This window comes from uncultured Sunxiuqinia sp., assembly GCF_947495665.1.
In the GTDB taxonomy this organism is placed as follows: Bacteria; Bacteroidota; Bacteroidia; order Bacteroidales; family Prolixibacteraceae; genus Sunxiuqinia; species Sunxiuqinia rutila.
In genome coordinates this window covers 1-57,671 of the sequence record NZ_CANLZV010000011.1, presented here as the reverse complement: position 1 = coordinate 57,671, position 57,671 = coordinate 1, and the positions used below count along the sequence as shown (strand labels likewise).

The 57,671-nt window shown below is 45.6% G+C and carries 41 protein-coding genes and 5 tRNA genes (1 of these 46 running past the window's edge); 31 read left to right on the top strand and 15 right to left on the bottom strand.

What is annotated here, in order from left to right; translation table 11 throughout:
- The 4 genes in view from Q1A18_RS13585 to Q1A18_RS13570 are tightly spaced (at most 6 nt apart) and all read left to right on the top strand, a layout consistent with a single transcriptional unit that may run on beyond the window.
- Positions 1–836, top strand: the 3' portion of a protein-coding gene (locus Q1A18_RS13585; protein WP_299581202.1) for a hydroxymethylglutaryl-CoA reductase. It extends 481 nt beyond the left edge of the window; 836 of the gene's 1,317 nt are visible here — the last part of the coding sequence; its start codon lies beyond the left edge, outside the window; the stop codon is at positions 834–836.
- The gene (locus Q1A18_RS13580; RefSeq protein WP_299581199.1) at positions 826–1,749 is read left to right on the top strand and encodes a GYDIA family GHMP kinase; all 924 of its coding nucleotides are present in this window, start codon (positions 826–828) and stop codon (positions 1,747–1,749) included. The genes Q1A18_RS13585 and Q1A18_RS13580 overlap by 11 nt, the downstream gene beginning before the upstream one ends.
- A gap of 6 nt (positions 1,750–1,755) precedes the next feature.
- On the top strand, positions 1,756–2,808 hold the full coding sequence (gene mvaD, locus Q1A18_RS13575) for a diphosphomevalonate decarboxylase (protein ID WP_299581196.1): 1,053 nt from the start codon (positions 1,756–1,758) through the stop codon (positions 2,806–2,808).
- Entirely contained in the window at positions 2,795–3,706 is a 912-nt protein-coding gene (locus Q1A18_RS13570; RefSeq protein WP_299581193.1) for a hypothetical protein, read from the top strand. The genes mvaD and Q1A18_RS13570 overlap by 14 nt, the downstream gene beginning before the upstream one ends.
- Before the next feature lie 16 nt (positions 3,707–3,722).
- On the opposite strand, the gene ricT is transcribed toward Q1A18_RS13570, so the two are convergent.
- Positions 3,723–4,841, bottom strand: a complete 1,119-nt coding sequence (gene ricT, locus Q1A18_RS13565) for a regulatory iron-sulfur-containing complex subunit RicT (RefSeq protein ID WP_299581190.1) — start codon at positions 4,839–4,841, stop codon at positions 3,723–3,725.
- A gap of 141 nt (positions 4,842–4,982) precedes the next feature.
- Between ricT and Q1A18_RS13560 the strand changes: the two genes are divergently transcribed.
- The 6 genes from Q1A18_RS13560 (at position 4,983) to Q1A18_RS13535 (ending at position 9,885) form a co-directional block, all read left to right on the top strand.
- On the top strand, positions 4,983–5,402 hold the full coding sequence (locus Q1A18_RS13560) for a DUF1761 domain-containing protein (protein ID WP_299581187.1): 420 nt from the start codon (positions 4,983–4,985) through the stop codon (positions 5,400–5,402).
- 114 nt (positions 5,403–5,516) lie between these two features.
- Positions 5,517–6,710 (top strand): DUF4105 domain-containing protein, encoded by a 1,194-nt coding sequence (locus tag Q1A18_RS13555; protein WP_299581184.1) that lies wholly within the window; start codon positions 5,517–5,519, stop codon positions 6,708–6,710.
- Positions 6,711–6,871: 161 nt separating this feature from the next.
- On the top strand, positions 6,872–9,454 hold the full coding sequence (mutS, locus tag Q1A18_RS13550) for a DNA mismatch repair protein MutS (protein ID WP_299581175.1): 2,583 nt from the start codon (positions 6,872–6,874) through the stop codon (positions 9,452–9,454).
- Positions 9,455–9,579: 125 nt separating this feature from the next.
- Positions 9,580–9,655: transfer RNA gene (locus tag Q1A18_RS13545), tRNA-Gly, on the top strand.
- A 47-nt stretch (positions 9,656–9,702) separates the two neighbouring features.
- Positions 9,703–9,787: transfer RNA gene (locus Q1A18_RS13540), tRNA-Leu, on the top strand.
- Between the two features lie 25 nt (positions 9,788–9,812).
- Positions 9,813–9,885, top strand: a tRNA-Gly gene (locus tag Q1A18_RS13535).
- 464 nt (positions 9,886–10,349) lie between these two features.
- Here the strand turns inward: Q1A18_RS13535 and Q1A18_RS13530 are convergent.
- Positions 10,350–10,425: transfer RNA gene (locus Q1A18_RS13530), tRNA-Phe, on the bottom strand.
- Positions 10,426–10,687: 262 nt separating this feature from the next.
- Positions 10,688–10,763, bottom strand: a tRNA-Phe gene (locus Q1A18_RS13525).
- A gap of 169 nt (positions 10,764–10,932) precedes the next feature.
- Here Q1A18_RS13525 and Q1A18_RS13520 point away from each other — a divergent pair.
- Both Q1A18_RS13520 and Q1A18_RS13515 read left to right on the top strand, forming a co-directional pair.
- Positions 10,933–12,153, top strand: a complete 1,221-nt coding sequence (locus Q1A18_RS13520; protein WP_299581166.1) for a pitrilysin family protein — start codon at positions 10,933–10,935, stop codon at positions 12,151–12,153.
- Positions 12,153–12,791 (top strand): O-methyltransferase, encoded by a 639-nt coding sequence (locus Q1A18_RS13515; protein WP_299581163.1) that lies wholly within the window; start codon positions 12,153–12,155, stop codon positions 12,789–12,791. Before Q1A18_RS13520 ends, Q1A18_RS13515 begins: the two co-directional genes overlap by 1 nt.
- Before the next feature lie 66 nt (positions 12,792–12,857).
- On the opposite strand, the gene Q1A18_RS13510 is transcribed toward Q1A18_RS13515, so the two are convergent.
- Entirely contained in the window at positions 12,858–14,288 is a 1,431-nt protein-coding gene (locus tag Q1A18_RS13510) for a monomeric [FeFe] hydrogenase (protein WP_299581160.1), read from the bottom strand.
- Between the two features lie 394 nt (positions 14,289–14,682).
- On the opposite strand from Q1A18_RS13510, the gene Q1A18_RS13505 reads away from it, so the two are divergent.
- The 6 genes from Q1A18_RS13505 (at position 14,683) to Q1A18_RS13480 (ending at position 26,814) form a co-directional block, all read left to right on the top strand.
- Positions 14,683–19,302: a PEP/pyruvate-binding domain-containing protein gene (locus Q1A18_RS13505; protein ID WP_299581157.1), complete on the top strand. Its 4,620-nt coding sequence runs from the start codon at positions 14,683–14,685 to the stop codon at positions 19,300–19,302.
- On the top strand, positions 19,299–19,949 hold the full coding sequence (locus Q1A18_RS13500) for a response regulator transcription factor (RefSeq protein ID WP_299581154.1): 651 nt from the start codon (positions 19,299–19,301) through the stop codon (positions 19,947–19,949). Before Q1A18_RS13505 ends, Q1A18_RS13500 begins: the two co-directional genes overlap by 4 nt.
- A 195-nt stretch (positions 19,950–20,144) precedes the next feature.
- Positions 20,145–21,497 carry an NADP-specific glutamate dehydrogenase gene (gene gdhA / locus Q1A18_RS13495; protein WP_299581151.1) on the top strand — a complete coding sequence of 451 codons (1,353 nt, stop codon included), beginning with the start codon at positions 20,145–20,147 and terminating at the stop codon, positions 21,495–21,497.
- 280 nt (positions 21,498–21,777) lie between these two features.
- Complete coding sequence (locus Q1A18_RS13490) at positions 21,778–24,294, top strand: prolyl oligopeptidase family serine peptidase (protein WP_299581148.1); 2,517 nt, start codon at positions 21,778–21,780, stop codon at positions 24,292–24,294.
- A 348-nt stretch (positions 24,295–24,642) separates the two neighbouring features.
- Positions 24,643–26,175: a 2,3-bisphosphoglycerate-independent phosphoglycerate mutase gene (gene gpmI / locus Q1A18_RS13485; RefSeq protein ID WP_299581145.1), complete on the top strand. Its 1,533-nt coding sequence runs from the start codon at positions 24,643–24,645 to the stop codon at positions 26,173–26,175.
- Between the two features lie 63 nt (positions 26,176–26,238).
- The gene (locus tag Q1A18_RS13480; protein WP_299581142.1) at positions 26,239–26,814 is read left to right on the top strand and encodes a DUF3109 family protein; all 576 of its coding nucleotides are present in this window, start codon (positions 26,239–26,241) and stop codon (positions 26,812–26,814) included.
- Between the two features lie 128 nt (positions 26,815–26,942).
- Here the strand turns inward: Q1A18_RS13480 and Q1A18_RS13475 are convergent, their stop codons facing one another.
- From Q1A18_RS13475 to Q1A18_RS13450, 6 genes are all read right to left on the bottom strand, one after another.
- Positions 26,943–27,299 (bottom strand): hypothetical protein, encoded by a 357-nt coding sequence (locus tag Q1A18_RS13475; RefSeq protein WP_299581139.1) that lies wholly within the window; start codon positions 27,297–27,299, stop codon positions 26,943–26,945.
- 161 nt (positions 27,300–27,460) lie between these two features.
- Positions 27,461–28,072, bottom strand: coding sequence for a hypothetical protein (locus Q1A18_RS13470; protein ID WP_299581136.1), 612 nt, complete (start codon positions 28,070–28,072; stop codon positions 27,461–27,463).
- Positions 28,073–28,265: 193 nt separating this feature from the next.
- The gene (locus Q1A18_RS13465) at positions 28,266–29,735 is read right to left on the bottom strand and encodes a sialate O-acetylesterase (protein ID WP_299581133.1); all 1,470 of its coding nucleotides are present in this window, start codon (positions 29,733–29,735) and stop codon (positions 28,266–28,268) included.
- Positions 29,736–30,228: 493 nt separating this feature from the next.
- A complete protein-coding gene (locus Q1A18_RS13460; protein ID WP_299581130.1) occupies positions 30,229–32,118 on the bottom strand; it encodes a sulfatase-like hydrolase/transferase in 1,890 nt (629 codons plus the stop codon).
- Between the two features lie 32 nt (positions 32,119–32,150).
- A complete protein-coding gene (locus Q1A18_RS13455) occupies positions 32,151–32,543 on the bottom strand; it encodes a VOC family protein (protein WP_299581127.1) in 393 nt (130 codons plus the stop codon).
- Between the two features lie 7 nt (positions 32,544–32,550).
- The gene (locus Q1A18_RS13450) at positions 32,551–33,207 is read right to left on the bottom strand and encodes an HD domain-containing protein (RefSeq protein WP_299581124.1); all 657 of its coding nucleotides are present in this window, start codon (positions 33,205–33,207) and stop codon (positions 32,551–32,553) included.
- Between the two features lie 266 nt (positions 33,208–33,473).
- Here Q1A18_RS13450 and Q1A18_RS13445 point away from each other — a divergent pair, with 266 nt between their 5' ends.
- Entirely contained in the window at positions 33,474–35,123 is a 1,650-nt protein-coding gene (locus Q1A18_RS13445) for an AMP-binding protein (RefSeq protein ID WP_299581121.1), read from the top strand.
- 101 nt (positions 35,124–35,224) lie between these two features.
- Here the strand turns inward: Q1A18_RS13445 and Q1A18_RS13440 are convergent, their stop codons facing one another.
- Positions 35,225–35,821 (bottom strand): hypothetical protein, encoded by a 597-nt coding sequence (locus Q1A18_RS13440; protein WP_299581118.1) that lies wholly within the window; start codon positions 35,819–35,821, stop codon positions 35,225–35,227.
- A gap of 36 nt (positions 35,822–35,857) precedes the next feature.
- Between Q1A18_RS13440 and Q1A18_RS13435 the strand changes: the two genes are divergently transcribed.
- The 6 genes from Q1A18_RS13435 (at position 35,858) to Q1A18_RS13410 (ending at position 42,086) form a co-directional block, all read left to right on the top strand.
- Positions 35,858–36,550 carry a response regulator transcription factor gene (locus Q1A18_RS13435; protein ID WP_299581115.1) on the top strand — a complete coding sequence of 231 codons (693 nt, stop codon included), beginning with the start codon at positions 35,858–35,860 and terminating at the stop codon, positions 36,548–36,550.
- A 16-nt stretch (positions 36,551–36,566) separates the two neighbouring features.
- On the top strand, positions 36,567–38,045 hold the full coding sequence (locus tag Q1A18_RS13430) for a HAMP domain-containing sensor histidine kinase (protein WP_299581112.1): 1,479 nt from the start codon (positions 36,567–36,569) through the stop codon (positions 38,043–38,045).
- 155 nt (positions 38,046–38,200) lie between these two features.
- A complete protein-coding gene (locus tag Q1A18_RS13425) occupies positions 38,201–39,145 on the top strand; it encodes a bifunctional methionine sulfoxide reductase B/A protein (RefSeq protein ID WP_299581109.1) in 945 nt (314 codons plus the stop codon).
- 228 nt (positions 39,146–39,373) lie between these two features.
- A complete protein-coding gene (locus Q1A18_RS13420; protein ID WP_299581106.1) occupies positions 39,374–40,651 on the top strand; it encodes a spondin domain-containing protein in 1,278 nt (425 codons plus the stop codon).
- A gap of 283 nt (positions 40,652–40,934) precedes the next feature.
- Positions 40,935–41,642: an OmpA family protein gene (locus Q1A18_RS13415; protein ID WP_299581103.1), complete on the top strand. Its 708-nt coding sequence runs from the start codon at positions 40,935–40,937 to the stop codon at positions 41,640–41,642.
- Between the two features lie 315 nt (positions 41,643–41,957).
- The gene (locus tag Q1A18_RS13410; protein WP_299581100.1) at positions 41,958–42,086 is read left to right on the top strand and encodes a hypothetical protein; all 129 of its coding nucleotides are present in this window, start codon (positions 41,958–41,960) and stop codon (positions 42,084–42,086) included.
- Positions 42,087–42,340: 254 nt separating this feature from the next.
- On the opposite strand, the gene Q1A18_RS13405 is transcribed toward Q1A18_RS13410, so the two are convergent.
- From Q1A18_RS13405 to Q1A18_RS13390, 4 genes are all read right to left on the bottom strand, one after another.
- A complete protein-coding gene (locus Q1A18_RS13405; protein ID WP_299581097.1) occupies positions 42,341–43,708 on the bottom strand; it encodes a dipeptidase in 1,368 nt (455 codons plus the stop codon).
- Positions 43,709–43,780: 72 nt separating this feature from the next.
- Positions 43,781–45,976, bottom strand: a complete 2,196-nt coding sequence (gene yccS / locus Q1A18_RS13400) for a YccS family putative transporter (protein WP_299581094.1) — start codon at positions 45,974–45,976, stop codon at positions 43,781–43,783.
- Between the two features lie 118 nt (positions 45,977–46,094).
- A complete protein-coding gene (locus tag Q1A18_RS13395) occupies positions 46,095–47,639 on the bottom strand; it encodes an acyl-CoA dehydrogenase family protein (protein ID WP_299581091.1) in 1,545 nt (514 codons plus the stop codon).
- A 168-nt stretch (positions 47,640–47,807) separates the two neighbouring features.
- Positions 47,808–48,710, bottom strand: a complete 903-nt coding sequence (locus Q1A18_RS13390; RefSeq protein ID WP_299581088.1) for an AraC family transcriptional regulator — start codon at positions 48,708–48,710, stop codon at positions 47,808–47,810.
- A 116-nt stretch (positions 48,711–48,826) separates the two neighbouring features.
- Here Q1A18_RS13390 and Q1A18_RS13385 point away from each other — a divergent pair, with 116 nt between their 5' ends.
- From Q1A18_RS13385 to Q1A18_RS13360, 6 genes are all read left to right on the top strand, one after another.
- A complete protein-coding gene (locus Q1A18_RS13385; protein WP_299581085.1) occupies positions 48,827–49,453 on the top strand; it encodes a sigma-70 family RNA polymerase sigma factor in 627 nt (208 codons plus the stop codon).
- 76 nt (positions 49,454–49,529) lie between these two features.
- Complete coding sequence (locus Q1A18_RS13380; protein WP_299581082.1) at positions 49,530–50,564, top strand: FecR domain-containing protein; 1,035 nt, start codon at positions 49,530–49,532, stop codon at positions 50,562–50,564.
- An 83-nt stretch (positions 50,565–50,647) separates the two neighbouring features.
- Complete coding sequence (locus tag Q1A18_RS13375; protein ID WP_299581079.1) at positions 50,648–54,061, top strand: TonB-dependent receptor; 3,414 nt, start codon at positions 50,648–50,650, stop codon at positions 54,059–54,061.
- 30 nt (positions 54,062–54,091) lie between these two features.
- Positions 54,092–55,963 carry a RagB/SusD family nutrient uptake outer membrane protein gene (locus tag Q1A18_RS13370; RefSeq protein WP_299581075.1) on the top strand — a complete coding sequence of 624 codons (1,872 nt, stop codon included), beginning with the start codon at positions 54,092–54,094 and terminating at the stop codon, positions 55,961–55,963.
- A 156-nt stretch (positions 55,964–56,119) separates the two neighbouring features.
- Entirely contained in the window at positions 56,120–57,310 is a 1,191-nt protein-coding gene (locus tag Q1A18_RS13365) for an MFS transporter (RefSeq protein ID WP_299581072.1), read from the top strand.
- Between the two features lie 59 nt (positions 57,311–57,369).
- The coding region (locus tag Q1A18_RS13360) for a twin-arginine translocation signal domain-containing protein (RefSeq protein ID WP_299581069.1) at positions 57,370–57,671 on the top strand (302 nt) is incomplete at its 3' end.

The following is a 57,671-nucleotide window of genomic DNA, read 5'->3' as shown; positions in this document are numbered from 1 at the left end:
ACATCCGGTTGAAGCACTTGCCTGAAGTTAGGCCCAATTACTACCAGCTGGATGTTGCTTTTGAAACCTGTAATGCCATGGGAGCCAATTTCATCAATTCGTGTTTGGAGCAAATGGGCAAAACACTGAAAAACTGGGCCAAGGCCAATGGTGATTTCCGGGATGACGAAAAGGAAGTGGAGGTGATCATGGCCATTTTGTCAAACTATGTGCCCAACAACCGGGTTAAAGTTTGGGTTGAATGTCCGGTTGAGGACTTGGACAGCGATGCCGATCAGGCGCACGCTTTGGCGATGAAATTTGTGCAGGCCGTTCACATTTCGCGGCATGATGTTTCGCGTGCCGTAACTCACAACAAAGGAATATTTAACGGGATTGATGCCTTAGCCATCGCAACCGGGAATGATTTTCGTGCCATTGAGGCTGGAGGTCATGCTTTTGCCGCCAGTTCCGGACAATACCGGGGGCTGAGCAATGCCGGAATAACCAATGGGAATTTTTGGTTTAGCCTGGAGATGCCGCTTGCTGTTGGCGTCGTAGGTGGTGTAACCAGCTTGCATCCTTTGGCAAAGCTGGCCATGCAAATTATTGGGCAGCCCTCTGCGCGTCAATTGATGGGCTATCTGGCTGTTGCCGGGCTGGCGTCCAACTGGTCGGCCGTGCGTGCCTTGGTAACTACCGGCATTCAGAAAGGGCATATGAAAATGCACTTGAGTAATATTTTGAATAGTTTGCAGGTTTCGGATGAACAAAAGCAGGCTGCGATGCTTTACTTTCAACACCGGGAAGTTTCATTTTCCGAAGTGCAGAATTATTTAAAAGAACATGCCAAATAGTCAAAAAACATATCATGCTCACGGGAAACTGCTGCTAACGGCCGAATACTTTGTGTTGCAGGGAGCAAAAGCCATTGCCTTGCCTTTAAAGTACGGGCAGCACATGGAGGTAACCGAGGGCAAAAAGCAAGGAGTGGTAAGCTGGAAAGCCTTTATGCAGGAGGGCTTGTGGTTTTCCTGCGATTTTAGCTTGCCCGACCTGAAAATCATTCATAGTTCGGATGCGGGGAAAGCGGTAATTTTAAAGGATGCGTTAAAAGCGATTTTGGAAATGAATCCCCGGTTTCAGCTGAATGGTGGATTGGATATTCAGACTAAAATTGATTTTCACGACCAATGGGGCTTGGGCAGCAGCAGCACCTTGATTGCCAACCTGGCTTCCTGGGCCGGTGTTGATCCTTACCAGCTCAACGAAAAGATATTTAACGGTTCGGGTTTTGATATTGCTTGTGCTTCGGCTGCAGGCCCGATCTTTTATGTGAAGAATGAAAAGCCTGAGCCGGTTACTTTGGATTATCCGTTTTTAGATAAGCTCTATTTTGTTTATTCCGGATCGAAGAAAAGTACACGAAATGAGGTGTGGCGGTTTCTGAGTGAGGGGAGTATTTCTCAAAAACAACTTGAAGAAGTTAATCTCCTTTCAGAACAAATTGCCAGTGTACAAAGCCTGAAGGAGTTTCAGGAATTGATCCGACTTCATGAACAGTTGGTTTCCGGTGTGCTGAAGATTCCAACGGTTAAGTCAAGTTATTTTAGCGATTTTCAGGGTGATATAAAATCGCTGGGAGCATGGGGTGGTGATTTTTACCTGGTGGCTACCCCAATGGACGACCGTTGTGTGTTGCAATACTTCAAAGAAAAAGGCCTAAGTGTGGTCTTCCCTTGGAATGAATTGGTTTTGAATAATCGTTGATTTATTATGGTGAAAAAAGAAATTTACCGGGCAGCATGGGAATGTCCGTCAAATATAGCATTGGTAAAGTACTGGGGCAAAAAAGAGGGACAGTTACCGATGAATCCGTCCTTGAGTTTCAGCCTGAAGAAAGCCCGGACCCAAACATGGGTGCGCATCGAGCCTTCTTCGCGGCGAAAGGTTGAGTTTTTGTTTGAAGGCCAACGATCGGTTTTTGCTGACCGCATTGAAAAATACCTGGCCAGCATGTCGCTGGAGCATGATTGGCTGAACGACTACTCCTTCTACATAGAAAGCAGTAATACGTTTCCGCATTCTGCCGGAATTGCCTCTTCGGCATCGGCTTTTGGAGCGCTGGCGCTTTGTTTGGTCGATTTGAAAGAACAGGTGACAAACAAGCAGTTTACCGAACAGCAATTTTTTCAAAAGGCATCACGCTGGGCACGCTTGGGAAGTGGCAGTGCCTGCCGATCCGTGTTTCCCTCTTTTGCCTTGTGGGGACGGATGAACGGCTTTCTGAATTCAACCGACTGCAATGCCATTCCGGTGACCGAGAAATTTCACCCGGACTATCAGTCCTTGCGGGATGCGGTTTTGCTGGTTGATTCTGCGCAGAAGAAAGTTTCAAGTTCGGCTGGACATCAGTTGATGAATCAGCATGAGTTTAAGGACGTGCGCATTGCACAGGCCAATAGTCACTTAGCCGAGTTGGTGCAGGTGATGAAAGTGGGCAACCATGAGCGTTTTTTTGAGTTGGTTGAAAAGGAAGCACTGAGTCTGCACGCTATGATGATGACTTCCGACCCTTCTTTTATTCTATTGCAGCCCAACAGCCTGTTGCTCATTCATAAAATACGGGAATACCGCCAAAAAAGCGGTTTGGCTCTTGGTTTTACAATTGATGCGGGGCCAAATATTCATTTGATTTATTTTGAAAAAGACAAGCAGCAGGTGCATGCGTTTATCAAGTCAGAGTTGTTGGCTTTAATAGAGAATGGTCAATGGCTGGATGATAATATCGGCGGCGGCCCTATGAAATTAGCAGATGAAGAAGTTTAATGCCAAATTATTGTTGTTTGGGGAATATGGGTTGATGTTTGGAGCTGAAGCGCTGGCTGTTTCGTTTCCCCATTTTACCGGAGAGCTTGCCTTTGCGAGTCAAAAGAAAGTGGCCGAGGTAAAGCAGAGTCAGCGGGATTTGGAGCATTTTGTCACGTTCTTTGAGCAAGAAGGATTAAACGAACAAATGAACTTTCCCATCGGACTCGATCAAATTCGCCGGGATTTAAAGCGAGGGCTTCACTTTGATTCTGACATTCCTTTGCAGTACGGCGTAGGCAGCTCCGGAGCACTGTGTGCGGCACTCTATCAACACTATGGAAGTAATCAGTTGGATTTGAAAGAGCTCAAAGAAAAGCCCTGGTTGTTGAGCAGCCTAAAGCACGATTTTTCAGTGATGGAGTCTTTTTTTCATGGTAAAAGTTCGGGTTTTGATCCCTTGGTATCGTATGTTAACCGGCCGGTTTTATTGGTGGGTGACGAGATTCGCCTGCCTTCACCTGAAATTCAAACGCCGGGGTACTCGGTGGTGCTGCTGGACACCCAGGTGAAAAGCCCAACTGCACCTCTGGTAAACTGGTTTGTGAAAAAAATGGAAGCACAGGAGTTCAAGGCCAAGTTTGATGAGCTTTTTCTACCGTCGAATTCGCAGGCTATTCATGCTTTTTTGAATGGCGATACTACCAGGCTTTTTCAAGCGTTGAAATCAATTTCGGCTTTTCAACGTGAGAATCTTCAGCCAATGATTCCGGAAGCGTTTAAGTCGGTTTTTCAGGAATTGACAAGCCGGGATATCCCCTTGAAATTATTGGGCTCGGGAGGCGGTGGCTACCTGCTTGCTTTTGTTCCCGATGGCGTGACTTTACCTGCAAAACTAAAAAGCCTCAAGGTGTTTTAACCTCAAGGCTTTGTGTTTATGAATTGGTATCTACTTTTTTCTGTCGGTTTGTGTTGGGCCGTTTTGAAAACTTTCGCTTGCGATTTTTCTTCTTTTTGGGTTTCTCCAGTAAATCGGTATTCACAGAGCCTACACTCATTTCATTTTCTAACTTGGTTTCCGGGCTAAGGTATTGCTCAATGGGTGGTTTTCGGCCACGTTTGTTAAGCTGAATGATTTTCTTGACATCATCCAAGTCCAAAACCAAGGGTTTGTTGCCGTAGGCTTCTTCCAGCGTATACCAGATTTTCTTATTCAGAATCTCTGTTTTAAAATGACGGGCCAATCCTTTTGATGTTTCCAATGCCAGCAGTTCATTGGGGAAATCATCCTGCGCTTCCAGGTAGGTATCCAGCTCGTACATCAGGCAGCACTTCAGCTTCCCACATTTGCCGGCCATTTTCTCAGCGTTGGGCGACAAGCCTTGCTGATGGGCTGCATCGGAGGTAACGCTGTCAAAATCGGTTCGCCAGGTTGAGCAACAAAGCTCGCGACCGCAAGAGCCAATGCCGCCTATACGTCCGGCTTCCTGCCGTGCACCTATTTGCTTCATTTCAACCTTGACCCGAAATTCGCGCGCATAACGGCGAATGAGTTCCCGAAAATCGACTCGACCTTCAGCAATGTAATAAAAAATCGCCTTGGCATTGTCTCCACGGAATTCAACATCTCCGATTTTCATGTCCAGCTCCAACTCATTAGCTAGCTGGCGCGAACGCACCATAACGGCATATTCACGGTTACGGGCCGCTTCAGCCTTTTCCTTATCAGTGGTGGTGGCTTTGCGGTAAATTTTATTCCACTGGTAACGTTCCGGTTTTCTTATTTTTCGTTTAAACTGTTTGTCGGCAAGAGTTCCTGTCAGCGAAACGGTTCCGACATCGTGTCCCGGATTGGTGGCTACGACTACTAAGTCACCTACTTTTAATGAAAGCGCATCTTCGTTTTTAAAGAACTCTTTGCGGGTTCCTTTGAAGCGCACTTCAACAATATTTGATAAATGTGTTGTATCTGGTAAATCGTTCAGCCAATTGTAGGTGCCTAGCATTTCGGGGCGCTCACCTTGAGTATTCATACTACATCCACTACATCCCATATGCTTCGTATTTAATAATTTCAGACAAAAATATCTAAAATTATGCGCAAATACTATTTTAATTCAATCTAAATAAGGACTTGTCCTACTGATTTTGTAATTTGTATTAAGCTTACAAATTGTGAAACTAAACTGAAAATTATGGACTTGGCACATGTGATTTCAAATTTGAATTATTGGGCTGTTTTAGTGGCTTCGCTAAGCACCTTTGTGGTTGGAAGTTTATGGTATTCGCCTGTTTTGTTCGGCAACAAGTGGATGGAACTTAATGGCTTTACTGAAGAAAAACTCAAGGAAGGACTCCCTATGCCGGTTATATTTGGGAGTTCATTTATTGCTTCCTTGCTGGCGGCATTTGCCCTGGCTTTGTTTTTAGGATCGTCGGCTGATCTGGGAATGGGGCTTTTTGCCGGTTTTGTCATTGCTGTTTTTTGGATCAGCACGTCGCGGCTGAACAACATCCTTTTTGAGCAGGGAAAGCCGGGTTTGTTTTTGATTCATGCCGGATATGACCTTGTTTCTTATCTGATTATGGGAGCAATTATTGGTGGGTGGCATTGATTTCGGCGCATCGGATAAGTGCAGTTAAAGAGGGCAGCAATAACTTTTGGAAAAGATTTTCAGGATTAAGCAGGTTTAGACCTGCTTTTTTGTTTTTTTTGAATAAAAAAAGTTGTGAATAAGATATTTCTTGCTTTTACCGTTAGCTTTTTGCTTTGCTTTTCCTGGGCCAGCCAGGCTTTTAATTTAAGTGATAAAGCAGAAGTGAGCCTGCTTACCTGTGGCCCCAGCAAGCAGGTTCATGCCCTTTACGGACACAGCGCTATCCGGGTGTGCGATCCGGCACGTAGGGTGGATGTTGTGTTTAACTACGGGGTATTTAGTTTTAGTGAGCCAAATTTTGTTTACCGTTTTGCCAAGGGGCAGACGGATTATTTACTGGCGGCTGAAAAGTATGAGAATTTTTTGGAGAGCTACCGACGCAGCCAGCGCCGGATTGACGAACAGGTATTGAACCTGACTCAATCGGAGAAACAAGAGCTGCTCGACTATTTAATTTGGAACGCCAAACCCGAAAACCGGGAATACCGATACAATTTTTTCATGGACAACTGTGCTACGCGCGTGCGTGATGTGGTTGAGAAACATGTTGACGGGAAATTGACTTTTTCGGAAGAAACAGGTTTGGGCATGACTTTTAGAGAGCATGTTGATGCTTATCAGCGTGTTTTGCCATGGATAAATTTTGGCATTCACCTGACCTTGGGGAGTCCATCGGACGAGATCGCAACAGCCTATCAGGAAATGTTTTTGCCTGATTTTTTGATGAGCCATTTTGCAGAAGCTCAAATTCAGGCAGAAGGGGAGAGTCGTTCCTTGGTGAAAGAAACCCGAATGATCTATGAGCCGGAGAAAACGCAAAAATCCGGGTTTCAATTGTTGGATCCTTCGCTGGTGTTGGGCATTTTGTTGGTTGTGCTGGTGCTGGTTAGTTATAAGCAGTATAAGCAGCGAAAGGCCAGCCTTTGGATTGACTATGTTTTGTTGTTTCTGACCGGATTGATTGGGCTGGTCTTGCTTTGGTTTGTGACTTACTCGGAGCATCCGGCAATGCACCCCAACTACAATTTGTGGTGGGCAGTTCCAACCAACCTGGTTTTTCCTTTTCTGTGGATGGTGCGTAAGTGGCGTCCGGCTTTAGCCTGGTACTGGAAAGCCTTATCAGTTTGGTTGTTGGTGTTTTTTCTGTTTAACCTTTTGATCCCCCAGGCTTTCCCGTTCAGCTTTTATCTGCTAACGGCAATGATGCTTTGCCGGGCTTTGTTGCACAGTTTTCTGGCTCTGAAAGCCAGCCGGGAGGTTTGCTGATCAACTTTGAGAGGACTGTTGATGGTTGTTGAAAAGTTTCGCTGAACAAATCAGTGCAGACCTTCCTTGTTGTACATGCATCTTTTATCTTTGCTATTCATTCAATTTTAAAACCTGAATTCGCTTTGACAAAATCAAAAAGATACGTTGAGACCCCTTTGATGAAGCAGTATTACAGCATCAAAGACAAACACCCGGATGCCATTTTGTTGTTCCGTGTGGGGGATTTTTATGAAACCTTTGGAGAGGATGCCATTAAGGCTGCTGAAATTTTAGGGATTACCCTGACCAAACGAGCCAACGGTGCTGCCAATTTTGTTGAGCTGGCCGGGTTCCCGCATCATGCCTTGGATACTTACCTGCCCAAACTGGTGCGTGCCGGACAGCGCGTGGCAATTTGCGAGCAGTTGGAAGATCCGAAGATGACCAAGAAAATTGTGAAACGCGGAATTACCGAGCTGGTAACGCCCGGAGTTTCTATCAATGATAACATTCTGGAACATCGGGAGAATAACTTTCTGGCTTCGGTTCATTTTGATAAGAAGATGGCAGGAGTGGCTTTCCTGGATATTTCAACCGGAGAATTCCTGACGGCTGAAGGAAGCTTTGAATACATCGATAAGTTGCTGAATTCATTCAAACCCAAAGAAGTGTTGTTTCAGCGGGGGAAAGGCAATGATTTCATTGCTTTGTTTGGTGGAAAATTCTACACCTACACCTTGGATGATTGGGTGTACACGGAAGATGCTGCCACCGATCGACTGTTAAGACATTTCGAAACCAAATCATTGAAAGGCTTTGGAGTGCAGGACCTGCATTATGGGGTGATGGCTTCCGGGGCCATTTTACACTACCTGGATTTAACACAACACACCCAGTTGCAGCATATCAGTTCGCTTTCGCGTATTGAGGAAGATAAATATGTTTGGCTGGATCGCTTTACCATTCGTAACCTGGAACTTTTTGGGGTGATTAATGAAGGAGCCAAAACCCTGGCCCAGGTGCTTGATAAAACAATTTCGCCCATGGGGTCGCGCATGCTGAAGCGATGGATCGCCTTGCCATTGAAAGAGATTTCCGCCATCAATGACCGGTTGTCGGTGGTGGAATACTTCCTAAAGCATGAACCACAGCAGGAAGCGATTTCCGAGCAAATTCGTCAGATTGGTGACTTGGAACGGATCATTTCCAAGGTAGCTGTCGGACGCATCAATCCGCGAGAAGTGGTGCAGTTGCGAGCTGCCTTGCGCGCCATTGAGCCAATCAAGGACATGTTGGGACAAGCCGATCAGAATGTGTTGAAACGAATGGCAGAGCAGTTGAATCCGTGTCAAACCATTCGGGAGCGGATGGAACGAGAAATAACCGCTGATCCGCCGGTGCAGCTGCATCGTGGAAGCGTGATTCAGGAAGGGGTTTCGGAAGAATTGGATGAATTGCGTAAGCTGGCCTTTTCGGGGAAAGATTACCTGGCTCAAATGCAGGAACGTGAGTCGAAACGCACGGGCATCCCTTCACTTAAGATAGCGTTCAACAATGTGTTTGGCTATTACATTGAAGTACGCAATACGCATAAAGATAAAGTACCGGAAGAGTGGATTCGCAAGCAAACTCTGGTGAGTGCCGAGCGTTACATTACTGAGGAGCTGAAGGAATACGAAAGCAAAATTCTGGGAGCCGAAGAAAAAATACTGGCACTTGAAGCCCGCTTGTACAATGAGTTGGTTGTGGCTCTGGCCGAATACATTCAGGCGATTCAGCTGAATGCCGGGGTAATCGCTCGTCTGGATTGCCTGTTGTCTTTTGCAAGTTCGGCGAAGGAGTCGGACTACAATCGGCCGGAAGTGAATGACTCGGTAAAAATTGAGATTAAGGAGGGGCGGCATCCGGTCATCGAACAACAACTTCCAATTGGTGAATCCTACATTAGCAACGATGTGATGCTGGATCAGGAAGACCAGCAGGTCATTATCATTACCGGACCCAATATGGCCGGTAAATCGGCTTTGTTGCGCCAAACCGCACTAATTGTGCTGATGGCTCAGATTGGTTCGTTTGTGCCTGCCAGAGAAGCTAAAATTGGCTATGTGGATAAAATATTTACCCGCGTAGGTGCTTCGGATAATATTTCCTTAGGCGAATCCACTTTTATGGTTGAGATGAATGAAGCCGCCAGCATCTTGAATAACTTGTCTGATCGAAGCCTGATTTTGCTGGATGAACTGGGACGGGGAACATCGACTTATGATGGAATATCGATCGCCTGGTCGATTGTTGAATACATTCATGAGCATCCGAAAACCAAGGCAAAAACCCTTTTTGCGACGCACTACCATGAATTGAATGAGATGGAAAAGTCGTTTGGTCGGGTGAAAAACTACAATGTCACCATAAAGGAAGTAGGCAATAAAGTGATCTTTTTGCGGAAGCTGGTGCGCGGTGGAAGTAACCACAGTTTTGGTATTCATGTGGCCAAAATGGCTGGTATGCCACCTTCAGTTGTCAATCGGGCCAATGAGATCCTGGGGCAGCTGGAAGCGGCCAATCGTAAGGATGGATTGGCTAAACCGCTGAATGGCATGGCAGAACACCGCGAAGGCTTCCAAATGAGCTTTTTTCAGCTTGATGATCCGGTGTTAAAACAAATTCGGGATGAGATAAAAAATCTGGATATTAACAATCTTACTCCTATTGAGGCACTTAATAAATTGAATGGGATTAAAAAGATCTCCGGATTGAAGTAGGAGCGTGCAAGAGATTTAGAATTTCTCTGATTTTTTAAATATTATTTTTGGAGAAAGAAAAATTAGCAATATATTTGCATCGCTGTTTTCAAGAGCACGAGAGCAGACGTTCTTTAAAAATAGATGCGAGAGTAGCTCAGTTGGTAGAGCACGACCTTGCCAAGGTCGGGGTCGCGGGTTCGAATCCCGTCTCCCGCTCCATTCTTAAAAGTAAGTTTGGAGAAATCTTAAATTGACTTTTAAAGGATGCCCGGATGGTGGAATTGGTAGACACGTTGGACTTAAAATCCAATGACCATTGCGGTCGTGCGGGTTCAAGTCCCGCTTCGGGTACACTTAGTACTTTGTAAGTATTGTTGCGAGAATAGCTCAGTTGGTAGAGCACGACCTTGCCAAGGTCGGGGTCGCGAGTTCGAGTCTCGTTTCTCGCTCATCAGAAAAGCACTTCATGAAAATGAGGTGCTTTTTTATTTTCAGAATGATTCGTTCAGATCAGTAAAAATTCAATCCTGCTTTTCTTAATGTATGGTCTTTTGCGCTGAATTCAATTTGGCGTGGATGACTTCTGTTTGTTGTTTCCCTGCTGAGGCATTGGCGATGTCTTGCTGGAGCAAAAGGGCAACTCCTCGGGCTTTGATTTGAAATCAGGACATGGGTGTCGGATTGACTGCTGAAGGCCTGGAAAAGGCTTGCAAATCCTTTGTTTAAGCATTGGGCTGTTTGTCGACGACAAGCCGTTGTCTTTTTCGCGGAATTGAAATGCAAAGGTGTTGGTTGGGATGAAGGAGTTGTTGGTAAAATCCAAAATCTTCAGGAAATATTCTGAATTTTAAGAAGCGGTGGGCTTAAAAACAAAAAGCCTTTGAGTTCCGACTCAAAGGCTTTGCTGCAATCTTGGTGGTGCCACCTGGAATCGAACCAGGGACACACGGATTTTCAGTCCGTTGCTCTACCAACTGAGCTATGGCACCGTTGATTTTGCGGTGGCAAATATAGTGCAAAATATTTAACTACAAAACATTTTTTCAGACTTCCTGTAAATAGTCTGAGAAGATTAGTTGGAGGCAATGGTTAATTGCCGGCAGCCCTGATGGTTACTGCTTGACAGCTTTTTCCGGATCAATTTTAAAATGGAGATTTCTTATTTGGAGCTCCGCTTTTCAGGCGATCTTGGCAGTGGGCTTAAAAACAAAAAACCTTCGAGTCGGAACTCAAAGGTTTTTGTTGCTATTTTGGTGGTGCCACCTGGAATCGAACCAGGGACACACGGATTTTCAGTCCGTTGCTCTACCAACTGAGCTATGGCACCGTTGTCTTTAGCGATGGCAAATATACGCCGAAATATTTAACTTCAAAACATTTTTTAGGGGTCTGTGAATAAAAAATTCCGGCTTTTTGCAGAACCTTTTCTTTTCCATGGATTTATAAGTTGAAATATCATTAACGTTTTCTACTTTTGCAGTCCAATTTAAGAGAACGTGAAAATCAATACACATATATTAAGCAATGGTATCCGGTTAATTCACCAGCAAGTGGAGTCGCCGGCAGCCCATTTCGGAATTATTATAAACACCGGATCAAGAGATGAATCTCCGGAAGAACAAGGAATTGCTCACTTTATTGAGCATGTTATCTTCAAAGGAACCAAAAAACGCAAGGCCTATCATATTATCAGCCGAATTGAAGATGTAGGTGGCGAGATTAATGCTTACACTTCCAAAGAAGAAACGGCTGTTTATGCCTCTTTTCTGAATGCCTATTATGACCGGAACATGGAGTTGATCAGTGATATATTGATTAACAGCACTTTCCCGGCAAAAGAGTTGGAGCGGGAAAAGGAAGTGGTTCTGGAGGAGATTAATTCGTATAAAGACAGCCCTTCGGAATTGATCTTTGATGATTTTGATGAGCTGATGTTTGATGGGCATCCCATCGCACGCAACATTCTGGGTACTCCGGAACATGTTCGATCCTTTACACGGGATGATATTTTTCGGTTCTTGCAGAATAACTACCATACCGACCAGATGGTGCTTAGCTCCGTGGGAAACATCTCGTTTGCCAAAATATTAAGCCTGGCCGAAAAGTATTTTGCCCCAATTCCAACGCGGCTTCGAACAACCAATCGCCTGCCTTTTAAGCATTATACGCCAGGTACACGACATGTTAAGCGCGATACTTTTCAAACACACTGTGTAATTGGAAATCTTGCTTACAGTGCGCAGGACAAAAAGCGCATGGGCATGGTGCTGCTCAACAATATTTTGGGAGGACAGTCCATGAATTCCCGCTTGAACCTGGCTTTGCGCGAACGCAACGGGATGGCTTATAATGTGGAGTCGGGCTATACTGCTTATTCCGACACCGGTCAGTTTAATGTTTATTTCGGAACCGAACACGACAACCTGGATCGGGCCCTGAACTTGGTGAATAAAGAGTTTCGTCTGCTTAAAAACAAGCCGCTGGGCATTTTGCAACTAAGCAAGGCCAAAAAACAGTTGATTGGTCAGATTGCTTTGTCGAGTGAAAATCGTGACGACCTGATGCTTACGTTGGGCAAAAGTTTTTTGCTTTACAATAAGGTCGATAGTTTGCCCCGGACTTACCAAAAAATTGAAGCAATTACCAGCAGTCAGCTGATGGAGATTGCCAATGAGATTTTTGATGAGCGGCAATTGAGCATTTTAACGTACGAATAATGGAACAAACAAACGAACTGGAGAAATATATCCTGGAGCATATTGATGAGGAAGATGTGGTACTACAGGAGTTGGAACGCGAAACTTTTTTGAAGGTGCTTCGCCCGCGTATGCTTTCGGGGCATGCCCAGGGAACCATTTTAACGATGATCAGTCAGATGGTTCGGCCCAATCGGATTCTTGAAATTGGCACGTATACCGGGTATTCGGCTATTTGCCTGGCAAAGGGCTTGGCCGAAGGTGGCCTGTTGCACACCATTGAGATAAATGATGAGCTTGAAACAATGGCTCGGACCTATTTTGAAAAAGCGGGTATTCAGGATCAGGTTTGTCAGCATATTGGCGATGCCTGTGCAATAATTCCACAGCTGGACGAGCAGTTTGAGCTGGTCTTTATTGATGGTGACAAGCGGGAATATGGCAGTTATTTTGACCTGGTGATTGACCGGGTGCCCTCAGGCGGAATTTTGATTGCTGATAATATTTTGTGGAGCGGCAAAGTGGTTGAAGCGGTAGATGAAAAGGATGAGCAAACGCTGGGAATTTTAGCCTTCAACCAAAAAATTAAAGATGATCCTCGGGTAAGTCAAACCATCCTGCCTTTTCGCGATGGGCTGATGCTGATTCGCAAAAAATAGAGCAAGCGGACTGTTAGCTCCTTGCTCTATTTTTTGTGGGTTTTTTTATCAGAAGAGGCTCCGAGCCTATGATAAGGCCCGGATTCCCTGAATGAAATTCTTTTTGGCTTTGGCCGATTTAACATTGGCTCCGGGCCCGCTGATACAGCCTCCTTCGCAAGCCATCACTTCGTAAAACTGGGCCGAGTTTTTTCCTTTTTCCAGCATTTTGATTTGACGCATAGCAGCCTTGTCAATGCCATCAATTTGCTCAAATGAGAATTTTTCTGCTTTTTTCTCCGCCAATACAGCATTCAGCACACCTCCACTTCGGGCAAACCCGCGCGACTCAACGGTGTATTTCTCCAGAGGGACAGCCTCCATTTTTTCAGGCTCAATGCCCATTCCTTCCATGATGGCATCCAGTTCTTCAAAGCTCAAAACAAAATCCACTGAGCCCAAATCACGCGCCTCTTTTCGTTTTGCCACACAGGGGCCAACAAAGACGAGTTGTGCATCGGGATATTGTTCGCGCAGTTCTTCGGCGGTGTAGGCCATTGGCGATGGGGTGTGCGACACATTGGGCTGTAATCCGGGGGCATGCTTGCGTACGGCTTCAACATACGAAGGGCAGCAGGAAGTGGTCATAAACGGCGCATTCTGCTCCAGTTTTTCCTTCAGTTCTTCGGCTTCGTGGCGGGCTGTTTTTTCAGCTCCACGAGCTACTTCAACCACTTCGGCAAAACCAATTTCCTTGATCGCGGCCAGCACTTTCCCGGGAGCTTCCTGGTATTGGGCTAAAATGGCCGGGGCAATCATGGCAATGACTTGCTTTTTTTGTTCAATATTTTTGAGAACATCTACCATGGCCGACAATTCGAAAATGGCTCCAAAAGGACAGGCCGTGATGCATTTCCCACAGTAGATGCATTTATTTTCATCGATCTTTTCAATTCCTTGCTCGTTCTTGCTGATGGCGCCCACGGGGCAGGCTTCCTCGCATGGAATGGGAATGTAAACAATGGCGTGGTAGGGACAGGCCTTTTGGCATAATCCACAGTTAATGCAGTCTTCCGCCTTAATCTCAGTTTGCCCTGAAGGGGTAAAGCGGATGGCATTTTTCGGGCAGTTCATCACGCACGGACTGGCAACACAGCCGCGACACAGGTTGGTCACCACATAGTTGGCTTGCACGCAAGAGGTACAGGCTTCGTCAACAACGGTTAAAATAGCGTTGGATAAACTGTCGCGTTGAAGGGCCTTTTCCGCATAGCTGTGCAAGGGCACCAGTTCGATATCGGCCTCAGGAACTTCAAACCCCAGTAGCGGAAGCATTTTGTAACGGGTAATGGCTCGTTCCTTGTAAATGCAGCAACGGCCACGGGCTTCTCGGTTTTTGGGATACAGCTCAACGGGCAAGCTGTCAATTTGGGTGCTTAGGTTACCTTCCTGAAATAGTCTGACCAGTCTGGCTATCAGCTCGTGCCGAATGATCATCACATTGTTTAGATATGCCATTTGTTGCCTTGTTTTTTCTGGCGGCAAATGTACGTATTTTTTATGCTGAATAACATGAAAAGCAATTATATATCCTCATTTAAAACGAAATTAACACAGTGTCAATATAGTGCTTGATTTTGGTTTGTCACGGCTAGGTTTTGACCCTGAGTTTGCCTGAGAATTTTAGACGCTTGTACTTGCTGGCGTTTTTAAGAATAGGTAAGCTGGAAAGCCCCGACGCTTCTACAGCTTCTTTTTTTATGCTCAAACCGGGCAAGAAAACATAAACAGAATCGGTTTCGGGTAGACAATCGCCGATGGTTACTTATATTTGTATTCTTGCAAAAGCATTAAAAAGCGATTGTCAAGCGTTTAATTTTAACTTTAAAGTTGACCCAGATACCGGCCAGTTATGAATAGAGAATCCAAAGGCGAGAAGCAAACGAATGAGCAGCATGCCCGATTAAGTCTTGAACAGAAGTTGCGTTTGAGTGCAATTGGTCAGGCTATTGTGAAGCAGATTGAGCAAAAGTCAAAGCTGTCTTCCTTATTGAAAAGCATGGCCAATGAGATTGTCAAAGGAGCGTCGCCGGAGGTAATTTCGGTTTCCATCACCTATGACAATCAGGAATACCTTAGTCGGGGGTTTAAGCATTCCACCATGGTGCTGCGCAGTTTGATTGAAACCTCGGAATTGCCGGAGGGGATCATTGAGATTTTTTTCAATACGGACTTAATTCAATCGGAGAATTTTGATGCGTACCTGGCTGTAAAGGAACAATTGCCCTACTGGCGCACAATCATTGGAGGGGCCATTGCCAATATTCGGCTTGAGGAGCTGAATCGCCTTCACAACGAACGACAAAAGGAACTGAGCGGGATTGATAAGGCTACGGAGATTTTAGCCAATAGCAATTCGCTGGGCACCGCGCTGTTGGCGCTTTGCGAATATCTCCCCAGCGCGTGTCAGCACCCCCAATATGCGCGGGCCCGAATTATTTATGCGGATCAGGTGTATACGAGCCCCCGGTTTAAAGATAGCCAGTGGAGCATCAGTCAGGCGTTTGAAACACCGAACAACAAACAAGGCACGATTGAGTTGTTCTATGTTCGGAAATTGGCGAGGACCGAAGGGAATCCTTTTCTTCCCGAAGAAGAACGCTTCTTGAAAAGCTTAAGTTCCTTGGTTTCGGGGGCGATTAGCAAATATGCCTTAGCTGCGCTGCTGGTTGAAAACCGGGAACGGTTGAAGGAATTGAAGGGCATCAACAAAACGGCTGAAATTTTGAAACGAAACCGTAAGTTGGAGGATAGTTTGTCTGAAATTTGTGCCTTGTTACCGGCTTCGTTTCAGTATCCTGAATCGACTGTAGTTCGAATTGAATACAGAGGGAAAAGCTATGAAAGTCTGGGGTTCAAGGAAACTCCCTGGAAAATCAAGCAGTTTTTTCAGACCGACACGAGTAAAAAGGGAAGCATTGAGGTTTTTTACACCCAAAAGTTTCCGGATTTGGATGAAGGCCCGTTTTTAAAGGAAGAACGCGAATTACTGAACAACCTGGCAGAATTGATTGCGGGAAGAGCCGTGAAAAATATGCTCAACCGGTTACAGCAAACAAATACCGAACGGTTAAAAGAGCTTCATGCCATTAACCAGACCTCGAAGATTTTTGAAGAAAGCAACAGTGTTTATGAAACGCTGCAGCGCATTTGCAATATTTTACCCCAGTCGTGGCAGTATCCCAAATACGCGGCTTGCCGGATCCGGTTTGAGCGCGACGAATACATCAGCCCAAACTTTGAAGAAACTCCTTGGGTACAGATGGATCAACTGCAAACCGTTGATAACAAAAAGGGAAGTATTGAAATTTTTTATCTGAAAGCCTTTCCTGAGGCTGATGAAGGCCCTTTTTTACGTGAAGAACGAAACCTGATTCGAAACATTTGCCAGATGGTAAATGGCTACCTGAATAGTTACAAAGGATTTGAGATAATCAGCAGTAAGGGCGTGGTGATTACCAATCCGCACCGGTCCGAGGAATTCCGGAAATCGTTGGTGCGCAATAAGAAACCGCTTCAGCTGTACTTCAACCAACAGTCGCTCGAGAAGTATGTGTATCTGGATATGATGAAGTACAAGGTGAAGCACATTCTGTTTGTGTCTACCTTGTATGATGCCTTTATGCTGGAAAGTGAGGACTCCTTTTTTGAGAAGTTCCTGGGCGAAATTTATCAGTACAGCCTTTTTTCGCTTCCCCGCATTACTGGGGTTTCTTCGGCCGAAGAAGCGCTTGAATTACTGGAAACCACCAATTTTGATTTGGTGATTCTGATGGCCGGTCTTGACCGGAAAGCACCCATTGAACTGAGCGAACAGATTCGCGAACAGCATAAAACAATACCGATTTACCTGTTGGTGAATAAAAAAAGTGATCTGAATTATTTTGAAAAGCTGCTTCCCACCATTGGATCGGTCGATCAGCTGTTTGTGTGGAATGGCGATTCGCTCATCTTGTTTGCCATTGTTAAATCGATTGAGGACCGGGTGAATGTGGAAAATGATACCCGCGTGGGCTTGGTTCGCGTGATCCTGGTCATTGAAGACTCACCACTTTACTATTCGAAATACTTACAATTTTTATACTCCATTATTTTTGATCAGGTACAGCAAATTCTGCCTGAAGTGGAGAAAAATGAGCTGGACAAAATCGGACGTATGCGTTCGCGACCCAAAGTCTTGTTGGCTAAGAATTACGAAGAAGCCACCGCGATTTTCAATAAGTACAAAGACTTTATTCTGTGCGTGATTAGTGACATGGAGTTTGAACGCGGCGGAAAAATTGATAAAAAAGCCGGAGTTGACTTCATTCAATATGCCAAGTCCAACATTCACAAGCTTCCGGTTATTTTACAATCGTCGGAAGTGAGTAACCGAAGGTATGCGAAAAAGTTGGATGTGAGTTTCCTGGATAAAAACTCCGAAACCTTATTGCAGGACTTGAAGCACTTTTTGAAAAATTACCTGGGGTTTGGCAATTTTGTTTTTCTCAATGCAAAAGACGAAAAGATTGCTGTTGCCCGCTCACTGCGCGAGTTTGAAACCATGCTTCAGAAAATCCCGGATGAGTCCTTCTACTTACATGCCTTGGAGAATAACTTTTCGCTGTGGCTGATGGCTCGTGGTGAAATTCAGCTGGCGAAAACCCTGAACCCGGTTCCGGTGAATTCCATGGAACACATCGATGAATCGCGTAAGTTTTTCCTGGAAACCATTACCCGCTACAAGGAAGAGAAAAAGAAAGGCCGCATCATGGGATTTGATGAGACGGCCACGCTTGATGAACGCAACATTGTTTCGTTTTGCAGTGGGTCGCTTGGAGGGAAAGGACGTGGTCTGGCCTTTATCAATGTGTTGATTTACAATTACGATTTCTCTGCTTTGGCTTCGCAAATCAATATTTCCACACCCATTACCGTAATTATCGGAACGACCGAGTTTCAGAATTTTATTAGTCGGAACAACCTGAGGTCAGTCATTTCAGACCCTGACATCAGCTACGAAGAGTTGCGAAAGCACTTTTATGAGGCAAACCTGTCGAGCTCGCTGATGCGTAAGTTGAAAATCTATGTCAACCAAATTGATAAACCGGTAGCTGTTCGCTCCAGCAGTACCTCTGAAGATTCGATTACTCATCCTTTCTCCGGAGTATTTGATACTTACATTATTCCGAATAGCAAGCAAAATAAGCGCAAGGTGGCCGAGCATTTGGCCAACGCCATCAAAATGGTTTATGCGTCGATTTATTCGGATGGAGCCCGAACTTACTTTGAGGCCATTCAGCACCGGGTGGAAGACGAGCAGATGGCTATTGTGCTGCAGGAAGTTGTTGGCGATTTCCATGGTGATCACTACTATCCTCATATCAGTGGTGTAGCCCAGTCTTTCAACTATTACCCGGTGGCCGACATGAAGCCTGAAGAAGGCTTTGCCGTAGCGGCTATTGGTCTGGGAACTTACGTGGTTAATGGCTGGAAATCGTACCGCTTTTCACCGGTTTACCCCAAGGTGTCGGTCTACAGCATTAAAGATTTGCTGAATAGCACGCAGGTGAAGTTTTATGCATTGAATTGTTCGAACCTGGATCTTGATTTGCTGAATAGAGGCGAATTGGCTGCGCTGGACCTGCTTGACATTGAAGAAGCTGAAAAACACGGCACCCTGAAACATTGTGTGTCGGTTTACAATGCGGATAACGATACGGTTGAGCCGGGGCTGGATACTTATGGCCCGCGTGTGGTCAACTTTGCCAATATTCTGCAGTACGAGTACATTCCGCTGGCCAAAACAATTGATGCTATTTTGCATGCGGTGGAAGAAGCCTTTGGTTCGCCGGTTGAGATTGAATATGCTGTTGATCTGACTCCCGGAAAACATGGGCGACCAACCTTTTACCTGTTGCAAATTAAACCGTTGCTGGCCAGTATCGAATCGCATAACTTCGATTTCAACGCTGTTGAACCGGAGAAAATGCTTTTGCGTTCGGGCATGAGCTTAGGAAATGGCGAAATCAATAAAATTACAGATGTGATTTTTGTGTCGCCTGAAAAGTTCAGCAAGTTGAAAACAGTGGAAATGGCTGCTGAAATTGAAGCACTGAATAACCAAATGGTGAAGGAGAAACGGAAGTATATTCTGATTGGTCCCGGAAGGTGGGGCACGCGCGATCAGTTTCTGGGAATTCCGGTTAACTGGGCACAAATCTCCAATGCCAAAGTGATTGTGGAAACCAGTCTTGAGAACTTCCCGCTTGACTCTTCGCTGGGTTCACATTTCTTCCACAATGTCACCTCGATGAACATCGGGTACTTCTCGGTCATTCACAATTCATCTACCGACATTATTCGGTGGGATGAGCTTCAAAAGCAACAGTTGATTGCAGAATCAACTTATTTTAAACATGTACGTTTTAGCAGCCCGTTGCGGGTTATTATGAATGGAAAAACAAAAACAGCAGCGATTATTAAAACATGATTAACATAGGAATTTACGATGAGCATCATCTGATGGGGCAGGGGTTGAAGCTGCTATTGGAGCAGGTGGATGATTTTGATGTTTTGTTTTGTGCCGACGGTAAGGAACAATTGATGAACCTGGTGCAAAATAAAAGTTTGAATATTTTGGTGTTAACCATTCACGATACCAGCGTTCGTACCATGAACCTGATTGTCCGTCTGTCCTTGTTGAACCCAAAAGCCAGGCTGCTGATTTTGGCTTTTGACAACAGTGAGGATATGATTGTGAAAATTGTCAAATCGAAAGCCAAAGGCATTTTGGGACGTGATGCTTCGCAAAAGGAACTTATTGAAGCCATTCGCACTTTACGCAATGGCTTTGATTATTTCAACCGCTCCATCAATCAAATGGTGCTCAATCAGTACATCGACAAGTTGGAGGCACCCGAGGAGAAGACCGAAGGCCTAAACAGCCTGAGTGAACGTCAAATTGAAGTCCTGAAACTTTGGGGGCGAAGTTACTCCAACCAGGAGATTGCCGATGAACTATGCATTAGCGTGCGGACGGTTGATGCGCACAAAAACCACATCATGCAAAAGCTACAGCTTAAAAGCACCGTTGAGCTGGTCAAATTCTCCATCAAGAACAACATCATCGAAATTTAAGCCAAACTCTTGCTGAAAAACAGGAGCTTGAACAGGGCTTTAGGTAAAATACCTAATCTGAATTCAAAATTCTTTGAATAATCCTTCCTGTGTTACTTTTGTAGCAGGCATTTCGCTGTACGCTGTCAAACTGCTACAAATAATCTAAGCGCAATGCCTTCGAGATATTGCAAGAAAACTTAAAAAAAGAATATTATGGCTGATTTGTTAAACGTAAAAGTTGATGACTTGATGGCAAAAGTAATTGCCAAAAATCCCAATGAATCTGAGTTTCACCAGGCAGTGCAGGAAGTGGCTGTTTCGTTGATGCCTTTCATTAACGAAAACCCAAAGTACTTGAAAAACAAAGTACTGGAGCGCATGGTTGAGCCTGAGCGTGTAATCATTTTCAGAGTACCTTGGATTGACGATAAAGGTGATGTTCAGGTGAATCGTGCATATCGCATTGAAATGAGCAGTGTGATTGGACCTTACAAAGGCGGAATTCGGTTCCACCCAACCGTTAATTTGGGTATCCTGAAGTTTTTGGCTTTCGAACAAGTTTTCAAAAACAGCTTGACAACATTGCCGATGGGTGGTGGAAAAGGTGGTTCTGACTTTGACCCCAAAGGAAAATCAGACAACGAAGTGATGCGTTTTTGTCAGAGCTTCATGACTGAATTGCAACGTCATATCGGACCAAATACCGACGTTCCTGCCGGTGACATTGGTGTTGGCGGAAGAGAAATTGGTTACATGTTTGGTCAGTACAAGCGTATTCGGAATGAATTTACCGGTGTTTTAACCGGAAAAGGAATTGAGTATTCAGGAAGTTTGATTCGTCCGGAAGCTACAGGTTACGGAACGGTTTACTTCTCACAGGAAATGCTTAAAACCAAAAATGATAGCCTGGCCGGAAAAACAGTGGTGATCTCTGGTTCGGGTAACGTGGCCCAGTTTGCCACAGAAAAAGCTATTGAATTAGGCGCTAAAGTGGTTACTTTATCCGATTCATCCGGTTTCATTTACGACAAAAACGGAATTGACCGTGAAAAACTGGATTACGTGATGCACTTGAAAAATATCCGCCGCGGACGGATTAAAGAATATGCTGAAAGATTTGATGCTGAATACTTCGAAGGTAAAACACCTTGGGGAATCACTTGTGATGTGGCCTTGCCTTGTGCTACTCAGAATGAATTGAACGAAGATGACGCCAAAACTTTGGTGAAAAACGGTTGTACTTTGGTTGCTGAAGGAGCCAACATGCCTTCAACCAATGAAGCGATTGATGTATTCCTGGAAGCTAAAATTCTGTATGCTCCCGGAAAAGCAGCGAATGCCGGAGGTGTTGCCGTATCTGGTTTGGAAATGACTCAGAACTCCATGCGTTTGCCATGGTCAAGAGAAGAAGTTGACGAGCGTTTGCAGCAAATTATGATCGATATTCACGCAACTTGTGTGAAGTATGGTCGCGAAGATGAAAACTACATCAACTATCCGAAGGGAGCAAACATTGGTGGCTTTATCAAAGTAGCCGATGCGATGATTGCCCAAGGCGTAGTTTAAGAACTTACTTTTTCCGGAAAGCTTTGCCTGAAGCAGCGCTTTATGAGCCGGAAAAATAATTCAGATAACCGTGCAGTTCAGCTTGACTGGTTTAACATCAGGGGCTTGGATTGTGCGGTTATCTTTTTTTGCAGAAATCGGAAGTGAGCAGGAAAGGCGGATTGGCGGGGCGAAAAACGTAATTTGCATAAAAATCAGCCTTTTTCTGCATGGGAGTCGCTATTTTTGGCAGCAGAGTTAACAACTGCCGGAATAACCGGTCAATACCAATAACCAACAAATGATGAAACAATTTGGATTTTTAGTGATTGTAATGATGCTTGTCCATTCGGTGTACGGACAGAACAAGCTTGCATTGAAAAGCTGGGAACTGACACGTGTTGAACAAGCGCATTTGCCTGCTTTTGCCGATGTCCCCAATGTGGATGGCAATAAGTTTGAAAAAAGTAATTTGCTCAAGCAGCTTCAACTATCTTTTGATCATACCGATTACCAATGGGAAACAGTTGCCGTTAGCGAGGATAGCTTAATTCAGCCGGCTACAGCTGGTGAGTTGCTGTTGCTTTCGGGCTATTTGTCGGTTGATCGCTGGACAAAAGGGGCATTAACGATTAGTCTGAATGCGGTGGCTGAAATATATGTGGATGGTGAACTTCAGAAAACACAGCAAGAAGCCAAACTGTCTGACAATAAAATGGACCTCAAGCTTGAAGCAGGTAAGCACCCGGTGATGCTGAAAGTAATTGTTCCGGAAGAATCACTGAAGTTGAACGCGGAGTTTGCAGCAGATGAGGAATTTGCAGAGGCTCAATCGGACTGGAGTTTAAGCGCTGACCGCTTTCTGACGATTCACGATGTGCTGGATGGAAAAGATGTTTCATCGGCATCGGTTTCTCCCTCTGGAAAATATGTTTTAATCAATTTCTCGGAAGTGGTAAAAGGCAGTGGAAAATCGAAATCGTGGAGTGAGGTGTACGACCTGGATCAACAGAAAAATGTGTTGGTTATGCGCAACGCTGGCATCTCCCAGCTTAAGTGGTTGCCCGTGTCTGATCGACTCAGTTATATTCTTCGTTTTGATGATAAAACAGAGCTGTTTGTTTACGATTTGCTTGATGGAACAGAACAATCTATTGCCCGCGAGATAGAATACTTTTCCGGGTACAGTTGGGCTAAAACGGAAGAGCTTGTCATTTTTAGCCGCTCGCATAAAGCGGATAAGCCTGGCGACCTCAAACGAATTTTTGGAAACGATGATCGCTTGCCTTATTTTCGCACCCGTTCAAGCCTGAATAAGATTGATGTAGCTACCGGAATAATCGTTCCACTGACAGCCGGAAACCTCACTTCCAGCTTGCAGGATATTCACCCGGACGGAACAAAAATCCTGTTTTCAACCCGAAAAATGGATTATTCGGAAGTGCCCTTTTCCAAGCAAAACTTGTATGAAATGGATTTGGAAAGCCTGGCCCTGGATACCATCTGGAAAGATAAATTGTACGGTGGCTCGTGTCAGTATTCGCCTGATGGCAAGTACCTACTGGTGCAGGGGGGACCGGAATGCTTTGGCGATTTGGGCGTAAATGTAAGCGCTGGCCGGATTCCAAACAGCTACGATTCGCAGCTGTTTTTGTACAACCTACAGTCCGGCGAGGTCGATCCAATTAGCCGGGAGTTTGACCCGGCTGTTGCCGGAGCCCATTGGGCGGGCAATGATCGGATTTATATCTCGGCCGTGGAAAAAAGCTACAAGTTTTTGTATGCTTATGACGTGTCGGAGAAAGCCTATCGGAAGATTGACTTGCCGGTAGATGTGCTGGGAACAATTGATTATGCGCATCAAAAGCCGGTGGCGGTGTTTACCGGAAGCAGCCAGACGACCCCCGAGCAGCTGTACGCACTGAATTTGAAAAAGGCATCCAGCGAGTTGCTTCATTTTCCTAAAGAAAAGCAGTTGGCAAATGTTCAGTTTGGAAAAACAACCGATTGGAACTTCACCAACCAAAATGGAACAACCATTTACGGACGTGTTTACTATCCGCCCAACTACGAGAAGGGGAAAAAGTATCCGGTTATTGTTAACTTCTACGGAGGCACATCGCCAACCAGCCGAACTTTTGGCGGACGCTATCCGAAAAATATTTGGGCGGCAGCCGGCTACCTGGTTTATGTGATGCAGCCTAGTGGTGCCACCGGATTTGGGCAGGACTTTTCAGCCCTGCATGTGAATGGCTGGGGCTTCGATGCCATTGATGACATCATTGAAGGAACTGAAAAATTTCTGGCGGATCACCCGGATGCTGACAGCGAAAATGTGGGCTGTATTGGCGCTTCCTATGGTGGGTTTACCACGATGTTGCTGCAAACACGCACTTCGTTGTTTAAAACGGCTATTTCGCATGCCGGAATAAGCTCCATCACCAGCTACTGGGGCGAAGGTTACTGGGGCTATTCCTACAATGCCGGAGCTGCCAAAAACAGCTACCCTTGGAGTCGGAAGGATATTTTTGTGGAAAACAGCCCGCTTTACAACGCCGACAAGTTCAACAATTCCATTTTGTTGCTTCACGGAACGGCCGACACCAATGTGCCGGTGGGCGAGAGCTTGCAGTATTATGCGGCCCTTAAATTACTGGGAAAAGATGTGGAAATGGTTTTGGTTGATGGAGAAGATCACTGGATCATTGATTATCAAAAGCGATTGAAGTGGCACCAGACCATCATGTCCTGGTTCGACATGAAACTGAAAGAGCAGCCACAGCAATGGAACGACCTGTATCCTGAAAAGAATTTGTAAGCGAGGACTTGAAAATAATCGTTGAAGGCGGTGAAAGACAGTTGAAAGCAATTGTTTTTCACCGCCTTCTGTTTTTGAGAATATGGTGTTGCTCTATTTTCAGAAAGGATTAAGAGCGACTACCGGGGGCACAAGCCTAGTCTGCTCCCAGTTTGATAAGCCTTAGGTGATAAATCGAGAAAATTCGGGGCAACGCAAGCCGCTCTTTAGAGGCTTGATTGTAAATTGATTCGCCAGATCAAGGAATCATTAAATTTGATTTATAGAAGCTTGACTGATTTTCAAACCCGCTTAAAAAAGAATACTTTTGTGCCGCAAATAGTTAATTATTTAAAACGATTATAAATTATGGCTGACGTACAAAAAACCTTGTTAATGATTTTGGATGGCTGGGGAATCGGCGATGGTTCTAAAAGTGATATTATCGCAACTGCTCCAACTCCTTTCATGGATTCTTTGTTGAAGGAGTATCCAAACTCGCAATTGCTGACTTCCGGAGAAAATGTAGGATTGCCCGATGGACAAATGGGAAACTCTGAAGTTGGTCACTTGAATATTGGTGCCGGACGGGTCTTGTACCAGGACATGGTGAAAATCACCAAAGCAATTAAAGATAAATCGATGTGGGAAAACCCACAGCTGGTTAAAGCCTATAATTACGCCAAAGACAACAATAAAAAAGTACACCTGATTGGTTTGGTTGGACCTGGAGGTGTACACGCATTAAGTTCACACATGGTTGCCCTGTGCCAAATGGCAACCGACATGGGCCTGGAAGATGTATTTGTACACGGATTGACTGATGGTCGTGATACCGATCCTCGTTCTGGCTATGGTTTCTTAGAAACTGATTTGGAAGCCTTGAAAGGAACAAACGGTAAATTTGCTTCTATCATTGGCCGTTACTACGGAATGGACCGTGATAAAAACTACGATCGTTTGAAGTTGGCATACGACCTGTACACGCAAGGTAAAGGTGAAAAATCAACCGATCTTTTAGCTTCCATTAAAGCTTCTTACGATGCCGGAGTAACCGATGAATTCATCAAGCCGATCTGCATGGTGAAAGAAGATGGCAGCCCGGTTGGAGTGATTGAAGAAGGTGATGTGGTTATCTGCTACAACTTCCGTACTGACCGTCTGCGTCAAACAACCATCGCTTTCACACAGGAAGATCTTCCGGAGTTTGGCATGCACACCATGAACTTGGAGTGGTATACCATGACTTCTTACAAGGCAGACTTCAAAGACGTCAATGTGATCTTCGAAAAGGAAAACCCAACCAACACGATGGGAGAGATTGTGTCGAATGCAGGACTGAAGCAAATTCGTATTGCTGAAACGGAGAAATACGCACACGTAACGTTCTTTTTCAGCGGTGGCCGCGAAGATGAGTTTGAAGGCGAAAGCCGGATTCTGATTCCTTCTCCGAAAGTTCCTACTTATGACCACCAGCCTGAAATGTCGGCACCTAAAGTGAAAGACGCGATTGTTCCTGAATTGCTAAAAGGTGAAGTGGACTTTGTATGTTTGAACTTTGCCAATGGCGACATGGTGGGACATACCGGCGACTACGAAGCCATTTCAAAAGCGGTAACTGCCGTTGATGCCTGCGCGAAAGAAGTGGTTGAAGCAGCCCGTTCAAAGGGTTACAATGTGCTGATTATTGCTGACCACGGAAATGCGGACAATGCGGTGAATGCTGATGGATCAGCCAATACGGCTCACTCGTTGAATCCAGTGCCTTGTATTTATGTAAGCGATGACAAAAACCTGACCATCAGCGATGGTATTTTGGCCGACGTAGCGCCTACCTTGCTTTCAGAAATGGGCTTGGAAATTCCAAAGGAAATGACCGGTAAAGTTTTGATTAAACGATAGTTTTTTAGATATCTTTGAGCCCTCCTAAGCTGTTGTTGGGAGGGCTTTTTATTTATTCTAGGTATGTTGGAAATTGGTAAAACCATTGTGAGTTTGGATGTTGTAGAGGAGCATTTCCTCTGCGATTTGTTTAAATGTAAAGGGGCTTGTTGTGTCGAAGGCGATTCGGGCGCACCCTTAACCCAGGAGGAAGCCGTTAAGCTGGACGAAATTTATCCAATTGTGGAGCCTTACATGACGGAGGAAGGAAAGGCTGTGGTGGCGAGTCAGGGAACCAGCGTGGTGGACTCGGATGACGATGTGGTTACCCCTTTGGTGAATAACCGCGAATGTGCTTTTACGTTTAAAGATGAGCATGGCATTGTGAAATGCGCCATTGAAAAAGCCTTCCTGGAGGGGAAAGTTGATTTCCGCAAACCGGTATCCTGTCATCTGTTTCCTGTTCGCATTACCGAATACGAGCGCTTTGATGCTGTAAACTACCAGGAACTTCGTATTTGCAAGCCGGCCCGGGAGTGTGGCGCAGGCCAAAAGCTGCCACTCTATCAATTTTTGAAAGAGCCACTAATCCGAAAATACGGCAAGGACTGGTATGAACAATTGGCTTTTGCAGCCGAACAAAAACCGTGGGAAAAATAAACTTACACGTTTTTACAAGATATTCTTTCATGGGTTTTCTGCTAGTCAGAAAACCCATTTTTTATTGTTGGGTGACTGAAGAATGCCCAGCTGGATAGGATTTGTAATCCAGCCTGGTTTTAGTAATCTCAATTGGCATTCGCAGACTTGAATCTCAATAATTGTCTAATCGACCAGATCCCCAAAATCAATGTTAAAATCATTCCTGTTATCGAAACAAGGTTAATGGTCTTAAGTCGTTTTAATGCAAGTTCATTTTGAACGACAGAAGAGTCATTGATCGAATGCTTTTCCGTAAGCTCTTTCATCTCTTCAAGAAAGGCAATAGCTTCGGATAAGCTCGCTTGACTTTTTGTTTTGTCAGGGGTTTCTACCTCTACATTCTGGCCTAAATAATTATAGCTGTATTTAAAATAATACCCAGTTCCGAATCCAAGGATTGCAATGACAAAGATTACAATTACCCAGTTTCTGCTTTTCATCATATCGGTGTCAATTTAGTTGGTTTATTTATGTGGTTAACGGTTACCTGCAAGTTGCCCTTGCTGATTTCCAAGAGTAGCTAAAGATATAAAATTATTTGGCTTGACTGGTTTTAGGGAGGGGAGTCAATCAGCTGAGCAGGGGACTTCCGCCTGCAGAACAATTAACTCAAAATAGTCATAATGGTGACAAAGATGGTCCAAATACTAATGCCATTGATAAAAAGCAGCTCTGTTGCTCCGTTGATGCCACTTTTCAGAAAAGACAGGGCCGTAGCCAAAACGACAAAGCCAATGACAATCAGGCCCGATAAGCCCAGGAACTGCTTGTATTCGAGAATGGCAAGCTGGTAGGTGACAATGAGAGCGGGGATGGATAAAAAGACGATAACGGCGAGCAGGTTGTGAAAGAAGCGTTGCAAAGCCGGCGTAAAATTGTCGAGGCTGTAGGGCTTTAGGTTGTGCGGTACAAAGGCCAGCAGGGTTAATGAGGCCACACAAATATCGATGTATTGCATCAGCTTTTCGTGCTCTCCAAGGTCGTAAAACTCGGAGAGAAGCCAGAAGAAGGTGTACAAAAGAATGGAAGACGCAAACAGGAGGCGTTTATAGCCTTTCGCATATTGCGTGCCGTACAGGCTTTTGTTACTCAGGAAACTCAGGGTTTGCGTGTTTAAATCAATTTTGATGTGTTGAATGGCTTTCCGAACTGCGCCAGGCAAAATGCCGGCAAATAAAAATCCAATGAGCAAGATTCCCAGCTTGATCCAAAACATATTGCTTTCAGTTATCGGGTAACACAATTCCCCCTGTTTGGGGTGAAGATGATTAGGTGCAATTAAAATACAAGTTTTTTTTAGTCCCGGAAAGCCGGAGCGATTTCCTTTGCAGGAAAAATGGAAGAGAACGATTAAAGACCACTGGATGCCGCTTATTTTCAAAGCATCCAATGGTCTTCAATTGCTCGAATTAGTTCGATGATTCTTGCACCTTGGCTCTGGTGGCATCGTTCCAGTTATCGGTACGGAATGAAGAGGCCGGGAGCATATTGGTGTCGAACAGGGTTCCAACAAGCCAGTTGCTCCAGCCGTAACGGACTTCAACCGGGTTCGGAACCTGGTTGCTCGATACGAGCACGTTTTTTCGGCTTGCAATTTTAGCCTGGGCTGGGTAGAACACTTTATCAGGCCCGGCAATTTCAAAGCCCTGCAAGTGGTTGGGCGTAAACAGCCCCATTTCGGCATGCTTAAAGTGAAGCAGCAGGCCACCATCTTTTTCTTCCTTTGAGTCGAAAACCGGCCCGTTACAGTCGACCGTTTCAAACCCATAAGTTTGGTTTAAGGCGAAGTAGAGCAAGCGCTCGGCCACTTCTCTCTTTTTCGGAGGATGAATGCTGTACTCCTTCCCAATATCGAGGGTGACAGCCATGCCTGAGTTGGGAATCAAGTCGGCACATTTTAATTGAGATTCGCGCAAGAAGGCCGTGTTTTTAGGGGCGTTAAATACCTCGTGATCGTTGTACCAATACGGGGCAATTTGAACGTAGTAGAAGGGGAAATCACTAATTCCCCATCGGGTACGCCAGTCTTTCACCATAACCGGGAATAGCTGGGTGTAAGTATCTGGTTCATCCCGGTTGGATTCGCCTTGGTACCATAAAGCCCCTTTAATGGTGTAAGGAATCAAGGGGTGAATCATCGCGTTGTACAAAGCTGTAGGAATACGGTTGGTCGTTTTGCTGATATCGACCTCATCCAAGTCAACTTGCTGGTAGTCGCTCATGGCTTCTTTGCTGATCCAGGCCTGAACGGAGCTGCCTCCCCATGAGGTATGGATCATGCCCACCGGAACATTCAAAATTTCCTGAAGTTGTTGTCCGAAGAAATAAGCAATGGCGCTGAAGTCGCGGACATTGCCTGCATGGGCTTGTTCCCATCCGGTGTATTCCTCAAGGTCAGCGAGAGGACTTTTTGAGCCTTTACGAGTGGCTGTAAACAAGCGTAAGTTGGGATTTGCTGCGTGGGCAATGGCCTTGTTTGCCTCAAAGGTTGGTTCACCGGGATAACCGTTGAGAGACTGTTGCATGTTCGACTGTCCTGAGCAGAGCCAAACCTCCCCAAAAACAACATTGTCGAGCGTGATGTTGGTATCGGAACTACTTATTCGGATGACTTGCGGCTCGGTCGAGTTGTTCGTTTTTACTTCAACCTGCCAGTTGCCTTGCTTATCGGCTGTTACTTGCAGCGGCGTAGCTAGCCAGCTTGCATTGATGTTTAGCTGTTGGCTGGCATCAGCCCAGCCCCACAAAACGACGGTTGTATTGCGCTGCAACACCATGTTCGACGATACAATAGCCGGAAGTTTTACCTTGGCCATTGCTCCATGAAAAAACAGCACAGCGAACAGCACTGTTAGCGTTAGTTGGGTTATTCTTTTCATTGTTTAGTGATTGTTAGAGTTTGTATTTGAGGCGTTAAGTTCACATATAAAATGGAATGAGACAAAATATTAACGGAAATAAATTGATTATTTTGATCTAGTCTTCTTGAACTGCGTATTCCGACCAACTATGTCTGGTTGATTCGCTCATTCCTTTGTTCCTATTCTGACCGATTCCTGTTTATTGCTGACTCCTATTAGGTCGTTGACGCAGTTTATAATGAACACTACCACTTCCGCCTTGTGCCAGTCCGGATTGCGCCAAGACCACCCGGAAGTGGAGCAGGACCTGTCGGAAGTGGGACAGTACCGTCTGGAAATGTGACTGTACCAGTCGGAAATGGGACAGTACCGTCTGGAAATGGGACAGTACCGCCCGGAAATGCAATCAACCCGTATGGAAAAGCGACCGAACCATTGGGAAATGGCACACAACCCGGTTTTTCTCATTTCCGGCTGGGGTCTTGGGAGTTCGGCACGGTGCCATGCCAATTTATTTGGCGCTATTCAAGGTCAAATTGCTTCGGTCCACCTGGTTTTTATCAAGCAGCCATTCCACCACGCGCAAATCGTACCGGTCAGGGCTTTTATCGTCTTCAAATTTCCGAACCATTTGAAAGAGGGCTTCCTGAATGGTTGACGTGAATTCATGGGTGTAGTCAATGACGTTGAGGGCATGGGTTCGGGCAAACGGGCTGGGATGCTTTAGTGCAGCCAGCAGTGTTGTCAGGGCTTTTTCTTTTTCACCCAAGTAGTAAAGGGCTTCAGCGGCAATAATGGAAACACTTACTGATGAGTCATCCAACACCTGTTCCAGCTTGGGTTGGGCTTCCCGGGCATCTGCCCTCAGAATTAACAGCCCGGTAGCTGCCCAGTACCGGACGCTTTCATTTTCATGATCGAGCAGCTGAACCAGTTGCGGCAGCTTGTCTTTTCGGCCTAAGGTGGCCAGTTCTGCGGCATCGATGATTGCCTTTAAGGGAATCTGATTGGTCCGGAGAAGATCGTAAACGGATTGCCCGTCGGCAAGTAGTTGGCGCTCGGCTTCCGGGATAAAGCCACTGTCGTAAATCTGGCTTACCCAGTCCTTATTAGCTTTTCGCAGGCGTTCCAGTGTTTCTGAGTAGTTCGGATCATTGGCCAGGTTGTGCACTTCCCAAGGGTCTTTTTCGGTGTCGTACAACTCTTCAACCGGCTTGGGTTCCCAAAAAGCGGATTGTGCCGGATTGCATTGGCCCTTTAAATAAGCTTGTTCCCAGGAGGGCATCGAAGGCGCTTTCCAAAGATAATTGATGTGTTGCCCATAAATGCGGTAGGGCATGTAGTTGCGGATGTAGCGAAACTGCTGATCGCGCACGGCACGACTCATGTCGTAGCGCTCGTCCATGCGCCCCCGAAACATATAGGCATACTCCGGATCGGCTGTTTTTTGTTTTCCCAGAAAAGCTTTTCCCTGCATGTACTCCGGAATTGGAATGCCGGCAATGCTTAGCAGCGTTGGAGCCAAATCCACAAAACTGATGAGCCGGTCGATCTTTGCTCCGGGCTTTTTAGCCGGAAATAAGTGTTTGTACCGCTCCGGAATTCGAATGATAAAGGGGACGTGCGTGCCCGATTCGTAGACAAAACGCTTGCTTCGGCCCAAAACTCCACCGTGGTCGCCAAAGTAAAAAACGATGGTGTTTTCAGCCAGCCCGGCTTCATCCAATGCCTGAAGTTGTTTTCCCACCCAGGCATCCATGTCTTCAACTTTGTCGTAATACTGGGCCCAGTCATGACGCATTTCCGGGGTGTCCGGATGGTAGGACGGCAGCTTCACTTCATCGGGCTGGTGCCTCAGTTGCTCCGTAGGAATGGTTTTATGGATGCTGCTCTCGTGGCTGATGTTGGTGTTGAAAACGGCAAAAAACGGCTGACCATTTTCGCGGTTCTTGTAGTGCGCCTCGCGGCTGCTTTCATCCCATATGTCGTGGAGCTGGCCGGCAGCCATGTTGTAATCTTCCTTGTGGTTGTTGGTGCAGTAATACCCTTTTTCGCGGAGAAATTGCGGAAGGAAATGAATGAGCTCAGACTTTGGGTAGTAGCTGCGCATGTGCTGGTGCCCTCCCGAGTTGGCGTAAACTCCCGTGATGATTGTGTTGCGTGCCGGGGCACATACGGGCGCGTTGGCATAGGCATGGGTGTAGAGAAAGCCTTCCGATGCCAGTTGATCCAAATTAGGCGTGGTGGCAAATTCATCGCCATAGCAGCCGGCAAAGGGGCTGTTGTCCTCACTGGTCAGCCAGAGTATATTGGGAAGCTCGTCGGGTTGTTGATCGGCACAGGACGTTGCTGCCAGGCCTGTAAGCATGGTGAATCCAAGGAATAATGGTGTGGTTTTCATGGTTGGTTTGTTGGTTTAAGGTTGGTGTTGGTTCAGGCTATCAGCTCTATTCGGTTGCCTTCCGGATCAAGAACAACCGATTCGTAAAAGCCATCGCCTGTGGTGCGGGGCTCGCCGAGTATTGGGAAGCCATCTTGCCGGAGCTGCTCGGTGAGTTCGTCTACTTTTTGTTTGGAGCCAAGCTCAATGGCAAAATGGGTCAGTCCGCAGAATTGCTTTCGGGGATCATTTTTAGATTTTGGAATCCCCGGCATTTGCATCAACTCCATGGAGCAATCACCTCCGAAGGTGATGAAATAGGACTGGAAATCGCGCGAGTGATTAAAGTAGGCGTCGTTTGAACTGGCATCAAAGTAGTGGATATAAAAATTCCGCATTCCTTCCAAATTCATTGTCCAGATAGCAATGTGTGAAATTTTCATCATACAATATTTAGAGGGTTAATGGTTGTTCGTGGTTGTTCCACTCCCGGAAAAACTGTTCCAGGTAATGTTCCATAAACTGATGCCGCTGCCGGGCCAGCTTTTGGCCGGTGGCGGTATTGATTCGATCTTTCAGCAACAGCAGCTTTTCGTAAAAATGATTGATGGTGGGGCCTGTGGATTGTTGATAGGCGTCAAACGAATCGTGGAGCACCGGTTGTTCCTCCGGATCGTAAATCAAACGGTTTTTATGGCCGCCGTAAGCAAAGGTGCGTGCAATACCGATGGCTCCCATGGCATCCAGCCGGTCAGCATCCTGAACCACCCGGGCTTCCAGTGAATCGGGGGTGGTGTCTACGCCAGCTCCTTTAAACGACACTTGATCGATTACCTGCTGAATGGTTTGCTGATCGTTGGGTGGAATGCCCAGCTGCTCCATCCATTTCCGGGCTTTTGCCTCGTTGGGTTGGCTTAATTTCCAGTCGTCCAGGTCATGCAGCAGAGCGGCCATTTCAACAATAAACACACTGGCCCCTTCCCGGCGGGCAATCCATTGGGCCAACTGCCATACCCGGTGAATGTGCCACCAGTCATGCCCCGAACCTTCGTGGCTAAATTCTTGCTGAATGTAGCGGGCTGTTTTTTCTATCAGGTGTTCTTTTTTCATAGCTCGATCAAAGCTACGTATTTCTTTGGAGAAGTTGTTGGTTGAAGCGCTTGAATTCTGCGTGTAATGCACTGGTTTAAGGCAGTTATGAGAAAGTGATGCAAAGCATCGGCTTATTTTTTCATTTCTACAACATATATTTCCTGAGGCTTCGAAGCTGCTAAAACATGTTAAAAAGAGATAACATCTCATAGATTTGTTTATTTTTGCTGATCTTAACGATCTTTCTGTTGTTATAGAGGATGTTAAGTGCGAAAGAGTATATCATGAATAAGACTAGAAAATTGACCATGCCTGCCATGTTGCAGGCCAGCTTCGAGAAATTCGCCGAAAAAGACGCGCTTTGTTTTGTTGGCGAAGAGGCTAAAACATATCAGCAGCTTCAAACGGATGTTGAAGCTTTAGGAACTTATCTGAGAGGGCTTGGAGTGCAAAAAGGCTCTAAGGTGGCTATTTTAAGTGCGAACATGCCCAACTGGGGCGTGTCGTTTTTTGCGGTAGGAAGCATTGGTGCCATTGCTGTGCCGATTCTGCCGGACTTCAGTCCTTCTGAAATCCGAAACATTCTTCAGCATGCGGAAGCCGAAGTTATTTTTGTTTCGGAACAGCTTCTTTCCAAATTGGAGCCGGAAGAATACCCGCTTCTGAAGATTATTCAGATTGAAACACTGAAAGAGCTGAATGCCGAGGATTATCCGGCCATGGCCGTGGAAGCTCCGGCTGAATTTCAGTACGAAGAAGTCGAGGAGGAGGATTTACTGTCCATCATTTACACTTCGGGAACAACCGGTAAGTCGAAAGGGGTAATGTTGACGCATAAAAACATTATCTGGACCGGACAGCAAAGTAAATCCTTACAATTCATAAATAGTACCGATCGGTTCTTGTCGGTGTTGCCGCTATCCCATACGTTTGAAAATACCTTGGGCCTGATTTTCCCGATTATGTATGGAGCTTCGGTGTATTACCTTTCGAAACCGCCTGTTGCTTCGGTATTGTTGCCTGCCTTGAAAAAGGTGAAGCCAACCATTATGCTGGTGGTTCCCCTCATTATTGAGAAAGTTTACCGGGGAAAAATTCTTCCACAGATTAACAGCAAGGCGGTAACCCGCTTTCTATATAAAATTCGCCCTTTCCAGATTTTGTTGAGTCGTATTGCCGGAAAAAAACTTTACGAAACCTTTGGTGGTGAATTGAAGTTTTTTGGTATTGGCGGCGCTAAACTGAATAATGAGGTTGAGCGTTTTCTGATGGATGCTAAATTTCCATTGGCCATTGGCTATGGACTAACCGAAACGTCGCCACTTTTGGCAGGTGCGGTAGGTCAGAATGTTCGTTATCTATCCACTGGTATTCCAATGGAAGGTGTAAAGCTTCGCATTGGAAATGCGGATCCGGTAACCGGTGAAGGCGAAGTGCAGGCCAAAGGAGAGAATGTGATGAAAGGTTACTACAAGGAAGAGCAGCTGACCAAAGACGTATTTACCGAAGATGGCTGGTTTAAAACCGGCGATTTGGGACGCTTTGACAAATCCGGCTTCCTGTATATCCGCGGACGGATTAAGAACATGATTGTGGGAGCCAGTGGTGAAAATATTTATCCGGAAGAAATTGAATCGGTGATTAACCGGATGGAATATGTACTTGAATCGCTGGTGGTGGAGAAAAAAGGCCGCTTGGTGGCTATGGTTCACCTGAACATGGAGGAAATTGAGCAGCGGGTCAAGACCATGCGCTCCATGAAAGATGAAGCCGTGCATAAAATTAATGCCCGCGTTGATGAGATTTTGGGTGAAATTCAGCAAAAGGTGAATGATGAGGTGAATAAATTTTCGCGCATCCAGATGGTGGTTCTTCAGCCAGTGCCCTTTGAGAAAACACCCACCCAAAAAATTAAGCGTTTTCTTTACTACTAATTTCGTGTTGAATTAGAACTTCTAATAGAACAATACTACCATCCCCGGGCCTGTCGCCTGGGGATTTTTTTGTCTTGCCTGCCAGGGCAGACGTCTTGCTTTTACCAGCAAGGCATGTTTTGCAAAGCCGCGTCAGTAATGGTGGGTAATTTGTTGATCCAGAGGGCTCCCCGCGGGCCGCTGGCAAGCTTCTGTTCGCCAACATTGTGCTCCCAGCCATCGTCGGCAAGCTTTTGACGGCCAACATTTTGTTGCCAGCCATCGCCGAGAGGGTTTTGTTCGCAAACATTTTGTTGCCGGGCATCGCTGGCAAGCTTTTGCTTCCAAACATTTTGTTGCCGGGCATCGCTGGCAAGCTTTTGCTTCCAAACATTTTGTTGCCAGGCATCGCTGGCAAGCTTTTGTTTCCAAACATTTTGCTGCCGGGCATCGCTGGCACCCTTTTGTTTCCAAACATTTTGCTGCCAGCCATCGCTGGCACCCTTTCGAACCGAAACAAAGGTATGCCGAGCATCACGGGCATACCCCCCCGCTGGCGCCGATTGGCAATCGGTGCCTTGACCGGATATTTTATTGTATTCCCCTGAGTAGCTGAAGATACAAATTATTCGGATTTTGTTGGATCTTAAGAACCGATTCACTTTTGTTTCGGTCCATGCAGTAATTTTATGGCTTTGTGATACTTCTGTGATAAACACATTCTACCTTTCACCTGTTCTTAGAAAAAAATGCCTATGGACAAAGCGTTAATCATTGAGGATGATCGGGATATCTCTGAACTTATTGCCATTCACCTTTCGGATATGAATATGGAGGTGGATAAAGCCTATGATGGGAAGGAGGGCCTGATGAAAGCCTTGAATAACCGTTACCGGTTTATTCTGCTGGATATCCGGCTGCCTTTGCTCGATGGCTTTGAAGTCTGTAAACGCTTGCGCATGGAAAAAGACAATACACCGGTGTTGATGATCACTTCCAAATCCGAAGAAATTGATAAGGTATTGGGGCTGGAGATTGGCGCTGACGATTACATCTCGAAACCATTTGGTATTCGCGAACTGCTGGCCCGGGTGAAGGCTGTATTGCGCAGGGCAGAGCGTACCGCACAAAGTCGTGATGAAGAGCTGGAGTTGCGTTGCGACCAGTTGTATATTAATGTGGGGATGCGCATTGTTGAAGTCGGCGGAGAGCGTGTTGAGCTTTCGCCCAAAGAGTTTGATCTGTTGGTTCATCTGGCTTCGAATCCGGGGAAAACCTATTCGCGCATGCAGTTGCTCGACAAGGTGTGGGGCTATGAATTTGAGGGATTTGAGCATACGGTGAATTCACACATCAACCGCTTACGCTCCAAAATTGAAAAGGACATGAGCCAACCGGAGTACATTTTAACAACCTGGGGTGTTGGTTATAAATTCAGGGAGTCCTGAGCCAAAAAATGATGCTATGCAATTAGTTCGACCCAAAATAGTCAATCGTTTATACTTACAGGTTTCCGCCATTTTCCTGTTGGTGTTGTTCGTCTTTACCGCATTGGTACTCTACATCTCCGTGGAGTCGGCCCGTAAATACTCCATTGAAGTGAATCAGCGGCTGAACCGCGAGCTGGCGCAAAACACCCGCTCCATGATCGATCCTTTTTTGCAGGATGGCGTTATCAGCGAAGAGGGGGTGAAAGACATCATGCACTCCATGATGGTAATCAACCCAATTGTTGAGGTGTATCTGCTGAGTCCGCAAGGTAAAATATTACAGTACGTGGCTCCGGATAAGGTGGTTAAACTTGAGTCGGTCGACCTGGAACCTGTCAAAACCTTTCTGAATGATCCGGAACACAGCATTATTTATGGCGATGACCCACGGAATCCGGGAGAGTACAAAACCTTTTCGGCCACCCGCGTAATGAATGGCAACGAGCTGACCGGCTACATCTACATTGTTCTGGCCAGTCAGGAATATGTTTCGGCTTCCGAAGCGGTGTTGGGAAGCTATATTTTAGGGCTTTCCATTCGTTCGGTGATCATTATTCTGATTATTTCGGCTTTAGTCGGCTTGCTGGCCATTTGGTTGATTACTAAAAAGCTGAATCCGATAATTGAGGGGATTAATGAGTTTCGGGTTGGAAATTTGGGAAAGCGTATTGCCGTGAAAAGTGATGGCGAACTGGATCGGATTGGCTTGGTATTTAATGAGATGGCTGACACCATTGAGCGCAATATCCAGGAGTTGAAAGGCGTGGATAACCTCCGTCGGGAATTGATCAGCAACGTGTCGCATGATTTGCGAACGCCTGTAGCTTCTATTCAGGGCTATGCTGAAACCTTATTGCTGAAAAAGGATAAGATTGCTCCCGTAGAGCAGGAGAAATACCTGGAGGTAATTTTCAAAAGCTGTGGGCGGCTCAAAAAGCTGGTGGAAGATTTGTTCGAGCTGTCGAAGCTGCAGGCGCACCAGGTAAAACCACATACCGAGCCCTTTTCCATTGCTGAACTGGTTTACGACATTGCCAATAAATACCGGATCATCTCTCAAAAAAAAGGAATCAGCATCAATACGGTGATTGCCAAAGAACTGCCTTTGGTGGAGGCTGACGTTTCGATGATTGACCGGGTGCTGCAAAACCTGATTGACAATGCGGTGAAGTTCTGTAAGGAGGGAGATACCATCAACATTGAAATTGACACCCAAAATCCGGAGAAAGTGGAGGTTCGGGTGGCTGATTCCGGGCAGGGCATTAAACAAGAGGAACTGGAGCATGTGTTTCAACGCTACTACAAATCCAGAGAAGATGGGCAGAGTACCGGTTTGGGACTGGCCATCGTTCAAAAAATGGTTGAGCTGCACCATTCCAGCATTCGGGCCTATAGCCAGCTTGGCAAGGGAACCACTTTTGTGTTTGACCTTCCGGTAGCTCAAATTGCCTGAATGTATTCTAAAAAATGAACGTTTTGTGACCTTGCCGTGATAATTACTTAAGAGCTTTGTGGAGGCGACAGGATAAAAGATGATTGTAAAGAATTGGGGAGTAAAGCCATTCTTTGGAATGAGTGAAATTAGCAGAACAATTAAAAAGGAGAAGGATGATGAAACGAATGATGTATTTCATGCTATTTAGCTGGATGACACTTGCTGGCTGTGCACAGACGCAAAGCCAGCAAGCAGGAGGAGACTCCCGCTATTTTCGCCCGCTGACTTCGGAAGAAAAGCGGGTTATTTTGCACAAAGGAACGGAACGTGCCTTTACGGGCAAGTACGATAAGTTTTACGAAGCAGGCACCTATGTCTGCAAGCGTTGTGGGGCCGAGCTGTACCATTCGTCCGATAAGTTTGATTCGGGTTGTGGCTGGCCCAGTTTTGACGATGAAGTTGAAGGAGCTGTGAATCGGGTGCCGGATGGCTTGCGTACCGAAATTACCTGTGCTTCCTGTGATGCTCACTTGGGGCATGTTTTTCTGAATGAAGGTTTCACGGCCAAAAATACCCGCCATTGTGTGAACTCCATTTCGCTGGAATTTATTCCGGCCGGCACGCCTCGAAAGACAGCAAGTGATACGGCCTATTTTGCCGGCGGTTGTTTTTGGGGCGTCGAATATTATCTGGAACAGGCACCGGGGGTAAAATCCGTGGAATCGGGGTATATGGGCGGCAGTAAAAAGAATCCTTCTTACCAGGAGGTGAGTTACCACAAAACCGGGCATGCCGAAGTGGTGCGTGTTATTTTCAATCCGAGCGAGACTGATTATGAAAGCCTGGCGCGGCTGTTTTTCGAAATACATGATCCAACACAGGTCAACCGTCAAGGGCCGGATGTGGGCGATCAGTACCGGTCTGAAATCTTTTACCGGACGGTGGAGCAAAAGGAAATTGCAGAGAAGTTGATTCGGATTCTGGAAAAGAAAGGCTACGATGTGGCCACGCGGTTAAGTCCGGCAGCCAGCTTTTGGCTGGCCGAGGATTACCATCAAAACTACTACGTCAACAAAGGGGGAACGCCCTATTGCCATAAGCGGGTCCAACGATTTTAGAGTTCTACTGATCCCAAGCTCTTCTTTCCAGGATTTTTAAACCCACCATCGCTGTTTGGTTCTCCAAAATGAATCGTTCAGCTTTCTGAATGCCCAGGGCATGCATTGAACCAACACCTTAATGCATGCTTTGGGCATGAAATCGTTACTGAAGTTTTATACTCTCGTGACCACCTTGTGATACTTAAGCAGGAACTTAGTAATCTGTTAATTTTAAAGTTTTTGGCTATGAAAGTATTACGAATGATGATGATTGCGGCACTGTTGACAGGCTTGTTTGTTCAGTGCCAGAAAGAAATGGAAGATGACCTGCCGGATGGCGATCTGAAAAAGGCCTCCTGGCTAAGCGGTACTTACACCGTCACCGTTGAAAATGTTGCGGTGGACTATCCTTTTTTTGAAGCCGGAGTTGTGCGTATTCCCGACGGAGAAAGTTCGGCAGGGCCGGCATTTCCAGGACACGCTTTTAGCTTCTCTTTTCATGCCGGTCCCAACCACAAGCTCTCCTTTGCAAGCATGTATGGCTTATCGAATGATGGTTTTTATGCTCCTGTCGAAGGCGGAATCAGCTTGTACGATTCAGGCGCTCCGGTAACCGGAGATATCACTTCGGAATTGCACCTGTGGGATGCCGGAACCCAGGTGAATCAAATGCCTGGCCCGGATAATCCGCACAGTGGAGCCGATGAAAATGGTGTGGTCAGGAAAATGAGCGATGTGGGCGATGGCTATGACTATGGTTCGGTGGCAACCAACCTGATGGCGAGCTTGAGCTATGAGGGGAACAGCATGTTTCGTTTGACCATTCAAGTGCTGGAAGGAAGCACAACGGCTATTTCGCCCATTGCGTGGGTGGTTCATACGGATGGGAAAACTCCAATTTTTAAAGAAGGAGTGGCTGACGAAGGAAAAGGCCTGGAGCCTTTGGCTGAAATGGGGAATGCTGATCCGTTGGGACATTACCTGGCGTGGAACAGCGGTTATGTGTCGCCCGTTGCCCCGGTGCTTTGGGTGTTGCATGAAAAAAAGGACAAACCCATTTTCACCGAAAACACCCCTGACTATGGTGATGGATTGGAAACCCTTGCTGAAACCGGAAATCCGGAGCCTTTGTTCAATTCGTTGACGGCTGGCGGGTATGCTGCCGGATTTCAGGCTATGCGAACCGATGGTTCAAGCGGGCCGCTTTTCCCGGGGCAGAAATACATGTTCAGCATAGAAGGACATGTTGGGCAGTCGTTGAGCCTGGCAAGCATGCTTGGGGCATCCAACGATATCTTTTTCTCAACAGGGGATGAAGGCCTGAAACTTGATAATGGGGTGGCCGCAAAAGACCTGACCCATTATGTGAAGTTGTACGATGCCGGGACGGAGGTGAATGAATATCCCGGAACCCAAACTTCGGCCGATGTTGTAGAAGATGGAAAGGTGATGCTTCTGGATGATGGATTTAGCTATCCGGATGTCGATCAGCTTATTCGGGTAACGATTCAGAAAAATGAATGAGAATTGATAGACAACAGCAAAGGGCGAAAGCCTGAAAACTCACTTTGAATGTACGATTCAGGGTGGGTTTTCGTTTTTATAGAAAAGCGTAAAGGTGGCCTGGGGGAACCACAAAATTTCTGTATGATTTTTAATTTGTCGCTATCCCAAAAATAAAAGATTAAAATTGGTCAACCATTTATTCTATTTAACGTTTATTTATAGTTCAACAAAAATACTTATTGTAATTTTGAAGAGCCAAAAAAATAAAAACCAATTTCAAATAGAAAAAAGAAGGATTAACATGAAAACAAGAAATGTATTTGTGGCCTTGCTGCTTAGCGGGGCTATGTTAGTAAGCGGCTGTTCAAGCAGCCAGTGGGCAGCTCAGAATAACAAAACCAAAGGTGGCGTTCTGGGGGGAGCCGGTGGCGCATTAATTGGAGCCGGAATTGGAGCACTTGCCGGAAAAGGTAAGGGAGCTGCAATTGGTGCTGCCGTGGGGGGCGCCGTAGGTACGGGTGCCGGCATCCTGATTGGTAAAAAAATGGATAAGCAGCAGGCTGAGCTGGAGCAGATTGAAGGCGCACAGGTGGAAGCAGTAACAGATGCCAACAACCTGCAGGCAATTAAAGTAACGTTCGATAGTGGAATCCTTTTTGCTACCGGAAAAAGTAACCTGAGCATGACTTCAAAAAAGTCGTTGGCTGATTTTGCCAATTCACTGAAGCAAACACCTGAAACCGATGTGACCATTTATGGACATACTGATAATACCGGATCACGGGCCATTAATGACAAAGTATCCAATGAACGGGCTGAGTCAGTTGCCAAATTTTTGATTGAGAATGGCATTGGCGGAGAGCGCTTAACCACGGAAGGAAAAGCTTACGACGAGCCGGTAGCTGATAACACAACAGCTGAAGGACGTGCTAAAAACCGTCGGGTGGAGATTTACATCACCGCTAACTCTACAATGATTCAGCAAGCCGAAGAAGGTACTTTAAACTAAAAATATTTTTGTACTGCAAAACAGGCTATTGCCCTCGGGGGAGTAGCCTGTTTTTTTTTGCTTCTGACCAATGAGTCTTTGGGTAGTCTTCACTTTGGGACGAATCATTTCTGTATTTGCTACGTTCCAACTTTTGAATCAATAAATGAAAGACTTATGAAATTAGGCGCTTTTTCAATCAGTTTAAATGTGAAGGATCTGGAAGTGTCCAAAACGTTTTATCAAAAGCTGGGGTTTGATGTTTTTGCCGGCGATATTGAGCAAAACTAGCTTATTCTCAAAAACGGGAATGCGCTCATTGGCCTGTTCCACGGGATGTTTGAACAAAATATACTCACCTTTAATCCGGGCTGGGATGAAGAAGCCAACAAGCTTGCATCGTTTGACGATGTGCGAAGCATTCAGAAGCACCTAAAGGACAGCGGTCTGGCTTTGATCCAGTAAATTCAGACGGCCAATACAACCGGCCCGGCAAGCATTGTTCTGATTGACCCCGATGGAAATCCGATTCTTATTGGCCAGCATGTTTGACAAACTGAATGGTATTTGGCTAAAAATATGAAAGCCTAGAAGCCACCGTTAACTTGATGGGAGATAGGCCCCCAAAAAAAAGGGATATCATCTTTCAAATAAGATGACATCCCTTTTGCATTTCTCTTGACCGAGCCTCAGCCGGAGAGTCGATTAAGAGGACTGTTTTAGGCCATTTCTGCGTAATACTTGTAGAACAGTGGAATGGTTTGAATGCCTTTAAAAAACTGGTCCAAAGGAAAGTTTTCATTGGGCGAGTGAATGGCATCTGACTCCAGCCCGAATCCCATCAGAATGGATTTGATTCCCAAAATCTGTTCGAAAGTTGAGATGATGGGGATGGAACCACCACTTCGATTAGGCACCGGACGACGGCCAAATACATCAAGGCAGGCTTGTTCGGCAGCGCGGTAGGCCGGCAGGTCAATGGGGCAAACGTAGGCTTGTCCGCCATGCAAGGGTGTTACCTCCACCTTCACGGTTTTAGGGGCAATGCTTTCGAAATGTGCTTTGAACAGCTCGGCAATTTTTTCATGGTTTTGGTTGGGAACCAGACGGCTGCTGATTTTCGCAAAGGCTTTCGACGGAAGTACCGTTTTGGCTCCTTCGCCCGTATAACCACCCCAAATGCCACATACATCAAACGATGGACGGATACCGGTACGTTCGGTGGTAGTGAAGCCACTCTCACCGGCAATTTCATCAATGTCCAGTGCTTTTTTATAGTCTTCCAGCTTGAACGGGATTTCAGCCATCAAGGCCCGCTCTTCAGCCGATACTTCCAAAACATCGTCGTAGAATCCGGGAATGGTTATGTGCCCGTTTTCGTCGGTCATTTGAGCAATCAGTTTTGACAATACGTTAATGGGATTGGCCACAGCACCGCCAAACATTCCCGAGTGCAGATCGCGGTTGGGGCCGGTAACTTCAACCTGCCAATAGGCCAGTCCGCGTAAACCGGTTGTAATCGTTGGTGTTTCCGGGTTAATCATGGTCGTATCCGATACCAAAATAACATCGGCTTTTAGCATTTCCTTGTGTTCTTCACACCATTTCCCCAGGTTGGGCGAACCGATTTCTTCTTCTCCTTCAATCATAAATTTGACGTTGCAGGGCAGCGTATCGGTTTTTACCATCAGCTCAAATGCTTTGGCTTGCATCATGGCTTGTCCTTTGTCATCGTCGGCGCCACGAGCCCAGATTTTGCCATCGCGAATTTCCGGCTCAAACGGAGGTGATTTCCATAATTCCAAGGGCTCAACAGGCATTACATCCATGTGGCTGTACACCAAAACGGTTGGTTTGGACGGATCGATTATTTTTTCGGCATAAGTTACCGGGTTTCCTTCGGTTTCGAATACCTCGGCTTTGTCGGCACCACTGCTGAGCAACAATTCTTTCCAGTATTCGGCGGCTTTGTACATGTCGGCTTTGTGTTCCGACTGCGAGCTGATGGAGGGAATGCGGATCAGGCCAAACAATTCCTGGATAAATCGATCTTTATGTTCTTCGATGTATTTTTCAATCTGATTCATGCGTTTGTTGTTTTTGTAATTTCTGAAGTTTATAAAAATAGGGCTTTATCGTGAGACTGAATAAGAGAAAACTCATGCATTTGAAATTTCAGTCTTGATGGTTGCCTGTGGCTGTGCCTGTTGAATAAAGTCAGCTTGCTGTAAAAGCTGGATGGTGACATCAGCAATGTTGTAAAGCAAGGTGAATTGCATTTGAACGGCATCTTGTTGCGATGATTTTATCCGCAGGCGAATTTGTTTCTGAATGCTTTGCAAATGGATCAGTTCTTTGTCCTTTTGCGCTGAAACATGGGCTTCCTGGAGAACTTTCAAAATTTCGTTGGCCAAAATGAGCTGTTCGCTGTTGGCGGGCTGCCGTTGTTCGCGGTGGGCTCCAAAGGCCGAAAGGTAGGACAACAGTGCGTGGTTGAGGTACGTGAGTGAAAATGCCTGCTCACGAAAGCGCTGCTGCTTCCGGGGTTCTACTTGCATGTTTTGCCAGGCCAGCACCAGGGCATTATCAGCCCGGTGGGCTTCGCGGCGCGCAATGCGGTAAGGCAGGTCGTCGTCTGCTTCCTGCTGCTGGTATTCCTGAATAATGGCTTGAAAATAAGCCGTGTTTTTCTGAATGGCTTCATTCAAAAGTGTGGGGAGCCGTTTGGATTGCCAATCGGGCCAAAGCAGGCGGACGGTGGCGTAGGCCAAAGCTGATCCAATAAGGGTGTCGATTAGGCGTGGAAGCATAAGGGCTACACCTTTGTTGGCAACCAGGTTAAAAACACTGAGCACAAAAATGGTGATGAAAATGACCGAAACAGCATAGCGTCTTCGCAGCCAAAAGAAAAACAAAAAGGCAGCAGCCAAAAGCAGCAGCAGCTGTCCGGGCATGGTGGGCAGCAACTGAACAATCAGCACCCCGCCAACAACCCCGCTGATGGTTCCCAGGATGCGCTGGAAAAGTTTTCGCCGCGTTTCACTGTAACTTGGCTGGCACACAAACAAGGAGGTTAGAATGATCCATTCGCCTTTGGCAACATTAAATCCTTCAGAAATGGCAAAGCCGATAAGAAAACATAAGCTGAGCCGGATGGCATGGCGCAAGCGGGGATGGTCCCAGCTAAGCTGAGCTTTCAAGCGCTGCATGAGTGAGCGTTGATCTTTGGCCAGGCGCGGGCTTAGTGTGCCTGGCTGGTTTTCGCTAAGGTGAAGTAAAGATTGGTGCGAACGCGCTAAATTCCGAATAAGCAAAGCCAGCGGATGGGTGTCACTGGGTTTGTGTTTCTCCAGCTGGTCTGTTAAAACCTGAACCACCCAGCCCAGCGATACCGGGTGGCGGTAGGGAACGTTTGTAAGCAAACTTGTGGCAAATTGCCGGGTGGCTTGCGACAACTGGATCAGCGTTTGGCCAATGCCTTCGAGCAATTCCTGGTTGTGCGGATCGCGGCTTAGCACATCGTAGCGCTCGTGACTGGAAGCGGCTCGTTCGTGCAATCCCTGCAGAACAATAAAATAATGTAGGTAAGGTCTTAATGGCGCATGATCGGTTAAGGCATCGCCATAACTGTTCAGCACTTCCTTGCAGCGTTCCAGAGCATCTACCACCTGTACATTTTGCAACGCCAGCTGGTTGCGTATTTTTTCCTGATGTTTTTCATCGCTGGGGAAAAGTGCGGCCTTTTCATTTAGATATTCGGAGAGGGCCAGGTAACCGCGCGCCAGCTGCTCCTCAAGCAATCGCCAGGGATGATAATAAAGCAAGGCCAATGAAAACAGACCATAAAACAAGGCTCCTGCCGGAAGCAATAAGGGTTGCCAATACCAGGCCGGACTGATTTCGGTTCCCAACATGGCGTAAATTCCCACAAGCACAGCTCCAAAGGTAACTCCACGGTAGCGCTCACTGATTCCGCCAATCAACAGAAAGACGATGGTGGAAACACCTAGCCCCAGCCCCAGTATGATAGGATAGGGACGGAGCAACTCCACTGCCAGACTCGATATCCCAAAACTAACCACTTTCAGGACCAGTGATTTGATCCGGCCTTTGGGGTGGTCATCGGTTTCGGAGAGGGCCCCTGCCAGTGCGCCCAGTGCCAGGGTTACCGCAATAAAGGAATGACCCAAAATAACGAGCGGCACTGCCAGTAAGGCGATGGCCAGGGTTGCTTTGCTGGCCAGCAACAGGTTGGGGTTACTCCAGAAAGCTTGGCGCAAAGGCTCGAGCCAGGCCGGAGTTTGAAATGCCTTTGCTTGCTTATTGTTTGGGTGCATATTAGCCCATTTGTTCATTGGCTGTTTTTTGTGATTTGTTTTCCATACAAAATTAACAAATAACTTGGTCATGCCCGGAAAACAAAAAGACACCAATCGGCAGGATTGATGTCTTTCATCTTTATGGGGTATTTTGTTATACCGAAGGCTTAAGCCAGGAGCTGTTTTCCTGATAGTGGACCACAACCAGATCGCTGGTTTGCAGGCTGAATGTACTCATGGCCTGTTGAATTTCCTGTTGCAGCATGTTTATGCCACCTTCAATCAGGTCGCTCCGGAATCCTTCATCGGCTAGTTTGTGCACCATGTCCATGGAAATGACCCGGCCAATAACAGCTCCGAGTTCCACTGCTTTTCGCTGTGGAAGCTGTAGGTTTAAATCAAAATTGAACAGGTCTTTTAGCTGGTCGGCCGAGCGGCTGGTCAGTTCAAATCCTTTCAGAAAATTAAACAGGTTTTTCTCTTTCAGGCGGCGCATTTGTTTTACAATGCCTTCGGAAATTTGCGCGTACAAAATATCGTTTGAGCCTTCAAAAATCTGGAACGGGCGGCTGTCAACAATGCCACGACCACCCAAATGACTGAGTTTATAGGCTTGCGCACCAACCAGCTGCGTAAGCGACTGTGCTGCCTGCTGCATCAAATCCGTCACAACCGATTTCACGGCATTGGCTTCAATTCCCATTCCGGTCAGGTCGTTTTCCACCCCGGCTCTTTTGGCACTGTTGGAACACATGGCTGAGCAAATGGTAAAGGAGGCTTGCAATTTGGAAAGGCGCTCCTGAACCTGATCATAGCTGAGCAGGCTTTTGCCGCCAACAAAACGTTGTTTGCAATGGCTGATGGCCTCGTCCATAATGCGGTGAATAAAGCCCATGGCCATGCCCGGAAACTGCATGCGCGACCGGTGCAACAGGTCAAGCATCATCTTAACTCCGGTTGAGTGCGGCTTCAGCTGGTGTGTTTTCGGAATTTTCACATCAATGTGATTTCGTCCGTAGGGAATTTGGTAAAGCCCCAGGTTATCGTAAAATTCTTCGACTTTTATGCCTTGGTTGGGTTGAGTGACATCGCAAATGAAAAAGTCAATGTCGCGTTGTAAGTCACCATCGCTGTTTTTTCGGCGGGCGGTTAACAACCAAAAATCGGCCCAGCCCGTCAGGCCGGCCCAGTGCTTTTTCCCTTTGAGGTGAAATTGACCGTCTGCTTCTTGAAAATGAGTCTGCATGCTTAGCGCATCACTCCCGAAATCGGGCTCTGTAATCATGAGCCCTCCCATGTTTTGCTTTTCCAGGAATCGTTTGAAAACCGGACCTTTGGCTTCTTCAAGGGCGTACTTCCCGACAGGTTGCAGGAACAGCGCCGAGTTAATTCCAAAGGTCAGCGAAAGTGCCAACGACTCGTAAGAGGCGGCTTCTAATAAGGCCAGATTTTCGTGCATCAATGCACCACGGCCTCCGTAGGCTTTCGGTATTCCGATGGAAAGCGGGTTGCATTCCATAATTTCGCGCAGCACAAAAGGCGGAAGTCCACGTTGCTGACTGTATTTTGAGATATCACCTCGTTGGTGATATACTTGCTTCATTTTTGTTTTAAGTTTCCCTAAAAATTGTTGGATAGATTCCTGGGGTGTTGGTTTATTCTCCTGAGAGATTTCTTCTTTCTCGATTAACTCATTCATTCTGTGTTCTTTTAAAAACAGGGCAATTGATCCCCCGTAAAAGCAAAAAACACTTCGTATTCGAGATTGTTCTTTGGATGTGGTATTTAGAAAGACACTTATTATGTTTTCCAGGAGTTTAAGGACGGCCTGATTGATGCGCAGGAAATGGTCGAAGATAAACAGGAATCACTGGATTGGGCTGTTGCTTTGAATGTGATTGTGTGCCTGGTGAAACTGGTTGCGATACTGAACCGGTGAAAGCGAGGTGATTTTTTTAAAACACCGGTTGAAGTTGGATAGGTTGTTAAAACCACTTTCGAAGCAAATCTGGGAAACGCTTTGCGTGCCTTCGAGTAAGAGTTTACAGGCATAGCCAATCCGCATTTCATTGACAAACTCAATGAATGATTTCCCCGTTTTCTCTTTAAAATAGCGGCAGAAGGCCGTTGTGTTCATGCCGATATGACTGGCTATTTGTTCCAGTTTAATTGCCTGTCGGTAGTTGGCATTGATAATGTGCATGATTTTGTCGAGCCGGCTGGTTGACCAGTTGTCCAGGTTGAGACGGTAGCTTTCGCTGGCAAGTAATTTATATTGCCTGGTTTTGGCCATTTTTCCAAGAATTTCCAAAAGGAGCAGGGTACGTTTGAGCCCTTTGGTGCTTAGCAGTTTTTTGAGCTTGGGGCCTAAGCGATTGGCTAGCTGTTTCTGAAAGCTTACGCCACGGGAAGCCCGGGAAAGAAGATCGCGTATGGGCAGAAATTCCGGGTAGTTTTCCAGCTGGTCTTTGAAAAAGGTGGCCGGAAAATGGATGACAATGGCATTGACATGATAGTGGGGATCGTTTTGAAAAAATACCTCATCGTTTTTCCAGAAGTGGGGTAGGTTGGGGCCCAGTAAGACTAAATCACCATCGTGAAAATCTTCAACATGGTCGGCAACGAAACGTTTGCCAAAGCTTTTTATAACATAAACCAACTCGTACTCGGTATGAAAATGCCATGGAAAGGTAAAGTGCGGAAAATCATCCCACTTGATGTTGAAAGAGTTTGTTCCTCTGAAACTTACCTGTTCATGCATGATTTTCATAGCTGCTTATTTTTAATAAAATTGTATTGGTTGGTGCTAATTTAATACAAATTTGAACTAAGAATATTAAATGTATAAGTTTTTCATTAAGTTTGGTAGACCTAAAGCCTATTCGTGTGGAAAAGAAATTTGACATGCAGGAACAGCTATTTGCTCAATCCCTGAAAAATGGAGAATTGCATGGATTTGAGTATTTCTTTTGGAGATATTCAAAGGTACTTTTTCACTTTGCTCATAACTTGCTTAAATCATCGTCGGAAGCTGAAGAGGTGGTTCAAAATGTATTTTTGAAAGTTTGGGAGCGAAGATCTCAACTAGACCCGCATCAACCTTTTCGTCCCTATTTATTCACCATTGCCCTGAATGATATCCGAAAATCCTTCCTTGAAAAAGCCCGGCAAAATCAGTTTAAATTAGAGTTGTATGAGTTTCTGGTGGAGCAAGCAGGAGAGGAGGGTGAAAACTATAATTTTTCGCGCTACCTAAAACTGCTGGACGAGGAGATTCATCGTCTTCCGGAAAAGCGAAAAGAAGTTTTTCTCTTGCTCAAAAAAGAAGGATTGACTGTTGCCGAAACGGCTGATTTTTTAGGCATTTCTCCGAAAACTGTGGAAAATCAGTTAACCCAGGCGATCAAGTCGATTCGCAATGCCTTTCACGAGAAAAAGGTTTTCAACCTGTACCTTTTTTCTTTACACCTCTTGAAGACCAGCCAGCCGCTGTTTATAGCCCGCAAAAAATAAATCGAAAAAAGAAGGATTTCCAATAGGGGGGTGCCATCGTTTTTGGATACTCTAGGTAGAGATAGATTGATTAAAAATGGTTGAAAAGGGAGATCGCTTATTGGAAAATTTTTGGGGAGACCGCTATTCGAAAGCCGAATATGAGGCTCTGGTGGATCAATTTAAGGATGACCACCAGCTTGAAAAGCTTCAAACAAATCTTGCCAAGTACTGGAATTTGGCTGATGGAAGCCAGGTGTCGGATGAAATGTATAAGAAGTTATGGGGACGGATAAAGCCGCAAATTGAGCTAGCAGAGGTGAAGGCTGAAAAAAGCCGGGTCGATCGGTTAACGAATACCTTTTATCGTATTGCAGCAATATTGGTTCTGCCACTGTTGCTTAGTTCGCTCTATTTTTTTGGAGCGTGGTGGGAGTTGTCAGGTAGTGAGACGGCGTATGCCGAAATCTATTGTCCTCCGGGAGTGCGTTCCCGCTTTCTTTTGCCGGATGGGACAACAGGCTGGTTGAATGGGGATTCTTACCTGACTTACCCGGTTCACTTTCTTCAGAACAGGTCGGTTGAGCTGAAGGGTGAGGCTTATTTTGATGTCCGGGAAGATAAACGTTCTCCTTTTCTGGTTAATGCCGGAGGTTTAGACGTAGAGGTGCTGGGCACGCAGTTCAATGTGATGGCATATGACGATTTTCATCGGGTTGAGGTTACCTTGGATGAAGGAGCGGTGCAGGTGCGCAAAGAGGGGACCAGTTTGAACGAAGTGTTGGTACCGAAGGAGCATTTGGTGATGGATACCCGTGAAAATCAGGTGTCCGTAAAGACGGTTCAGACCCACTATTTTACGAGTTGGAAGGATGGTTTCCTGGAGTTTCGGAATGTGCCCTTGCATGAAGTTGCCGCGAGGTTGGGGCGTTGGTACAACACCGACATTATTATTCAGGATGAAGCTTTAAAACAGATTCCCTACCGGGCAACATTTAAAGACGAATCGTTGGAGCGGGTATTGGCACTTTTGGCGCTTTCGGCTCCGATTAATTACGAAATTATTGAACCCAAGAAAAATACAGATGAAATCTATGAAAAAAGAAAGGTAATCCTGAGCTATAAAAATTAAAAGAAAGAGGGATCGTGGTTCCAGCACAATCCCTCTGCAATTACTATTAATACTGATGTCTAACCAGTAAACATTTTGAATTTATGAAAAAAATCTCAACCGGCAAGACTACGCCTTGTAGTCTTAAAAAAATGTTACGAATTATGCGCCTGACCTTATTTGTTCTCTTGGTCTTTGTTTCGCAAGTTTTTGCTACAGACCTCTATTCTCAACAAACCAAACTCAACTTATTAATGTCAGACACGCGAGTAGGAAACGTGCTTGACGAGATTGAAAATCAGTCTGAATTCTATTTTCTATTCAATCAAAGCTTGATTGATATGGATCGGACAGTAAGCCTCGCGTTGAAAAACAAAAGCATTACTGAAGTGCTTGATGCGGTGTTTGCCAAAACCGATGTGAAGTATGTGATTAGTGACCGGCAAATCATTTTAAATGTTGATGATAAACCTGATTTTATGGGAGCCAGTCAGCTCCGGAAAGTGAGCGGTCAGGTCACCGAAAATAATGGACAGCCTTTACCCGGGGTGACCGTTGTGGTGAAAAACTCAACTACCGGAACCATTACGGATGACAATGGAAATTACCAGCTGGATGTTCCTGAGGGAGCTGAAGTCTTACTGTTCACCTTCATTGGAATGCGAACCGTAGAAGAAACCATTAATAACCGGATGACAATTGATGTGGCTATGGAGCCCGATGTTGTTGGCTTGGAGGAAGTAATTGCCGTGGGGTATGCTTCACAGAAGAAAGCGAACATTGTTGGTTCGGTAACCTCAATAAGTGGGGAAAAAATTGCTTCTATTCCAGCTCCTGATATTAGTAACGCCATTTCTGGTCGGATGCCCGGGTCTGTTGTTATTCAGCAAAGTGGTGAGCCCGGACAGAATAGTGCCAAAATATTGGTTCGTGGTCGTACGACCTTAGGTGACGACAATGACGATCCTTCAATCACAGCTCCTTTGGTGGTTGTTGACGGAATTCCCGGACGTTCGCTGGGCGACATTGATCCGGTTGATATTGAAAGTATTTCGGTATTGAAAGATGCTTCGGCTGCGATCTATGGAGCAACAGCTGCCAACGGCGTTATTCTGGTAACCACCAAAAAAGGAAAGTCTGGAAAACCAACACTTAGTTACCAGTTTTATCAAGGGTTTATGACTCCTACCATATTGCCAGAAGTAACCAATGCTGGTGATTATGCCACGATGCTGAGCGAGTATCAGGACTACGAAGGAAAGCCAAGAACCTTTACTGATGAGGATATTGATCTGTTTTATAGCGGCCGAGATCCGTGGGAGCACCCCAATAGTGATTGGGTGGGTGATTTGATTGCTGATTGGACAACAACAAGCAAGCATAATATTAGTTTAGACGGAGGAAGCAATGGAATGTACTACTATGTTTCCTTTGGCTACAAGAATGAAGAAGCAATTTATGAGCAGGAATCAACAAACTATAAACAGTATAATCTGCGTGCCAAGTTAGAAATACCAATTACCGACTGGCTGAAAACATCAGTTGATTACGCCGGATTTTTGAATAATAAACTATATCCAACAAAAGGAGCCGGTGCCATTTATGGGCAGTCTACCCGTTTGGTTCCCACCCAGTGGTCATTCTGGCCAACTGGCGAACCCGGACCCGATATTGAATATGGGGATAACCCGGTAGTAACTTCTACCCTGGAAGGTGGATCTGACGATCAGAAATCATACATCAATCAAACAACGTTCGGTGTAACTGTTACTCCACCATTTATTAAGGGATTAACCTTGAGTGGAATGTATACCTATGACGTTACCAACTTATACCGGAAACGATTCCGCAAACCGTGGACACTTTATTTCCCTAAATGGGATACCGCTGTTCGTGACTCCGAAGGATTTATAACCAGCATGGAACTAACACCAACACTTCGCGGGTATTCTGCTCCAGAATTGGTGGAGGATTATGATCGGAGTATTCGCAAATTGACCAATATAAACTTTAATTATGCACGCGATTTTGGCGATCACTCTTTCAACCTTTTTGGTGCTTATGAAGAAGTTGATCAAAATTCAAACTACTTTGGTGCATTTCGTAAGTATTATATTTCTGAAGTTGTAAAAACGCTGGATGCAGGTGCTGATGCCGACCAGGATAACTGGGGAAGCATGGATATTTATGCCCGTAAATCCTTGATTGGACGTTTGAATTATAATTACAAAGGGAAGTACTTGCTGGAAGCGATTATTCGTCGCGACGGTTCCTTGAAGTTTCCACCGGACAGTCGATGGGGTAATTTCCCTGGTTTGCTGTTGGGTTGGAGAGCTTCTGAAGAAGATTTCTGGAAGTCCAGTTTAGGCTTTATCAACTACTTTAAGTTAAGAGGTTCGTATGGAAAAATGGGGATGGACCCCGGAGATCCGTTCCAGTTTATGAATAAATACATATTAGCCAGTGGTTTAACGCTGGGAACAGATAAGGTTGTTGAAACGGTTGTTCGCCAGGAAGGTGTGGCGAACCCCTTTATTACCTGGGAAAAGCAAACAACATACAACCTTGGGTTTGAATCTCAATTGCTGGAGAATATGTTCTCGTTAAATGCTGATTTTTTCTACAGTAAACGTTCGGATATTTTGGCATCGCGTGATGCGTCGGTTCCGGATTTTACCGGTTTAGCATTACCCGACGAAAACATTGCAGAGGTGGATAACCGGGGATTCGAAATTGAAGCAGGCTACCATAAAACGATTAATCGCGATTTAAGGTTTGACCTTGGAGGTAATATTGCTTATAACCATAACGAAGTGGTGTTTATGGATGAGCCTGAAAGAGCTCAGCCTTGGCAACAACGCACGGGACATCCTTTTGGAGCGACTTTACTTTACAATGCTATTGGTATTTTTGCCGACCAGGCTGCTGTTGATTCTTATCCGAGCTGGCCGGGGGCTAAGCCGGGTGATGTCATCTTTGAAGATGTTAGTGGGGATGGAAAAATTACCGGTGATGATCGTATTTTGTTGGACAAAACAGATGCACCTGAACTGTTCTATGGAATATCCTTGGATGTGAATTATAAGAACTGGTCTCTTTCGATGTTGGCTCAAGGGCAGGGAACTTATTACCGGATGAATATTGCTGATGGTCGTCGTGGGGAAGCCGGAAATTATTTCCAGTGGAGTTTTGATAACCGTTGGACCACAGAAAATATTCACACCGATGTGGCAAGAGCCTATAACCGCGATGACTTGTATTGGGCATTTGATGTCAATAACAGTACTTATCATTACAACAATATGGCGTATTGCCGTTTGAAGAATGCGATACTCACCTATCATATTCCGAATCGGTTGTTTGGCAACAGCGGTATTTCACGGGCAAGCGTCTATTTTGCAGGAAACAACTTATTCCTGATTTATGCAGCACAGAAGAATTTCGATCCTGAAATTGGAGCTCCTATGACCTATCCAGCAGTGAAGACCTTTGCAATTGGAGCAAGAGTTACATTTTAATCATTTTATGAATTTTGAAAAAAGAAGAATATGAAAAAGATATTAGGATATTCAATGATGATGCTGGCGCTCCTTCTTGCGACAACATCATGCGATGATGTTCTCGACCAAAAAGCTGTTGATGCATTTAATGAAGAGTCTGTTTTTGAAGATATCAACCTGGCTAAGGCTTATTTGGGAAGGTGCTATGATTTTATTGGAGCCGATAATAATCAGGTATTAGGATTACGCGAAGACTTGCTTGCCGGAGCTACTGATGAAGTATTATGTATTCACCGTCCGGGAAGCTATCCTTCGGTAAAGGGTATTATGACGCCGGATCATTTGGGTCACTTTGGAAGCTGGCGCTTCAACTGGACTACCTGGGCCTTGTATGGCAGTGTGAAAAATGTGAACGTGTTTTTGGCCAATGTTGACAATGTACCCGTTGAAACGAGTAACGATGAAGAGCTGATTAGTCGTATGAAGGGAGAAGCTTATTTTATTCGGGCTTTTAACTATGCCAACTTAATGCGCTCTTATGGCGGCGTGGTGTTGATTGAGACCCCCTATGAACTGGGTGAAGATTTCTCAACGGCTCAACGTGCTTCCATTGATGAGACCCTGGATTTCATCTTGTCCGATTGTGATGATGCAATTGCTTTGCTGCCAGAAAAAGATGGTATTGAGCAAGGACGTGCAACCAAAGGTGCAGCAGCTGCTTTGAAATCCAGAATATTAAGCTGGAGCACTGGTGAATTGATGAATGGTGGCTATGAAGCTTCCAATGGACTGGTATCTTTTCAAACAGGATCGCGAACTGAAAGGTTAGAAGCTGCAAAGGCTGCAGCCAAAGCTGTTATGGATGGAACCTATGGAGATTATGCTCTGACCGGAACAACCGATGATCCTCCGGCTAACATGAGCGAAGAAGAGGTTATGGCCTATGCGGAGAATTTCTTTAGCATTTTCACTCAAAAAGGAGAGTGGGACAATGAAGCAATATGGGGAGTTCAGCATTTGCAATCACAGGGAAATACCACAACCCAAAATCGGTGGTGGGGCCCCAACGGCTACCATAACTGGGGAAATAACGGTCCGAATGAGCCTGTTGTCAGAAAGTTTGAAATGGCTGACGGAACTCCATTTGTTTGGGATAAATATAATCCGGGAGATGACTTTATTCGCGAAGCCACTGCTGCTGAGTTGGAAGCCGATCCGGAAATTAATCCTTATGTCGGTCGCGAGCCCCGTTTTTATGCTACCGTTTTATTTGATGGTGCCAAGTGGATGGATCGTCCCAGTGATGGCGCCGGAATTGATCCGGAAGGCCGTGTTCAGACCGGGTATTATATTGCTGCTGGTGATACTACTGCAGGACTCGACACCCGTCAGAGTTTTATTGAAAGCTGGAACGGAACAAAAAATGGGTACTATCTTAAAAAATACCAGGACCCGGCAACCGTTGGTCAGCACTTTAATAACCAGAATGCCTGGATTGAACTCAGGTATGCCGAGGTGGTAATGGATTATGCCGAAGCATGCATTGAGTTGGGCGGAAGTGATCTGCAGACTGGATTGGATGCTTTGAATATGGTTCGTAACCGCGCTGGTGTGCCCGATCGAGTGACAACTGATCAGGATCAGGCCCGGGAGTGGTATCGTAAAGAGCGACAGTTGGAGTTCTTTGGTGAAGGAGACCGTTGGTACATGATGCGTAAATGGATGATTGCTGATGAGGTAATCGAGGATGTTTACCTGATGAAAATTTATCACTATGCTGACGGCAGTAAGCGTTGGTTTTATGATACGGCTAAAAGCGTTGATGACCGCGCGTGGGATGATTCAAACTATTGGTTGCCGATCTCACGGACGGAAATTAATAAAGCGCCTCAGCTTCAGCAAAATCCAGGATATAACTAATCGATAGAAGCAAGTTAAAAACACAAGGCAGACCGTGATTGGCTTGCCTTGTGTAAAATGGTTGGTTTTAGGCTAATCCCAGCCAATCATTTTGCAGTTTTTATTTCTTGAAAAATCTACACTATTCAATTGTATAACTATTTGTAAATAAATGCTATGATTAGATTCAAGCTTTCATTAATGATGCTCCTTCAATACATGATGTATGCTGTTTGGTGGGTTCCACTGGCAGCTTATTTAACTAACCTTGAAGTAAGCAGCACACAGAAAGCCTTCATCTTAAGTTCTATGGCGATAGGATGTATTGCTTCTCCATTGATTGGGATGGTTGCCGATCGATATTTTTCCAGCCAGCGCGTACTTTCGGTACTCAATATGATTAATGCTGTAATGTTGTTAGGCGCAGGCTTAACCCAAAATCCGGATATCTTATTCCTTTGCCTCTTGGTTGCCATGTTGGGGTATATGCCTTCCTGGAGTCTGACTAGTACCATTTCAATGGTTCATCTCTCCTCCGAACAGTTTCCGAAAGTTCGGGTTTTTGGTTCAATTGGCTGGGTTGCTTCCGGGCTGTTCAGTTTGTTCTTTGTCCATTTCATGCATCTGGATTTTGATGGAACCAATATTCCTTTCTTTTGTGGAGCAGGGGTCAGCTTGATTGCTGCAATCTTTAACCTGGCTTTACCCGATACTCCTCCTTTGGGCAAAGGCAGTAAGAGTACGATTGCCGATGCTTTTGGACTGGGAACTTTACAGCTGCTGAAAGACCCTAATTTCGCTGTTTTCATCCTGTTTTCGTTTCTTTCCATGATTCCGTTTGCCATGTACTATTCCTTTTTTTCAGAGTTTCTGCTGAATATGAATACCCGTTATATTTCGGTAACCATGAACTGGGGAGTGCTTGCTGAAATGGGCTTTTTATTGCTGGTGCCTTTGGCCATCAAAAAGTCAGGACTTCGAAAAGTGATGATTTTTGGGTTGGTAGCTTTAGTCATTCGTTACCTCTCGTTTTATGCGGGCGGCCTGATTAGTCAAACCTGGATGTATTACATCGGGATCTTGATTCATGGACTGATATTCGGCTTTTTTCATGTTGGAGGACAAATCTATATCGATAAAAAAGCGCCCAAAGAATTGAGGGCTCAGGCTCAGGGGTTTATCTTTTTGATGACCTATGGGCTTGGTCTGTTACTGGGCAATTTAATCTGTGCCTGGATCATAAGCTATCATCAGCATACCAGTGGCTATAATTGGGAGGCGATATGGGGAATAACAACCCTAATGTCACTGGGAGTACTGTTTCTTTTTACCCTGTTTTTCAAAGATCGGTCGGTGCAGACAGATTAACCGGAAAGCAGACTTGTCTGAATTTTTAACAATGAAACCTAAATTTTAAAAACCATATAATGACAGAAAAATCGAATTTCTCAAGACGTAAATTTTTAACCAATGCCGCCGCGCTAGGCGCTGTAGGTGTGATAGGAGCGAATGCACTGGTATCGTGTTCCGAAAAGAAGAAAACGGTAGAACTGAACTTACCTCCTTTGCTTGATCAGGCGCCGGATGGCAAACCCCTTAAAGCTGGTGTGATTGGCTGTGGTGGCCGTGGCTCGGGTGCTGCACTCGACTTCTTAAATGCCGGTCCTAACCTGGTGATTCATGCTTTGGGTGATGTTTTCCAGGATCGGATTGACGACTGCCGGAATAA

Coding starts and splice junctions, on each gene's coding strand:
- Q1A18_RS13415 (WP_299581103.1), top strand. CDS start 40,935: ATGAAAACAAGAAATGTATTTGTGGCCTTGCTGCTTAGCGGGGCTATG.
- Q1A18_RS13410 (WP_299581100.1), top strand. CDS start 41,958: ATGTTTGAACAAAATATACTCACCTTTAATCCGGGCTGGGATGAAGAA.
- gpmI (WP_299581145.1), top strand. CDS start 24,643: ATGGCTGACGTACAAAAAACCTTGTTAATGATTTTGGATGGCTGGGGA.
- Q1A18_RS13425 (WP_299581109.1), top strand. CDS start 38,201: ATGATGAAACGAATGATGTATTTCATGCTATTTAGCTGGATGACACTT.
- Q1A18_RS13450 (WP_299581124.1), bottom strand. CDS start 33,207: ATGAAAAAAGAACACCTGATAGAAAAAACAGCCCGCTACATTCAGCAA.
- Q1A18_RS13570 (WP_299581193.1), top strand. CDS start 2,795: ATGAAGAAGTTTAATGCCAAATTATTGTTGTTTGGGGAATATGGGTTG.
- Q1A18_RS13370 (WP_299581075.1), top strand. CDS start 54,092: ATGAAAAAGATATTAGGATATTCAATGATGATGCTGGCGCTCCTTCTT.
- ricT (WP_299581190.1), bottom strand. CDS start 4,841: ATGGGATGTAGTGGATGTAGTATGAATACTCAAGGTGAGCGCCCCGAA.
- Q1A18_RS13490 (WP_299581148.1), top strand. CDS start 21,778: ATGATGAAACAATTTGGATTTTTAGTGATTGTAATGATGCTTGTCCAT.
- Q1A18_RS13505 (WP_299581157.1), top strand. CDS start 14,683: ATGAATAGAGAATCCAAAGGCGAGAAGCAAACGAATGAGCAGCATGCC.
- Q1A18_RS13445 (WP_299581121.1), top strand. CDS start 33,474: ATGAATAAGACTAGAAAATTGACCATGCCTGCCATGTTGCAGGCCAGC.
- Q1A18_RS13475 (WP_299581139.1), bottom strand. CDS start 27,299: ATGATGAAAAGCAGAAACTGGGTAATTGTAATCTTTGTCATTGCAATC.
- Q1A18_RS13465 (WP_299581133.1), bottom strand. CDS start 29,735: ATGAAAAGAATAACCCAACTAACGCTAACAGTGCTGTTCGCTGTGCTG.
- Q1A18_RS13460 (WP_299581130.1), bottom strand. CDS start 32,118: ATGAAAACCACACCATTATTCCTTGGATTCACCATGCTTACAGGCCTG.
- Q1A18_RS13405 (WP_299581097.1), bottom strand. CDS start 43,708: ATGAATCAGATTGAAAAATACATCGAAGAACATAAAGATCGATTTATC.
- mutS (WP_299581175.1), top strand. CDS start 6,872: ATGAAGCAGTATTACAGCATCAAAGACAAACACCCGGATGCCATTTTG.
- Q1A18_RS13420 (WP_299581106.1), top strand. CDS start 39,374: ATGAAAGTATTACGAATGATGATGATTGCGGCACTGTTGACAGGCTTG.
- Q1A18_RS13510 (WP_299581160.1), bottom strand. CDS start 14,288: ATGGCATATCTAAACAATGTGATGATCATTCGGCACGAGCTGATAGCC.
- Q1A18_RS13515 (WP_299581163.1), top strand. CDS start 12,153: ATGGAACAAACAAACGAACTGGAGAAATATATCCTGGAGCATATTGAT.
- Q1A18_RS13435 (WP_299581115.1), top strand. CDS start 35,858: ATGGACAAAGCGTTAATCATTGAGGATGATCGGGATATCTCTGAACTT.
- Q1A18_RS13430 (WP_299581112.1), top strand. CDS start 36,567: ATGCAATTAGTTCGACCCAAAATAGTCAATCGTTTATACTTACAGGTT.
- Q1A18_RS13560 (WP_299581187.1), top strand. CDS start 4,983: ATGGACTTGGCACATGTGATTTCAAATTTGAATTATTGGGCTGTTTTA.
- yccS (WP_299581094.1), bottom strand. CDS start 45,976: ATGAACAAATGGGCTAATATGCACCCAAACAATAAGCAAGCAAAGGCA.
- mvaD (WP_299581196.1), top strand. CDS start 1,756: ATGGTGAAAAAAGAAATTTACCGGGCAGCATGGGAATGTCCGTCAAAT.
- Q1A18_RS13390 (WP_299581088.1), bottom strand. CDS start 48,710: ATGAAAATCATGCATGAACAGGTAAGTTTCAGAGGAACAAACTCTTTC.
- Q1A18_RS13365 (WP_299581072.1), top strand. CDS start 56,120: ATGATTAGATTCAAGCTTTCATTAATGATGCTCCTTCAATACATGATG.
- Q1A18_RS13500 (WP_299581154.1), top strand. CDS start 19,299: ATGATTAACATAGGAATTTACGATGAGCATCATCTGATGGGGCAGGGG.
- Q1A18_RS13470 (WP_299581136.1), bottom strand. CDS start 28,072: ATGTTTTGGATCAAGCTGGGAATCTTGCTCATTGGATTTTTATTTGCC.
- gdhA (WP_299581151.1), top strand. CDS start 20,145: ATGGCTGATTTGTTAAACGTAAAAGTTGATGACTTGATGGCAAAAGTA.
- Q1A18_RS13395 (WP_299581091.1), bottom strand. CDS start 47,639: ATGAATGAGTTAATCGAGAAAGAAGAAATCTCTCAGGAGAATAAACCA.
- Q1A18_RS13380 (WP_299581082.1), top strand. CDS start 49,530: ATGGTTGAAAAGGGAGATCGCTTATTGGAAAATTTTTGGGGAGACCGC.
- Q1A18_RS13580 (WP_299581199.1), top strand. CDS start 826: ATGCCAAATAGTCAAAAAACATATCATGCTCACGGGAAACTGCTGCTA.
- Q1A18_RS13375 (WP_299581079.1), top strand. CDS start 50,648: ATGAAAAAAATCTCAACCGGCAAGACTACGCCTTGTAGTCTTAAAAAA.
- Q1A18_RS13480 (WP_299581142.1), top strand. CDS start 26,239: ATGTTGGAAATTGGTAAAACCATTGTGAGTTTGGATGTTGTAGAGGAG.
- Q1A18_RS13455 (WP_299581127.1), bottom strand. CDS start 32,543: ATGATGAAAATTTCACACATTGCTATCTGGACAATGAATTTGGAAGGA.